At 70.0% G+C, this 56589-nt stretch carries 49 protein-coding genes and 4 pseudogenes (2 of these 53 only partly in view); 33 read left to right on the plus strand and 20 right to left on the minus strand.

Features of this window, described 5'->3' with window-relative positions:
• Positions 1-781 carry the 5' portion of a Rieske 2Fe-2S domain-containing protein gene (locus AB0L56_RS20840; RefSeq protein WP_365425197.1) on the minus strand. 191 nt of this gene lie to the left of the window's left edge, so 781 of the gene's 972 nt are visible here — the first part of the coding sequence; it begins with the start codon at positions 779-781; its stop codon lies off the left edge, out of view.
• 141 nt (positions 782-922) lie between these two features.
• Here AB0L56_RS20840 and AB0L56_RS20845 point away from each other — a divergent pair, with 141 nt between their 5' ends.
• The 8 genes from AB0L56_RS20845 (at position 923) to AB0L56_RS20880 (ending at position 6413) form a co-directional block, all read left to right on the plus strand.
• Positions 923-1366 carry an SPW repeat protein gene (locus AB0L56_RS20845; RefSeq protein ID WP_361032081.1) on the plus strand — a complete coding sequence of 148 codons (444 nt, stop codon included), beginning with the start codon at positions 923-925 and terminating at the stop codon, positions 1364-1366.
• A 228-nt stretch (positions 1367-1594) separates the two neighbouring features.
• Entirely contained in the window at positions 1595-3307 is a 1713-nt protein-coding gene (gene ctaD / locus AB0L56_RS20850; RefSeq protein ID WP_365425199.1) for a cytochrome c oxidase subunit I, read from the plus strand.
• Positions 3304-3681: a hypothetical protein gene (locus tag AB0L56_RS20855; RefSeq protein ID WP_365425201.1), complete on the plus strand. Its 378-nt coding sequence runs from the start codon at positions 3304-3306 to the stop codon at positions 3679-3681. The genes ctaD and AB0L56_RS20855 overlap by 4 nt, the downstream gene beginning before the upstream one ends.
• A gap of 108 nt (positions 3682-3789) precedes the next feature.
• Complete coding sequence (locus AB0L56_RS20860; protein ID WP_365425203.1) at positions 3790-4257, plus strand: DUF2243 domain-containing protein; 468 nt, start codon at positions 3790-3792, stop codon at positions 4255-4257.
• Complete coding sequence (locus tag AB0L56_RS20865; RefSeq protein WP_365425205.1) at positions 4191-5087, plus strand: cytochrome c oxidase assembly protein; 897 nt, start codon at positions 4191-4193, stop codon at positions 5085-5087. Before AB0L56_RS20860 ends, AB0L56_RS20865 begins: the two co-directional genes overlap by 67 nt.
• 287 nt (positions 5088-5374) lie before the next feature.
• Entirely contained in the window at positions 5375-5596 is a 222-nt protein-coding gene (locus AB0L56_RS20870; protein WP_365425207.1) for a SpoIIE family protein phosphatase, read from the plus strand.
• A complete protein-coding gene (locus tag AB0L56_RS20875; RefSeq protein ID WP_361032064.1) occupies positions 5593-6120 on the plus strand; it encodes a DUF488 domain-containing protein in 528 nt (175 codons plus the stop codon). Before AB0L56_RS20870 ends, AB0L56_RS20875 begins: the two co-directional genes overlap by 4 nt.
• Before the next feature lie 8 nt (positions 6121-6128).
• A complete protein-coding gene (locus AB0L56_RS20880; protein ID WP_365425344.1) occupies positions 6129-6413 on the plus strand; it encodes an MGMT family protein in 285 nt (94 codons plus the stop codon).
• A gap of 48 nt (positions 6414-6461) precedes the next feature.
• On the opposite strand, the gene AB0L56_RS20885 is transcribed toward AB0L56_RS20880, so the two are convergent.
• Positions 6462-7328 (minus strand): GNAT family N-acetyltransferase, encoded by an 867-nt coding sequence (locus tag AB0L56_RS20885; protein ID WP_365425209.1) that lies wholly within the window; start codon positions 7326-7328, stop codon positions 6462-6464.
• Positions 7329-7444: 116 nt separating this feature from the next.
• Here AB0L56_RS20885 and AB0L56_RS20890 point away from each other — a divergent pair, with 116 nt between their 5' ends.
• Complete coding sequence (locus tag AB0L56_RS20890) at positions 7445-8155, plus strand: helix-turn-helix domain-containing protein (protein ID WP_365425211.1); 711 nt, start codon at positions 7445-7447, stop codon at positions 8153-8155.
• On the opposite strand, the gene AB0L56_RS20895 is transcribed toward AB0L56_RS20890, so the two are convergent.
• Positions 8137-8715 carry a dihydrofolate reductase family protein gene (locus tag AB0L56_RS20895; RefSeq protein WP_365425213.1) on the minus strand — a complete coding sequence of 193 codons (579 nt, stop codon included), beginning with the start codon at positions 8713-8715 and terminating at the stop codon, positions 8137-8139. The two genes, AB0L56_RS20890 and AB0L56_RS20895, sit on opposite strands and share 19 nt — an antisense overlap.
• A gap of 277 nt (positions 8716-8992) precedes the next feature.
• Between AB0L56_RS20895 and AB0L56_RS20900 the strand changes: the two genes are divergently transcribed.
• The gene (locus AB0L56_RS20900; RefSeq protein WP_365425215.1) at positions 8993-11218 is read left to right on the plus strand and encodes an endonuclease; all 2226 of its coding nucleotides are present in this window, start codon (positions 8993-8995) and stop codon (positions 11216-11218) included.
• A gap of 34 nt (positions 11219-11252) precedes the next feature.
• Here the strand turns inward: AB0L56_RS20900 and AB0L56_RS20905 are convergent, their stop codons facing one another.
• Complete coding sequence (locus AB0L56_RS20905) at positions 11253-12017, minus strand: BTAD domain-containing putative transcriptional regulator (protein ID WP_361032049.1); 765 nt, start codon at positions 12015-12017, stop codon at positions 11253-11255.
• A 211-nt stretch (positions 12018-12228) separates the two neighbouring features.
• Between AB0L56_RS20905 and AB0L56_RS20910 the strand changes: the two genes are divergently transcribed.
• Both AB0L56_RS20910 and AB0L56_RS20915 read left to right on the plus strand, forming a co-directional pair.
• Positions 12229-12921 (plus strand): peptidoglycan DD-metalloendopeptidase family protein, encoded by a 693-nt coding sequence (locus AB0L56_RS20910; RefSeq protein ID WP_361032046.1) that lies wholly within the window; start codon positions 12229-12231, stop codon positions 12919-12921.
• Positions 12922-12940: 19 nt separating this feature from the next.
• The gene (locus AB0L56_RS20915; protein ID WP_361032044.1) at positions 12941-13627 is read left to right on the plus strand and encodes a hypothetical protein; all 687 of its coding nucleotides are present in this window, start codon (positions 12941-12943) and stop codon (positions 13625-13627) included.
• 26 nt (positions 13628-13653) lie between these two features.
• Here AB0L56_RS20915 and AB0L56_RS20920 read toward each other — a convergent pair whose 3' ends face one another.
• The 3 genes from AB0L56_RS20920 to AB0L56_RS20930 are packed head-to-tail and all read right to left on the minus strand — an operon-like array spanning position 13654 to position 21278.
• The gene (locus AB0L56_RS20920) at positions 13654-18096 is read right to left on the minus strand and encodes a hypothetical protein (RefSeq protein ID WP_365425218.1); all 4443 of its coding nucleotides are present in this window, start codon (positions 18094-18096) and stop codon (positions 13654-13656) included.
• A 15-nt stretch (positions 18097-18111) separates the two neighbouring features.
• Positions 18112-20982: a hypothetical protein gene (locus AB0L56_RS20925; RefSeq protein ID WP_365425220.1), complete on the minus strand. Its 2871-nt coding sequence runs from the start codon at positions 20980-20982 to the stop codon at positions 18112-18114.
• Positions 20983-21017: 35 nt separating this feature from the next.
• Positions 21018-21278 (minus strand): hypothetical protein, encoded by a 261-nt coding sequence (locus AB0L56_RS20930; protein ID WP_365425222.1) that lies wholly within the window; start codon positions 21276-21278, stop codon positions 21018-21020.
• 408 nt (positions 21279-21686) lie between these two features.
• Here AB0L56_RS20930 and AB0L56_RS20935 point away from each other — a divergent pair, with 408 nt between their 5' ends.
• Positions 21687-22289, plus strand: a complete 603-nt coding sequence (locus AB0L56_RS20935) for a hypothetical protein (protein WP_365425224.1) — start codon at positions 21687-21689, stop codon at positions 22287-22289.
• A 56-nt stretch (positions 22290-22345) separates the two neighbouring features.
• A complete protein-coding gene (locus AB0L56_RS20940; protein ID WP_361032029.1) occupies positions 22346-23857 on the plus strand; it encodes a hypothetical protein in 1512 nt (503 codons plus the stop codon).
• A gap of 4 nt (positions 23858-23861) precedes the next feature.
• Here AB0L56_RS20940 and AB0L56_RS20945 read toward each other — a convergent pair whose 3' ends face one another.
• Entirely contained in the window at positions 23862-25316 is a 1455-nt protein-coding gene (locus AB0L56_RS20945) for a Yip1 family protein (RefSeq protein ID WP_361032025.1), read from the minus strand.
• Between the two features lie 247 nt (positions 25317-25563).
• Here AB0L56_RS20945 and AB0L56_RS20950 point away from each other — a divergent pair, with 247 nt between their 5' ends.
• On the plus strand, positions 25564-26508 hold the full coding sequence (locus tag AB0L56_RS20950) for an ABC transporter permease (RefSeq protein ID WP_365425227.1): 945 nt from the start codon (positions 25564-25566) through the stop codon (positions 26506-26508).
• Between the two features lie 127 nt (positions 26509-26635).
• Here the strand turns inward: AB0L56_RS20950 and AB0L56_RS20955 are convergent, their stop codons facing one another.
• Entirely contained in the window at positions 26636-27844 is a 1209-nt protein-coding gene (locus tag AB0L56_RS20955) for a PP2C family protein-serine/threonine phosphatase (RefSeq protein WP_365425229.1), read from the minus strand.
• Positions 27845-28089: 245 nt separating this feature from the next.
• Here AB0L56_RS20955 and AB0L56_RS20960 point away from each other — a divergent pair, with 245 nt between their 5' ends.
• The 6 genes and pseudogenes from AB0L56_RS20960 to AB0L56_RS20985 all read left to right on the plus strand — a co-directional run bounded on the left by AB0L56_RS20960 (position 28090) and on the right by AB0L56_RS20985 (position 33176).
• Positions 28090-28704 (plus strand): ATP-binding cassette domain-containing protein, encoded by a 615-nt coding sequence (locus AB0L56_RS20960; protein WP_361032300.1) that lies wholly within the window; start codon positions 28090-28092, stop codon positions 28702-28704.
• A complete protein-coding gene (locus AB0L56_RS20965; protein WP_361032016.1) occupies positions 28701-29471 on the plus strand; it encodes a hypothetical protein in 771 nt (256 codons plus the stop codon). Before AB0L56_RS20960 ends, AB0L56_RS20965 begins: the two co-directional genes overlap by 4 nt.
• Positions 29472-29669: 198 nt before the next feature.
• Positions 29670-30499 (plus strand): annotated as a pseudogene (locus AB0L56_RS20970) (aminoglycoside phosphotransferase family protein).
• Positions 30500-30603: 104 nt separating this feature from the next.
• Positions 30604-30912: pseudogene (locus AB0L56_RS20975) on the plus strand (nuclear transport factor 2 family protein); the annotation flags it as partial.
• Between the two features lie 111 nt (positions 30913-31023).
• Positions 31024-32001 (plus strand): teichoic acid biosynthesis protein C, encoded by a 978-nt coding sequence (locus AB0L56_RS20980; RefSeq protein WP_365425231.1) that lies wholly within the window; start codon positions 31024-31026, stop codon positions 31999-32001.
• Positions 32002-32048: 47 nt separating this feature from the next.
• The gene (locus AB0L56_RS20985) at positions 32049-33176 is read left to right on the plus strand and encodes a MerR family transcriptional regulator (protein WP_365425346.1); all 1128 of its coding nucleotides are present in this window, start codon (positions 32049-32051) and stop codon (positions 33174-33176) included.
• 58 nt (positions 33177-33234) lie between these two features.
• Here the strand turns inward: AB0L56_RS20985 and AB0L56_RS20990 are convergent, their stop codons facing one another.
• The 3 genes from AB0L56_RS20990 to AB0L56_RS21000 all read right to left on the minus strand — a co-directional run bounded on the left by AB0L56_RS20990 (position 33235) and on the right by AB0L56_RS21000 (position 35343).
• Positions 33235-33483, minus strand: a complete 249-nt coding sequence (locus tag AB0L56_RS20990; RefSeq protein ID WP_365425233.1) for a hypothetical protein — start codon at positions 33481-33483, stop codon at positions 33235-33237.
• Positions 33484-33498: 15 nt separating this feature from the next.
• Entirely contained in the window at positions 33499-34683 is a 1185-nt protein-coding gene (locus AB0L56_RS20995) for a hypothetical protein (protein ID WP_365425235.1), read from the minus strand.
• Positions 34684-34812: 129 nt separating this feature from the next.
• Positions 34813-35343 carry a hypothetical protein gene (locus AB0L56_RS21000; RefSeq protein ID WP_361032294.1) on the minus strand — a complete coding sequence of 177 codons (531 nt, stop codon included), beginning with the start codon at positions 35341-35343 and terminating at the stop codon, positions 34813-34815.
• Positions 35344-35606: 263 nt separating this feature from the next.
• Here AB0L56_RS21000 and AB0L56_RS21005 point away from each other — a divergent pair, with 263 nt between their 5' ends.
• The 5 genes from AB0L56_RS21005 to AB0L56_RS21025 all read left to right on the plus strand — a co-directional run bounded on the left by AB0L56_RS21005 (position 35607) and on the right by AB0L56_RS21025 (position 39350).
• Positions 35607-36092, plus strand: coding sequence for a VOC family protein (locus AB0L56_RS21005; protein ID WP_361031998.1), 486 nt, complete (start codon positions 35607-35609; stop codon positions 36090-36092).
• A 256-nt stretch (positions 36093-36348) separates the two neighbouring features.
• Positions 36349-36645: a GlsB/YeaQ/YmgE family stress response membrane protein gene (locus tag AB0L56_RS21010; RefSeq protein ID WP_361031995.1), complete on the plus strand. Its 297-nt coding sequence runs from the start codon at positions 36349-36351 to the stop codon at positions 36643-36645.
• Between the two features lie 208 nt (positions 36646-36853).
• Positions 36854-37345, plus strand: a complete 492-nt coding sequence (locus AB0L56_RS21015; protein ID WP_365425238.1) for a hemerythrin domain-containing protein — start codon at positions 36854-36856, stop codon at positions 37343-37345.
• A gap of 93 nt (positions 37346-37438) precedes the next feature.
• Positions 37439-38974, plus strand: coding sequence for an SDR family oxidoreductase (locus AB0L56_RS21020; protein WP_361031989.1), 1536 nt, complete (start codon positions 37439-37441; stop codon positions 38972-38974).
• 133 nt (positions 38975-39107) lie between these two features.
• The gene (locus AB0L56_RS21025) at positions 39108-39350 is read left to right on the plus strand and encodes a DUF6411 family protein (RefSeq protein ID WP_361031986.1); all 243 of its coding nucleotides are present in this window, start codon (positions 39108-39110) and stop codon (positions 39348-39350) included.
• A gap of 35 nt (positions 39351-39385) precedes the next feature.
• Here the strand turns inward: AB0L56_RS21025 and AB0L56_RS21030 are convergent, their stop codons facing one another.
• Both AB0L56_RS21030 and AB0L56_RS21035 read right to left on the minus strand, forming a co-directional pair.
• Positions 39386-39619 (minus strand): hypothetical protein, encoded by a 234-nt coding sequence (locus AB0L56_RS21030; protein WP_361031983.1) that lies wholly within the window; start codon positions 39617-39619, stop codon positions 39386-39388.
• A 128-nt stretch (positions 39620-39747) separates the two neighbouring features.
• Positions 39748-41406, minus strand: coding sequence for a SpoIIE family protein phosphatase (locus tag AB0L56_RS21035; protein ID WP_361032291.1), 1659 nt, complete (start codon positions 41404-41406; stop codon positions 39748-39750).
• A 644-nt stretch (positions 41407-42050) separates the two neighbouring features.
• On the opposite strand from AB0L56_RS21035, the gene AB0L56_RS21040 reads away from it, so the two are divergent.
• A complete protein-coding gene (locus AB0L56_RS21040; protein WP_361031980.1) occupies positions 42051-42413 on the plus strand; it encodes an STAS domain-containing protein in 363 nt (120 codons plus the stop codon).
• Positions 42414-42424: 11 nt separating this feature from the next.
• Here AB0L56_RS21040 and AB0L56_RS21045 read toward each other — a convergent pair whose 3' ends face one another.
• The 3 genes from AB0L56_RS21045 to AB0L56_RS21055 all read right to left on the minus strand — a co-directional run bounded on the left by AB0L56_RS21045 (position 42425) and on the right by AB0L56_RS21055 (position 46297).
• Positions 42425-42874: an SRPBCC family protein gene (locus AB0L56_RS21045; protein ID WP_361031977.1), complete on the minus strand. Its 450-nt coding sequence runs from the start codon at positions 42872-42874 to the stop codon at positions 42425-42427.
• A gap of 363 nt (positions 42875-43237) precedes the next feature.
• Positions 43238-44242 (minus strand): TerC family protein, encoded by a 1005-nt coding sequence (locus tag AB0L56_RS21050; RefSeq protein ID WP_365425241.1) that lies wholly within the window; start codon positions 44240-44242, stop codon positions 43238-43240.
• A gap of 102 nt (positions 44243-44344) precedes the next feature.
• Positions 44345-46297 (minus strand): cellulase family glycosylhydrolase, encoded by a 1953-nt coding sequence (locus AB0L56_RS21055; protein ID WP_365425243.1) that lies wholly within the window; start codon positions 46295-46297, stop codon positions 44345-44347.
• A 173-nt stretch (positions 46298-46470) separates the two neighbouring features.
• On the opposite strand from AB0L56_RS21055, the gene AB0L56_RS21060 reads away from it, so the two are divergent.
• The 5 genes and pseudogenes from AB0L56_RS21060 to AB0L56_RS21080 all read left to right on the plus strand — a co-directional run bounded on the left by AB0L56_RS21060 (position 46471) and on the right by AB0L56_RS21080 (position 53045).
• A complete protein-coding gene (locus tag AB0L56_RS21060; RefSeq protein ID WP_365425245.1) occupies positions 46471-46941 on the plus strand; it encodes a DoxX family protein in 471 nt (156 codons plus the stop codon).
• Between the two features lie 135 nt (positions 46942-47076).
• A pseudogene (locus tag AB0L56_RS21065) lies at positions 47077-47882 on the plus strand (alpha/beta hydrolase).
• Positions 47883-49033: 1151 nt separating this feature from the next.
• Positions 49034-49234, plus strand: coding sequence for a hypothetical protein (locus AB0L56_RS21070; protein ID WP_365425247.1), 201 nt, complete (start codon positions 49034-49036; stop codon positions 49232-49234).
• 144 nt (positions 49235-49378) lie between these two features.
• Positions 49379-51469, plus strand: a complete 2091-nt coding sequence (locus AB0L56_RS21075) for a DUF4139 domain-containing protein (RefSeq protein WP_365425249.1) — start codon at positions 49379-49381, stop codon at positions 51467-51469.
• A gap of 7 nt (positions 51470-51476) precedes the next feature.
• Positions 51477-53045 (plus strand): mucoidy inhibitor MuiA family protein, encoded by a 1569-nt coding sequence (locus AB0L56_RS21080; RefSeq protein ID WP_365425251.1) that lies wholly within the window; start codon positions 51477-51479, stop codon positions 53043-53045.
• Here the strand turns inward: AB0L56_RS21080 and AB0L56_RS21085 are convergent.
• Both AB0L56_RS21085 and AB0L56_RS21090 read right to left on the minus strand, forming a co-directional pair.
• Positions 53032-53436 (minus strand): annotated as a pseudogene (locus AB0L56_RS21085) (hypothetical protein); the annotation flags it as partial. The gene AB0L56_RS21080 and the pseudogene AB0L56_RS21085 overlap by 14 nt on opposite strands.
• Before the next feature lie 314 nt (positions 53437-53750).
• Positions 53751-54737 (minus strand): peptidase, encoded by a 987-nt coding sequence (locus AB0L56_RS21090; RefSeq protein WP_365425253.1) that lies wholly within the window; start codon positions 54735-54737, stop codon positions 53751-53753.
• Between the two features lie 184 nt (positions 54738-54921).
• Here AB0L56_RS21090 and AB0L56_RS21095 point away from each other — a divergent pair, with 184 nt between their 5' ends.
• A complete protein-coding gene (locus AB0L56_RS21095; RefSeq protein WP_365425255.1) occupies positions 54922-55539 on the plus strand; it encodes a TOPRIM nucleotidyl transferase/hydrolase domain-containing protein in 618 nt (205 codons plus the stop codon).
• A 395-nt stretch (positions 55540-55934) separates the two neighbouring features.
• Here the strand turns inward: AB0L56_RS21095 and AB0L56_RS21100 are convergent, their stop codons facing one another.
• Positions 55935-56589, minus strand: partial view of an MFS transporter gene (locus AB0L56_RS21100; protein ID WP_365425257.1) — the 3' end only. The gene runs 872 nt beyond the window's last position; the window shows 655 of its 1527 coding nt (coding positions 873-1527); the start codon falls outside the window, past its right edge; the stop codon is at positions 55935-55937.

A 56589-nucleotide genomic window follows, 5' to 3' on the forward strand; every position in this document is an offset into this window, starting at 1 on the left:
GGAAGACGCTGCCGTGCCAGGGGCACTGGACACACCCGTCGGCGACCGTGCCCTCGGACAGCGGTCCCGCCAGATGACTGCAACGCTCGGCCAGCGCGTAGAGAGTGTCGCCGGCTTCGCGCACCACCAGGATGGGCACGTCGTCCACGGTGCGCCGCACGGGCTGCCCAACGGGAAACTCGTCCACGGGACCGATCCGGTGCCAGCCCTCCCTTACGACATGCGGGACTTCCTCGGCGTGGTTCGCGCCGGACGCCTGCCGATAGGCCAGGTGGCCGCCCAGCATCCCGCCCACACCGACCGCCGTCAGCCCGAGGAAGCCGTACGCCCGGCCGGCCCGCGTTCGCCCGGTCAGGCGGCACAGGAGGGAGGCGCCGTAGAGGCCCACGGCCGCCGTGTTGGCGAGGGCGTGCACCAGGCCCACCCGCGTCTGCTGACGATGCAACTCGGACCAGTCGACCGCGCCCGCCAAGGCGGCAGGACCGGCCGCCGCCAGCCCGACGCCCACCAGGATTCCGGCATCTCGTGAACGGCCGGGCCACAGGTCGAGTACCGCGGCGGACATCCATGTGCCGATCGGTACCTGGACCATCAGCGGGTGCACCGGATGGCCGAGCCATCTGCCGTGCAGTGCGTCCCGTGCGCGTCCGAGCGGCAGGGCCCGCACCCTTCCGGTCAGCACGTCGATCAACGCGTCCGCTCTGGAATTACGTTCCAAAGCGTCCAGCAGCCACAGCATCCGGTTCTGCCCCGCACGGCGACGACCTGGTTTTTTGCTCATGGGCGCCGAGTCCCCCCAAGCGACGAGGTGCAAACGGCCGTTCGCCCTGAGGACGAGGGGAGTTGCGGGCCATGTGGGTATCGGGCACAGGGGGCCGGGTACCCGGCGCGGGGTTCTCTCTGCCTGTTGGGAGTCGCCGTCATGACAACTCTGTACAAGTCAGATACCGCACCGTCCCGGCACCTGCGTCCCGAGCGGGCACTGATGAGGGCGCAACGGCAGGAGATCATCGGCCTGCTGATGATCTTCAGTTCTCTGCTGCTGTTCATCGCTCCGTGGATCGTGGGATATCCCGACTCGGCCAAGGACGCACATCGGAACGAGCTGGGAATCGGGCTGATCGTGCTGCTGATCGCGATAGCGCGATTCATCTGGTATCCCGGCAAGTGGCCGGATCTGGTGGTTCTGTTGGCGGGCGCGTGGATGATCGCATCCCCCTGGGCGCTCGATCTGCAGGACACCGCGGTGTTCGACGGCGCCGAGGTGATCGATGTGGCCGTAGGAATCATGCTGATGGCCTTGGCCGTTCTTTCCCTGTTGATGCTGTGGCTGACGGAACGACCCGTCACCCGCCGACAGGCATGACGGCCCGGTCCAGGTCGCCGGACGCCCCGCCGAACACCCCGCCACATCACTCGAACGATTGGAGCATGCGGCCACTTGGCCCACAAAAACGCTCGTTGGGTGCGTGGTCGCCCAGGGTGAGGACTACCTTCCACGGAGCCGGATACGCACTGCCCGATGTCAGGTCGGTGCGGCGGGACCACCGCCATCCAACGGCCGTCCCTGTGCTGCTACCGAGTGAGGAAAGTGATGGCGACCCACACCGAACCGGTGGCTCCTGCACCCGTGGCCGAGCGCCGGGGGCGGGGCCAAGTCGTGGTCACCTGGCTGACCACCACCGATCATAAGAAGATCGGCCACCTTTATCTCATCACATCGTTCGCCTTTTTCCTGATCGGTGGCCTGCTCGCCATGGCGGTCCGGGTGGAGCTGGCGCGTCCGGGCCTTCAGGTGCTGTCGAACGAGCAGTACAACCAGTCGTTCACGATGCACGGCACGATCATGCTGCTGTTGTTCGCGACGCCGACGTTCGCCGGGTTCGCCAACGCGATCATGCCCCTTCAGATCGGTGCCCCGGACGTGGCGTTCCCACGGTTGAACATGTTCTCGTACTGGCTGTTCGCCTTTGGCGGTCTGATCGTGCTGGGCAGTTTCCTCACCCCGGACGGCGCCGCCGACTACGGCTGGACCGCCTATACGCCGCTCAGCGACATCGAACGCAGCCCCCAGGTCGGCGGTGACATGTGGATCATGGGGCTGGGGCTGGCCGGATTCGGCACGATCCTCGGAGCGGTCAACTTCATCACCACCATCGTCTGCATGCGCGCCCCCGGTATGACGATGTTCCGGATGCCGATCTTCACCTGGAACACGCTGCTCACCTCGGTTCTCGTACTGCTGGCCTTCCCCCCGCTGGCCGCCGCCCTGTTCGCGCTGGAGGCCGACCGGAAGTTCGGCGCGCACATCTTCGACGCGGCGAACGGCGGGCCGCTCCTGTGGCAGCACCTGTTCTGGTTCTTCGGCCACCCCGAGGTCTACATTCTCGCCCTGCCGTTCTTCGGTGTGGTCACTGAGATCATCCCGGTGTTCTCCCGTAAGCCGATCTTCGGCTACATGGGTCTCGTCGGTGCCACCATCACCATCACCGGTCTGTCCGCCACCGTCTGGGCGCACCACATGTTCGCCACCGGCGCCGTGCTGCTGCCGTTCTTTTCCTTCATGAGCTTCCTCATCGCCGTCCCGACCGGCGTGAAGTTCTTCAATTGGATCGGTACCATGTGGAAGGGTTCCGTGTCCTTCGAACCCCCCATGCTGTGGGCGATGGGATTCCTGGTCACCTTCCTCTTCGGCGGGCTGACCGGCGTGCTGCTCGCCTCACCCCCGTTGGACTTCCACGTCCACGACACCTACTTCGTCGTCGGTCACTTCCACTACGTGCTGTTTGGCACGATCGTGTTCGCGATGTTCGGCGGATTCAGCTTCTGGTGGCCGAAGATGACCGGCACCATGCTCGACCCCCGTCTGGAGTACATTCACTTCTGGACCCTGTTCGTGGGCTTTCACACCACGTTCCTCGTCCAGCACTGGCTCGGAGCCGAGGGCATGCCCCGCCGCTATGCCGACTACCTTCAGGCGGACGGCTTCACCGCCCTCAACACCACCTCCTCCATCGGCGCCTTCCTGCTCGGTCTTTCGACCCTGCCCTTCCTCTACAACGTCTGGAAAACCGCCAAGATCGGAGAGCGCGTCGAGGTCGACGACCCCTGGGGATACGGACGTTCCCTGGAGTGGGCCACCTCCTGCCCTCCGCCCCGGCACAACTTCGTCACCCTGCCCAAGATCCGGTCCGAGTCCCCGGCCTTCGACATGCACCACCCCTGGATCGCCGGCCTGGACCAGGCCGAAAGCACCGGTCGGCGCGACGCGGTGGAGGCCCCCGGTCACAAGGGTGACCGGAGGTGACCAGCGGTCACGCCCGACGTCGTCCGTCTCGCGACATCGCCGCGAGGTTGGGGGCCGAGGCCGAGGGCTTCCTGATGGCACGGTCGCACTGGGCCGAGGCAGCACAGGAGGCGCAGAACCTGTGCGCCTCACTTCCCTGGCTGACCAGCGCTCAGGCGGAAGATCTGACGCGTCACTTCATCACGCACCGCATCGCCCTGTCCCGCCGGATGCTCACCGCGACGGTGCACCGTGCCGAGGAACTGCGCCGTGAGTACGAGGACCGGTACCAGCAGTTGCGGCGCAGCCTGCTCAGGCGCCACGCCGTCTGGGCGTCCGCCACGCTGGTCTGCGCGGTCGGCGTGGGCGGCGTGCTCGGTGCGGTGGCGCGATGACAGTGGGGCGCGCCAGGCCGCCCGAGTTCCGGCCCACGCCGCGCCCGTTCGATTGTCCCGCCGCGGCTCCGGGGCATCCGGACGCGTGTATGTCAGGGAGGCAGGCCCATGAGCGAACAGGCCCATCCGCCGACGGCCCCCGCCGCGCGGCTCGAACCGCGCAGGTCGCTGGTGGTGTGCACAGTGATCGGAATCGCGGTGATGGCCGCGGTGGACGAAATCGTGTTCCATCAGATCCTGAGCTGGCACCACTTCTACGACCACTCCACCCCCGACGTGGCCCTGCTGTCGGACGGGCTGCTGCACACCGGCTCGCTGCTGGCCCTGGTCGCCGGGTTCTTCCTCTTCTCCGATCTGCGGCGCCGTCACACCCTGGCCCCCGGCCACGCCTGGGCCGGGTTCTTCCTGGGTCTGGGGATCTTCCAGCTGTTCGACGGGATCGTGCACCACAAACTGCTGCGCCTGCACCAGATCCGCTACGGCGTGGAGATCGCTCCGTACGACTGGGCATGGAATCTTGGCGCCCTGGTCCTGCTGGTGATCGGCGTGGCACTGGCCCGCCGCGCGGCACTGTGATCCTCGCGCACCTGCACCCCGGGGCGGCAACGGGCCACGGGCCCGCTGAACTGATCACCGCGGCGGCCTCCCTGGGGGCGGCCGTCCTCTACGTCTCGACTGCGGTCCGTCTGCGGCGCCGCGGGGACACCTGGCCTGGGTGGCGCGATGCGTCGTTCGCCGCCGGTAGTGCGGGTCCGACCTGGGCGGCGGTGGGATCACTGCCCGGCGGTCCTTTCACCGCCCACATGGTGCAGCATCTGATCGTCGGCATGACGACCCCGCTGTTGCTCGTCGTCGCCCGGCCTCTGACCCTGCTGTTGCGCGTCCTGGCGCCCGGTGCCGGGCGCCGAGGACTCCTCACCCTGGCCCACTCCCGTGGGGCGGGTTGGCTCCTCTTCCCTCCGTCAGCGGCTCTGCTGGATGTCGGAGGGCTGTGGCTGCTGTACCGCACCGAGTTGTTCGCCACATCGCAGCACGTGCCGTGGCTCAACGCCCTGATCCACACCCATGTCCTGGCCGCCGGGCTGTTGTTCACCTTCGCCGTCTGCCTGCTCGACCCGGTGCGCCGCCGGTACGGCCTCGCGGTGCGCGGCGCGACCCTGCTGGCCGCCGGCGCCGCGCACGGCGTGCTCGCCAAGAGCATGTACGCGGCGGGGCCGCCCGGCACCGACTTCACCACGGCTGATCTGCACACGGGGGCGCAGATCATGTACTACGGCGGCGATCTGGTCGAAGCCGCGCTGGCCGTCGTCCTGGCCGGCTCCTGGTACGCGGCCACCGGCCGTGCCGAACGGCGACGGTGCCGGGCGGCTGACGCGGGCCTGAGCCGCCACGAGGTCCCGCAGTGACGGCACGCTGAGTGCAGGCTTCGGATTTCCCCAATGGGCCAGGGGTCCCCTGCGCCCGAGGCCGGTGATGAGTGGAGCCGTGTCCTGCGGCAGGGCAGGCTGGACGCATGTGCTGGGCACTTCGCTCGCCGCGCAAGGTGCGCCGGATCGCCATGGCGGCACAGGAGGGCGTCCTCCGGCCGGTGCCTGCGCGGCTGGGTCCGGTGGGGCGGCCAGCCTCAGCCTGGCGGCCGGGACGCGGCGCAGAAAGGCGGTGACCTGTACGAGGCGGTGCCGACCCGGTACGGATGCGGGTGGTCGGTGTCGTCCTGGGTACGTGCCGGGAGGCCCGCGACCTCGACGACACATTGTTCGCGCTGGAGCACACCATGGAGCGGATCCGCATCGACACGACACCCCAGGAGTTCCTGGAAGAACTGCACCGGGCGCTGCTGCGTCACACGGGGGGACGCTCGACGGACGATGTGGCCGTGATCCTGGTCGAACGACTGCCGCAGGACCGACGATGAACGAGCGCGTCTTCACGATCGGGCACTCGACACGCAGTTTCGACGAGGTGCTCGGCCTGCTGCGCGCGAACGGGGTCACCTGCCTGGTCGACGTCCGGTCGTTCCCTTCGTCCAGGAAGTACCCGCAGTGGAACCAGTCGGCCATCGTCGAGGCCCTGCCACCCGACATCGGGTACCGCTGGATCCGGGAACTGGGAGGCCGCCGTCATACGCCCGCAGGCGTGCCGAGCGCGAACGGGGCGTGGCGGGTCAAGGCCTTCCGGGACTACGCCGACTACATGAGCACCGACGCGTTCGCGAAGGGGCTCGCCGAGCTGCGGGAACTGGCCCGGCACGAACGGCCCGCGATCATGTGCAGCGAAGCGGTGCCATGGCGCTGCCATCGGCGCTTGATCACGGACGCGTTGATCGTCTCCGGCACGGAGGTCGTCCACATCATGTCGAGCACGTCGGCAAGACCGGCCGTCCTGAGTCCCCACGCGAAGGTCAGCGACGGCTCCCTGACCTATCCCCCGCCCCGCTGATGCCCGGCATGCACCTGGTCGAGGACGTCCGGGACGCGGTCGCCGGCATTCCTCCCGGTTCGGTCGCCTCCTACGGCGACATCGGCGAGAGAATCGGTGCCGGCCCGCGGCAGGTGGGACGCGCCATGAGCCTGCTGGACGAGAACGTGCCCTGGTGGCGTGTGGTGTACGCCGACGGTACTCCGGCCTCCTGTCACGGCGGGCGCGCGCCCAGGCTGCTGCGCGAGGAGGGGGCGCCGATGCGTGGTGAGCGGGTGGACATGGCGCGTGCGCGGCACCGGTGGCCGGTGTGACCGCTGTCGGTGCCGCGCAGGCTCAGGCCCGGCCGCGCCGGAGGGCCACTAGGAGAACCTGTGTCCGGCGAAGTCCGCTATGCGGACGTACCCGAGGCGTTGGTACAGGGCGTTGCTGGTGGGATTGGCCGGGTCGGTGAAGAGGACGACGTCCGTCGCTCCCGAGGCCAGCGCGGCCCTGGTCACCTCGACCGTCACGGCCCCCGCGTAGCCGTGGCCCCGGAGGTGGGCCGGGGTGTAGACGGGGTCCACGCGGACCATGCCGTCGATGTTCGACGTCCTGGCCGCCATGGAGACGGGGGTGCCGTCCGGCGTCTCCCAGAAGGTGAAGTGCCTGTCGCCGAAGCGCGAGTCGTCCCATGAGCCGGCGTCGATCAGGTCGATCGAGCGCTGTTCCTTGACATCGACGCAGAACTCCCGGCACCAGCGTATGACTTGCTCACGGTCCTCTCCGTCGGTGATGCGCCCCCGGCCCTCCGGAAGCGGTTGCGGCGGGGTGAGTGTGCCGAGACGGTAGAGGTGCGTCCGCCAGAACGGTGCAGAGGCCGCGCCCGTGTGCCGCTGCCAGGATGCGGCGAAGGCGCCGGCGGTGTCGTGGTCCGCGATGACGTGGGCGGGAGAGTGCCCGAGTCGCGCCAGGTGGGCCGCGAGGGTGTCGGTCTGCCCGGCGGCGAGGGGCGTGAGGCCCAGACGGCCGCCGGGGGTGAGGTAGAAGATCGCGTGGACCTCGCCGTCCGACTCGAGCCGGCCGAGGACGGCCGCTTCGGGGCCGTGTCGGTGCGCCGTGCGTGTGCGCAGCTTCTCGATGTCCGTCAGAGGCGTGTTGTGCAGGGCGGGGCGCGAGCGCAGGAAGTGGCCGGCTCGGGCCAGGAAGCCGTCGATGTCTTGGGTGAGGTGCCAGTCGTCCGGGAGCATGCCTCATGATCCCTGACGCGGGTTGGTCCGAGGCAAGGGGCCAACGTTGCCGAACAGCAGGATCTACGAGGGCTTCGGTTTCGTCTGACGGTCTTCCCCCGGCGTACCGTGACCCCGTGGGACTGCGGTTCGAGACACGCCGGTCCGACTCCCCGTGGGTCGACACCGTGTGGACATGCACCAGCGCTGAGGTCACGGCGATGACGTCGGTGGCCGGAGTCCGCCTGGGCCTGGTGTTCTGGGAACAGGACGGCCGTGCGTACGCGGGTGTCACCGGTCCGGAGACCCGTACGGGGACCGCGCCGGTGCCCGAGGGAGCGCACTTCATGGGCATCGAGTTCGCCGTGGGCACCTCGCTGCGGACGGTGTCCACGGCCGCGTTGGTCGACGGCGGGGTCGAACTCCCCGACACCACGCGGCGCACGTTCCGGCTGGACGGCGGGCGCTGGGAGACGCCGGGCCCCGACGATGCCGAGGCCCTTGTCGAGCGTCTCGTGCGGGCGGGGGCCGTGGTCCGTGACCCGCTCGTCGCCGAGGTGCTGCGGGGCCGGCCCCCGGCCGTCTCGGGACGCACGGTCGAACGCCGGTTCCGCGCCGCGACCGGGCTGACACGGGGGGCAGTCAGGCAGATCGAGCGGGCCCGCACGGCGGCGGAGCTGCTGGCGGCCGGAGACCGGGCGGCCGATGTCGTCGCCAAACTGGACTACTTCGACGAGCCGCACCTGGCCAGGGCGCTGCGCGCCTACGTCGGACGCACCGCCCGGCAACTGCGCGAGGGCACCGGCGGCGCGATCGCCCTCGATGTGGATCAGCGCCTGACGTCATAGACCAGCTTCAGGATCCCGTTCGAGTAGTTCTCCGACTCCCGCAGCGTCAGCATGTGCTTGTCCCGGTCGGCCCGGCCGAACAGGCTCTTGCCGGCGCCGAGCAGCATGGGGAACACGAGGAGGTGGTACTGGTCGATCAGGCCCTCGTCCGACAGCCGTCGGGCCAGCTCCGCGCTGCCGTGGATGAAGATCGCGCCGCCCTCCCCGTCCTTGAGCGCGGCGACGTCCTCCGTAGAGCGGAGGATCGTCGTCGGCCCCCACCCGTCGACGAGGGCGTCGTCGGGCAGCGTGGTCGACACCACGTACTTGGGCAACTCCTTGTAGGCGGCGTGGTCCTGTGAGCCCGGCCAGACCGGCGCGAACGCCTCGTAACTGCGGCGGCCGAACATCAGCGCCGTCGTGTCGGCGAGCTCCTCGGCCTTCAGCGACCAGGCCTCCTCGACGAAGTCGAGGTCCTTGAACACCCAACCACCGCTGCGGTGCTCCTCCCCCGGTCCACCGCCGGGCGAGTCCACGACGCCGTCGAGCGACATGAAACCGGTGTAGACCAATGTGCGCATGGTGCCGTCTCCTCGGGCTCGGTGGCCGACTGCCGGGTTCACAGTAAATCGCCGACATGGCGGCCGTCTTGGACAGAAACGACAGCGGCCGTTCCTTTGCACATGCACCTTTTGTCTGGAAGCATCGGTAGCAGGAAGCACTGTGCGCGTGTGGCGCCGTACCTCGTACGTGCGCCCCGGCAGAGCCGGCGCATGCAACCGGGCGCCGTCCCGTCTGCCCCCAAGGAACCGTGTCTCCGACACGACCGCCACCATCGAACAGGCCAGGAGGCGGATCATGGCCACGGCCGAACTCGCTTCCGATCGAGAGTCGGACTATCTGTCACAGCTGACAATGGCCGCAGCGCGGTATGCGAACCGCAGCGAACGGCGGGAAAGGAACCAGTCCGTGGTCGCGACGCGCGGCCCCCTCTACGCGGACGAACCCGAGCGAGTCGAGAAACGGCTGGCACGTCTCGGCGCGGACTGGGCCATGGTCCGGGCGATCGAGCAAACGCCGACGGAACCCGCCAGCAGCGCGGGAAGCACTCTTCAGCTTCCCCCGGAGACCTTCACCAGTGAAGTGCTGGGCCTGGAGCGCCTCATCGGCCGCAACAATCTCACCCCCGTCGCGTTTCTGGAGCACGGCGCCCGGGCTGCCCGGTCGGTCGGCCGGATCACCATCAGCGGGCCGGGAGGCGGGCACGGCACCGGATTCATGGTCTCCCCCCGCCTGCTGCTCACCAACAACCATGTGCTGCCCAGCACGGAGGAAGCGAGCCGCAGCAAGGTCGCGTTCGGGTTCCAGGATGGCATCGACGGGAGTCCGGTCGTGCCGGCGGTCTTCGCGCTGGAGCCCCTGCGGTTCTTCGTCACCGACCGGGCGCTGGACTACAGCCTCGTCGCGGTGGCCCCCCAGAGTGTGCAAGGCGAGGACCTCTCGTCGTTCGGCCGGCTGGTGCTCAGCGAGGCCGAGGGCAAGGTCGTCGTCGGAGAGTTCGTCAACATCATCCAGCACCCGCGGGGCGAGCCCAAACAGATCGCACTGCGCGACAACCAGATCGTCGACGTGCTGGAACGGTTCCTGCACTACGAGTCAGACACCCGTGAAGGCTCTTCCGGTTCCGCGGTGTTCAACGATCAGTGGGAGGTCGTCGCGCTCCACCACTCGGCGGTCCCGAAGACCGACGCCGCCGGCCGGCCGCTGAGCGTCGACGGCACCGTGTGGCGGCCGGGCATGGGCGAGCAGCAACTGGCCTGGCGGGCCAACGAGGGAGTACGGATCAGCCGCGTACTGCGGGCCCTGCACGAAGTGCCCCTGACCGGCGAGGCGGCGCGGCTGCGGGACGAGGTGTTCCTGACGGGGCTGACCCCGTCCCCCACGGAGAGCGCCCTTCCGTTGCCCTCCCCCAACGGCGGGCCCACCCGGCCGGGGACCGACGGCTCACCGGCACAGGCGCAGGTACAGGCACAGGCACCGGAGCAGGCACAGGAACGGGCGCACGTGGCCGGGGGCACCATCCACCTCACCGTCCCGCTGCGTATCACTCTCGGCTTCGGCACGGCCCCCTCCCCGCAGGCCGCTCCCTCCGCACAGCCGCCCGCGCGCGCCGCGACGCCGGGTGTCGCACCCCGGCCGCCCGGACGCCCGGACGTCATGACCGCCGTCGAGAAGGACGTCGACGCGGCCCTGACCAGTCACCGGCTCGCGCGGGAACGCCCCTACTACGACCGGACCGCGGACCACGCCGCCCGCGACGCCTACTACGCGCACGTCGGCGGCGGCGGTGATGCGCTGCGTCGCGCGCTGACCACGCTGCTGACGGAGACCCACGAGCCACAGCCGAAGTACAAGCCGATGAGGCTGGTCTACCCCTGGGTCGACCTGCACAAGGACGGCCGGCTGCACAGCATCTACTCGGGCAGGGACTTCTCCGCGGAGGAACTCATACGCTCCGACGCCACCGTGGCGGAGGCCCGCCTGGCCAGGGTGCAGGAACTCCTGTTGCAGGAGAGCACGGCGGGGCCGGCCGAATTCGAGGCGGAGTTCGACGCCCTGGAGTCGTCGCTGCCGTTCAACTGCGAGCATGTGGTGCCGCAGTCGTGGTTCGCGAAGCAGGAGCCGATGCGGGGCGACCTGCATCACCTGTTCGCGTGCGAGGTGGGCTGCAACAGCTTCCGCGGGAACTTCCCCTACGTCGACTTCCCCGACTTCGATGAAGCGGTCCGCGACGCCTGCGGGATGCGGGAGAGCACGGGCTTCGAACCGCAGGACGGCAAGGGCGCGGTCGCCCGCGCCACTCTGTACTTCCTTCTCCGCTACCCGGGGCAGGTCGGCGACGTGGCGCGCGAGTTCCCCGAGGACCGGCTGCCGGTCCTGCTGCGGTGGCACGAGAACGAGCCGGTCTCCGAGTACGAACTGCACCGCAACGCGGCCGTCGCGGAGATCCAGGGCAACCGGAACCCGCTGATAGACCATCCGGAGTGGGCACACGAGATCGACTTCGCCGGCGTATGGCCCTGACACACCAGGGGCTCGGCACCACAGGGCTTGACGCCTATCGGAACCACCCTCGGAGCCCGTCCCGACGGGGCAGGGCTCCGCTGCGGGGTGCTGGCCGCCCGGAGAATCGCTCGGGAAGCATCCGGGCGAACCGGGGGGAGGGGGCAACGCCCAGTTCCTTGCTCAGCAACCGGCGGAACGCGTCGTAGTGGCGCACGGCCTCGCTGACGTTGCCCTCCGCCAGATGCGCCGACACGATGGCCCGGTGTGCGCTCTCCCGAAGGGGTTCCGCACGTACGCCCGCCCAGCCGGCCTCCATCCCCAGAGCCGTTCTGCCCTGGCGAATCAGGGCCTCGGCCAGCATGTCGAGCGCGTTCAGGCGCAGTTGCCGCAGGCGTTCACGTTCCAGCAGTACCCAGTCCTCGTCCCATCCCGGCAGCAGATCCTCACCTGTCAGGAGCTTCAGGGGCGGCTGGCTACGGAAGGGCGGGTTGCAGTCCTCCACCACATCGAGCGCCGTCTGCTGAAGGGCGTGAACGTCGACGTGCAGGGCCGGGGTGACCAGCAGTGAGTCGCCGCAGCACCCGATCAGGGGCGGCTCGCCGTGCGGCAGCTTCCACAAGGTGGTGCGCAGGCTCCCCCGGGCGTGCTCCTCGGTGGCTTCGGGCCACAACGTGCCGGCGAGGACCGTGCGGGAGACCCGCCCTCTCAGGGCCATGAACGCCAGCAGTCGCTGCCCGTTGCGGCACAGTTCCACAGCCCCGGTGGCGAGTTCGAGCCGGAACTGGCCGAGCAACCGCAGCTGGGGAGGGGACACCATCTCATCGCCTCGCTCACAGGGTGCTGCGTGAGCGCGCATCTGAACGCCGTCCCTTACCAGTTTCCGGTGCGGGTCCGCCTCCTGCAACCGATGACGTCAGGATGACGTCGCGTTGACGGTGACTCCGTAGCGTCGGACATGACAGATCCATCGACGACGACTTCCTTCGCGCGCAGTGACGCCCTGAGTGACGAAAGGACGGGAGTTCGCCATGGTCGCTTTGTCCAACGTCCAGTTCGGCAAGAGGAACGAGGATGTGCGCACCGTGCAGAAGGCGCTCATCGCCCGCGGCCGGAAAATACCGGCTGGAGCCACCGGCTTCTTCGGCAAGGAGACCAAATCAGCGTACCGGGCCGAACAACTCGCCCAGGGCCTCAGGGGAGCCGACGCCGACGGTGTCCCCGGCTGCGCGTCGCTGACCGCGCTCGGCCGCCGTGCCGGCTTCGCCGTCGACTGCCGGGGCGCCGCACCCGGCACCGGGCGGATTGGCACCTCCGGCAAAGGTCGTGTGCCGTCGCCCGTCCCCGGCCACAAGGTCACCTTCGGCTTCTTCGCCCGGGGGCCCTACGCCTGGAAGCCCGACGGCGTCGGACGGCACACCGGACAGGACTTCGCCGCCGATTCCGGCGTTCCCGTGGTGGCGGTGCGCAAGGGCACCATCGCCTGGTCGAACAGCAAGGGCGGGGCGTACGGCCAGTGGATCGGGCTGAAGGCCGACAACGGTCACGTCTACACCTACTGCCATCTGTCGCAGCGACAGGTGCGGACGGGGCAGAAGGTATCCGCCGGTCAGCGGCTCGGCGCGGTCGGAAAGACGGGCAACTCCACCGGACCGCACCTCCACTTCGAGATGTCCAAGGGCTCCACCTGGTCGTACGGCAACGTGGCGAAGCCGAGTTGGTAAACGGTCGCGGGAGATTTCCATGCCTCAGCACAATCCCCACCCGATTCCCACGGAACCCGGGGTGTTCATACCCGTCGAGGTCCGGGGCTGGCAGCACGGTTACGACGCGGGCATCAGCTCACCCCCGCACACTCCCCCGACACGCAGCGTCCGCCATCCCGGCTACATGGACGCCTGGGCCGAGGGAGCCGCGGCGGGCAACGCCGACGGAAGGACCGAGGGCTGGCGCTGGGCGTACTTCGACGACCGCCCCCGGCCCGATCCCGGCGGTGCCGGCGGGCCCTACGAGGTCCGGGACAGCGGCGAGGGCGGGCACGCAAACGGCGAGGCCTTCCCGCAGAGCTGGGCCTGCGTGGGGGAACTGCCGCTTGTGGTCGCGCTGGAACAGTTCGCTCCCGGTGTGCGCCATGGGGAGGGGCTCACGGGCAGGCGGCTCGCCGAGGCCTGTGCCGACAAGGGCGTCACGCGGTTGTACCTGCCCGTGAGTGTGCACTCTTCCGGGGCCGCCGAGGAGCCGACCGGCGATCCGCTCACCGACGCGGGCTACTGGCACGGCACGGTGCGTGAATCTCTGGACGAGGCCGCACCGGAGGCGATCAAGCACGTGAGTGTCCGCGTGGTCCGCTTCGCGGCGCTCCTGCGCTACGAACCGGCCGCCGAGCACCACTTCTTCGACCTCCTGCCGGTGAACGGTCAGTTGCCGTAGACACACCTGCGTTCCCGGGGGCCCACTCAGCGGTGGGGGTCGTTGTCGTGGCGGTGACGGTCATGCCTGTGGCCGTCACGGTTGCGGTGGTCGCCGAGGAGGGGGACGGTGTCGCAGTACACCACTGGCCCGGGAGTGGTGGGCGGGGTACCCGCGTCGGGCGGGATGCCGTCGGTCTCCGTGACCAGGAGGCGGAGTCGGTCCCGCGGCACGCCGGACGGCAACGGGACCTGGCCGACGTAGGACGGGGTCCGTGTGGACGCGGCGTCGATCGAGGTCAGCGTCACGGTCGTGTCGGGGAGCGGGACCCAGGCGAGGTCCTCGTCGGGGACGGCGGTGCGGCGTTGCACGGTGGCCGTGATCCGGGGCGGCGGGGAGTCGACGGGATCGTACGACGGGCCCGTGACGCTCACGGTCGGCACGTCGTCCAGCCGCACCCGGAGTTCACGGTCGGGCAGGGTCTGGACCAGATCGGTGACGACGACGGGTGAGATCTCCGCATCCGGGATCGAGTTCGGCTGGTAGCGGACCAGGGCCAGCCGCACGAACGGCAGGTACATGTCCCCCGTGTCGAAATCCAGGTCGCAGAACCAACGGTTCCCCTCGGGGTCGAACTGCGGCGTGAAACCCACCACGGTGACCCTGGTTGACGACTGAGTGGACGGAGCCGGCTTGACGTTCTCGGCGTGCCGCACCGCGTTGGTGAACGTCGATACCGTGGGGGCGACGACGTCAGCGGAGCGGTGGATGGGGTCACGGCCCATCACTGTCACGTCCAGGCCGTCGGTGGCACTGCTGCCGGCTCCGGGTGCCGGCCCGATCACCACGCCGAGGAGTTCGCCATCTCCGGAGGAGAACCAGGGGCGTTTCAGAAATACCCGGATGCCTCGGCCGGTGCGTCGCCGGACGATTGTCCCCGGGCCGCCTTCGACGGTCTCCAGGGACAGCGTGGGCACGCAGTACAGCACTCCGGGTGCGGTGGGTGAGGAGCTGCTGGGGATCGAGTGCGCGACAGCCGTGCCTTGCACAGTGAGCGCGGTCGGGTCGTCCTGGGCGAGCCGGGACGGGAAGTAGTCGCCGAATCTGCTTCCGGCCACCGGGTGGTAGAGCACCCGGCGATGTTTGGTGTCGCCGAACTCCTGCTTCTTCGGTTCCGTCCGTTTCGCGTCCTCCGACTCCTCGGTGATGCGGGTGTTGAAGGTGAGGGCGCCGTCCACAAGCATGGCGGGCACGGTGTTCGTGCCCTGTTCGGAGGGCAGCATTGCGGTGAGGAGATCGAAGACCGGCGTGGTCATCGGGCGTTCGGTACGGCCTTCATCGCCTTCGTCGACCACTTCCGTCCAGTTCGCGACAAGTTCGATCCGATCGGTGCTGCCCTGGTCCAGCCTGATCGTTCCGGCGAGGTGCTCGGCCGTGGCGCCGGCGGGTCGGTGCTCTGTGGCTCGCAGGTCCAGGACGGGTTGCCTCAGTGGCCGCTGCACGGCATGAACGAGGGTGAGTTCCTGCGAGGGCGTGAACATCCAGTGGCGCCCGGCCGCGGCCAGTTCCAATGCCCTGGAAGCCCGCTGCCGCTCCTCGTCCTGGAGTGCCGCATTCTCTCCGTCCACTTCTCCGTCCTGCGGCTCGGATGCCGGTGCCGGCTGTGGACCGGGCTGCTCCCTGCACCAGGCGGCCAGGCCCATCAGGTTCTCGTCGAACCGGATGGCGGAGCACACCCGCACGGTGGCCACCTGCCCCTTGGGGAGCGAGACCGTCAGCACGCGTGACGACTCGTCGAAGTGAGGTGGAGCGTCGCCTTCGGCGAGCCTGAGCCGGAACGACCGGGGCCGGTGCCAGTCGCTTCCTCCCCACGGCACCTCGAACGGCTTGCCGTCCTCCCTGCCCGGCAGGTCCAGCAGCAGAGCCCCGTCGGCCATGGGTTCCCGGAGATAGGGAAGTTCGACCTGTTCACCTGGGTGCCGAGCGGTTGTCACGGGGTGCTCGGGGTCGGCGGCGGGCGAGTCGACCGGCGTCACTTCCACGCCGGGAGCCGCGTCGTTGAGCGAACCGCTCTCGCGGGACGCCAGCGCATAGCCGGCTTCCCTGGCGGCTCGGTCGGGGGAACCGATGGCCCCGTCGAGCAGCCCGTGACGCTCGACACACTGCAGTGAGGCCTTGGGAGCCACCAGGTGCCGTTCGTCGACACCGCTGAAGGGGGTGTGGTCACCTGTCGTGACCAGCGGTGAGCTGTTGAGACCGGCGGCGTACTGTTCGGCGGTCCGGGCCGGTTCCGTGCCCCGGCTGCTTCCGCCCGTCCTTCCGGATTCGCCGGCGGCTGCGTCACAGTCGACGGCGAATCCGCTCTTGCGGCCGAGTTCCGTCAGGGACCGACAGCCGGGGATGCCGTCCGCATCCCGGCCGCGGAAGCCTTGCTCGCGCTGCTCCGCGGCGTAGGCCTCCCCGGTCTGCGGCCCGAAGTGCCCCGTGGCACCGGCGGGAATGGGGTGGTTGCGGGCGATCAGAGCCTGCTGTACGACCCGTATGTCGTCGTTCGTCAGACCGGGCCGCACGTTGGCCAGCACGATGGTCCGTGTGCCGGGGTCGGGGGGCGCGCCGCCGACCGGGCCCGGTTCGCTGCCCGGGGTGCTCCGGATGACCATCCGGACCACCGAGGCACCCTCGTGGAGGTGCAGTCTGGGCACCACGGCAGGGGCCGGCACGGACTCGAACCTGCGGAACATCAGGGGCCCGTCCCCGGGCAGCACCCAGTCGCCGCTGTCCTCCCGGTCCATCAGGGCGTTCGCTTCGCCCAGGGTGAGCCCGTTGCCTGCCAGGTCGACGGTGCGCAGCCGTACCCGGTAGCGATGGCCGAACCTCAGGCGGGGCAGCGAGCCCTTCTGCACGCTGGTGTCGATTTCCAGCGGGAGGTGCGTCTGCGCCTCGTTGGCGGGTTCGACGACCTCGTCGGGCGCTCCGTCCCCGATGCCCAGGACCCGTCCGGGACGGGGAGCCGACAGGGACCAGCCTTCCCAGGTCATGATCCGTTCAGGAATGCGCAGTTCGCCTGTCTCGGCACCTTCCGGCGAGGACACCAGGTTGACCTGGAAGAAGCCCTCGTCGGACACCGTGATGAGCGGTTCGTCCCCACCGGGGGAACGGTATTGGACGGTGCGTGCGTGCAAGGAGTACCAGTGTGCGCGGGAGTCGTCCCAGACGTCCATCCGGTGGCCCCTGACCAGGTCGTCGGCACAGAGGTCGGGCATGGCCGAAGAGTCCGGACGGTTCGTGCCGCCGTCCGCCTCCTGTTGCCGCCCCGCCAGCGCGGCGGCGGCCGCGTCCTGGTGCTGGGCCGCTTTGACGAACTCCTCCATGAGTGCATCTTTGCGGGCGTCCCTGACCAGGGAGATCCCCTGGGTACGGACCGGAGCCAGCCCTTTCTCGGGTGACGGATCGGTCGGATCCGGTACGGCACCACCGGCCTCGGCGCGGTCCCGGGCGAGGTCCGCCAGGTGCAGCGCGGCCGCGTCGATGTCGGCCTGCTCGAGCGAGAAGTCCGCTTCGGGCAGCGCCACGAGTCCGAGCGCTGGAGAGCCCAGCGGGTCGACGTCGGCCTTCCGGGACGCGGCGACGAACAGCTTGCGGTCGGGGAGGAAGACATAGCGGGTGCGCGGGGGCAGGTCCCGGGAAGCCGGTCCGAGTGCGGACTCCCAGTGCGGCACCACACTGATGAAGTGGTCGCCCGGGGAGACGGGTATGCGCTCGACCGGCACAAGGAAGTCCAGGATCAGGCCGAGCCGTCGAAGAAGCGCCGGGTGGTCGCCGAGTGAGGTCAGCATCTGGTGGAAATCCGGGTCGGGCTTCTCCGGTACGGGATCCTGTCGGGCCTCGCCGCTCGCGAGCGTCGGTGCGCTCTGGACCGCAGGGCGGTGGAAGGCCGCCATTTCCCCGAGAGCTTGGCGCATGGCAAAGGCCCGGGAGGCGAGTCCTGGCTTCTCGGTGTTCATCATCCCCTGCATGACAGAGCCCATTTCGGGGGGCTGCTCCGGGGACGTGCTCGCCGCCGCCCGGTACAACGTCCGGGTCGTGCGGGCGGCAGCCTTGGCCGAGTAGGTGCGGGCGCTTTGGGCTCGCGGGGCCATGTTCTCGAAGACGTATGGCTCCAGCGGTATGTCACCATGGAAGAGTTTCGTCCAGAGCGTGTTGTCGGGAGCCGTGCCGGATGGCCGGACGGGACCGCTGAACGAGGGTGAGACGCCGTCACCCGGCCCGAATTCGAAGGTCGCGTCCGTGATCCTTTCGGGCCAGGCGAGGAAGTCGCGGAACGGTCGCAACGTGCCGCGGGGCTGCTGCGGCGGCGACTCGGTCGCCGTTTCCGGATCCGGTACTCCGAGGCGGGGAGCGACGAGGACGGAGATCTTGGCCTGTGTGCCGTCCGCCGACAGGCCCGCCGGGAGCACTGTCCACAACACTCTCTGTTCGAACTTCATCATCACTTCCCGACCGGTCTACGGGTCGCCTTCGAAGGCCAGGCAGTAGTCCTCCCAGTGCGTCTCCTTGTCAAAGCAGTCAACGAACGTGGGATCGCCGGGCGCACCAGGGAAACTCCGCTCGAGGCCGAGGGACACGGACTTGCTGAAGAAGGCGATCTTCACGCTGACGGTGAGGGTTCCTCTTCCCCGGACCACCGATACGTTGCCCTGTTTCTCGTATGTCAGCTCCAGGTAGAACTCGACGGAGACGGTGACGATGCCCAGGACGTTCAGGAAGCCGTTGCATCGCAGATAGCCGCCCACCTTGACGAGGTTGTCCTTGACCTCGAACTGGACACCGGCCATGATCGTCACTCCGCCACTCGCCACGCCCAGGTTCAGTGCCGCGCCCCCACCGAACTGGATGGCGCCCTCCACCTCCCTGATTCCCTTCTCCGCGTCGACGAGCACGGACAAGTGGCCACCCCCGCCGAACAGGGAGACGGTGACGTTGAACGGACGATGCCGCTCGGAGACCGAAAAACGGAAGGCTATGGCCTTGTCGGCGTCGAAGGGGATGGCCAGCTCCGCCTTCAAGGAGACGTTTGTGAGCGAGAAGACGCCGATCCCGATGGCCGGAAGCGCAAGCGCGTAGCCCGTGCGGATGCCGGAGGGCTGGACGTCCACGAACGCACCGGAGCCGAAGGCGTCGGCGGGCAGGGCGCTGCGCAGTGTGTCGACGAATCGGAGGTCCCCCAGGAACTTCATTTCCAGGCCGGACGCCGACACGTCCGGCTTGTTGCCTGGGGCGGCCTTGAAGCGCAGGTCGGCGATCTCGACACGGACGACGTCGGCGATCTCCAGCGCTACGTCGCGCAGTCTGCCCTCGATCGACGTTTTCTGCCCGGCGTCCTTCGATACGACCGTCCGTGCGTCCAGGGTCAGCACCGTGCGGGAGACGTCGAGGGGGAACGGCTGCTCGCCGGGCTTCGGCGCTGCGAGCTTCGTCTTCCACACGTAGCGCAGTTCCCTGCCCGCTCCGTCGGCGAGGTCCCGGACGCGCAGCACGGGGGCGGGGATCGTGCCGGCCGCATCGTCCAGCAGAGCCTGGATCTCCTGGTCCCCCAGTTGCTTCAGGCGGTCCAGCTGCTGCTTCTCGATGGATCCCAACAGGGGCCCCAGGTCGATGAAGCCGAGCAACTTGGCTGCGTCGAGAGCGTTCTTGATCTCCGCGGTGGGGTCGTTCCCGAACACGTCCGGTACGACGCCCGCCTGGCTGGTGATCGTCTTGACGGCGGCGTTGGGCCGGGCGAGCCCACCGACCTTGTCCGCGGCGAACTGGAGACCGACCGTATCGACCAGGTCGAGGTAGGCGCGTGCCGGGTGTGCTGCCATGCCCTGGTCGCGGTACGTGTCGTTGAACTTGACGGGCACGTCTCCCGCCTTGCGCGTGAACGGTTCGAGGGCGGGGACCCGCACGTCGCCGCCGGACACGACGAGTGTGCCGGCCAGCGGATGGTCACCCGTGTCGGTCTTCTGTTCCATCTCGAATTGCAGCTTGCCCACGGCGTGACTGGTGCTGCCGGGAGCGTCGGCCGGGGGCTTTGCCATGGCCATCACCTGGCCGTCCAGGGGCCGCCTGACGCGTTCCCTCACCCCCGTCTCGCTCGCCGAGTAGAGCTCGTGCAACTCCTCCCACTTATCGGCACGTGAGGCGGGCACGAAGACCAGCGGCGTGGTGAAGCTGACTTTGCGGCCCTCGTGATCGGTCGCGACAACGGTGAACCGATGGTCACGTTCGCCGCCTTCGAGCTCGACCCAGAACCCCTTCGGGGCCTCCGGTTGAGCATGGTCACTGTCACCGACGGACCAGTCGCTGTTGTTGAGCAGCGGAGTGACCCGGTCGGTGATGCGCAACGTACTGAAGGGCATCTCGCGTCCCTGATGCGCGAAGCCGGTGTTCTCCCCGTAGCGCACTTCGGGTTCGCGCACGATGATCCGGTCCTCACGCCGCAGGTGGGCCACCACGCCACCGTCCCTGTCAGCGACGAACAGTCGTTTGACCTCGCGCACCAGGAGGGCCGGATGCCCGGTGGAAAGAAAGCCCCGGGTGACGACCCTGACGAACTGGTCACGCCCCAGTCCCGTGATGTGGTCGTATGCCGCCAGGTCCGGCTTGTTCCTGCGGATACTCGTGAGCTGCGTGGCGGCGCCGCCCGAGACCTTCTCCCAGGCGCCGTGCAGGTGGGCGGACGCGCCCATGGGCGTCGCGATGAACTGCTCGGCACGCAGGGGTGCGCTGGGCAGCACGATGGGTGCGCCCGCGGCGTCGATCAGCTCGGTTCGGCTGGTGAGCGTGACCAGGTCCTCCAGGTTCGCCGCAGTCAACGGCACGTCCACGGGAACGGGAGCACGTTCCTCGGCCCGGCGCAGGGCCCGCAACAGTGCGTCGCCACCACGCTCGCTGCTCAGCAGCGCGTGCCACAACCCGGTGCGGCCATCGGCGGTGTGAGGCTCCGGAGGGCACGTCCAGTTGACGGGTTCGTCGTAGGTGAGGAAGAGGCGGGTGGGGAACTCGACGATGCTTCCGGGGAGTCCGGTGTGGCTGGTGCCCGGCTGGACCACCGGCACGGTCATGGGTACCAGCCGTTCCCAGTCGAGCAGGGAGTCCAGGGACAGTTCCAGACTGTCCACTTCGGGCGGCACCGAGAAGACCAGCTGGGAGGCGCCGGAGGTGAAGGCCTTCGTCATTCCGATGGGGGCGGTCGTGCCCTCCGGCTGCTGGGGGATTTCCTCCAGGACGTGTTGCGGTGGCAGTCCGATAAGAAGCAGCGTCGGCGCGGCCGGCTCCCGCCGTACCAGGCGGCGGCCGTCGAACCGGAGGTTGACCAGGTCTATGTCGACCACGAGCATGTCCGTCGGCCGCACCACCCGGAACGGCCCTACCGCCCCTTGGTCGGGGCGGTCCGGACGACGGTCTCCGGGGTGCCCGTCTCCCGGACGCCCGGGGCGACCATCGCCGCCAGGGCGGTGGCGGCCGCCGCCATGGGGACGGTCCGGACGGCCGCCGCCTCCAGGACGTTCGGGACGGCCACCGCCACGGGGACGTTCGGGACGGCCTCCGCTTCCATGGCGGCGTGGACGTCCGCCGGCACCCGAGCCCTCTGGACGGCCACCGCTCTCGGAACCACCGTCCCGATCATGTCGGCGCGCCTCCAGCCGGTCTGACGGTGTGACGGCGGAACTGCTGTGGGAAGCCATGACGGACCCCCCTCGTACGAGGGATGCGAAGACGGACGCCGGTCAGACGCCTTTCGCCTTTCCCTTCCCATGGTGCGCCGTAGTGCGGGACATCACCAGTGAGGCTCCCGGGGGACGTGCGGGGCCCGGCCCTTGCCGCTTGGGAGGAAGCTGTTTCCGCACGTCGCAGCGTTTGCCGCCCCCTTCGGGGAGTCGTAGCGTTGGGTGAAGAGGGCCTGGTGTCTGCTTCTCACCGTTCTTTTTGTTCTTTGCCCCACGTTTGCCCCGCGTTTGCCCACGCGGTTCGCTCGAGCCCGTACTCGGTCGACGAGATGGCGCCGTGCCGCAGGACGGGGGAGGGAGTGAGGACCATGGCCGAACACCGGAAGCGGTCGGAAGCCCTTGCGGTCATGGCGCCGGAACGGGAACACGTGGCACCCCGGCACGCCGTCGCACCGGGGGACGCGGGCGACCACGTCGAGCAGGTGTACCGGTATCTGCAGCGGTTCGGCTCTTTTCCCAACTCCGACCTGGCCGCGCACTATCATGTGTGGAGCGGCTGGGAGTCACTCGGCGGGGGCCTCACCGATCCGGTAGTCGCCTCCAACGCGGACGGCCGGCTGGAAGCCTTCGTACGGGGACTGGACGGCGCGCTCTGGCACATCTGGCAGACGACGCCGAACGGCGGCTGGAGCGGCTGGGCGTCGCTGGGCGGCGGCATCACCGACCCCGTCGTCGGGCACAACGCCGACGGCCGGATGGAAGTCTTCGTACGCGGGCTCGACGGAGCCCTCTGGCACATCTGGCAGACCGCCCCGAGCAGTGGCTGGAGCGGCTGGGAATCCCTCGGCGGCGGCATCACCGACCCCGTCGTCGGGCACAACGCCGACGGCCGGATGGAAGTTTTCGTACGCGGACTGGACGGAGCCCTCTGGCACATCTGGCAAACCGCCCCGAACAACGGCTGGTTCTAGTGACCGGGACGCCCTGACGGGCGGGACGGACGATGCCGAGCATCAAGGGAATCATCATGGCCAAAATCTCCCGGCGACACCTCTTTCGGACGGCCAACGCATCCCTTCTGGCCGCGGCGCTCGCGCTGCCGACCGGTCTCTCGGTCGCCGCGGCGGATTCCCAGAGTCCGAACGCGGGGACTTGGGGAACACCGGCTCAGACCAGCAAGCCTCCGCCGTCTCCTCCTCCCACGCCACCGACCGATCCGACGTCCACGCCGTCGACCGATCCGCCGGAACCGGAAACATCCCCGACGGAGGACTCCGAGCCGCCGCCCGATTCGGACGAGCCGACGGACCGCCCGACTTCACCATCCCAGACGCCGGACGGAACACCTGACACCACCGAGCCGACGGAGCCCGGCACCGAGCCCGACACCCCGGACGACGGAACGGACGACACCACGCAGTCCGAGGAGGAAGCGGTCGAGGAGGCGACGACCACCCTCACCGAGGAGAAGGAACAAGCCCCCGAGGAACTCGTGGGGACCGTGGAAACACTGATCACCGTCGTCGAGGCGGTCGACACTCCGGAGTCATTGTCCCAGGACAAGCAGGGCATCGCCGAAAGCGCGGAGAATCTGTCCGCCGCGCTGGAAGCCATCAACGACCCGAACACCCCTCCCGCGCTGCGCAAGGAGCTGACCGCCGTCGTCGAGCTGGTCACCGCGGCACTCGAAGCGTTCAACAATCCGGAGATACCGCCCGACGAACGGTCCATGCTCATCCTGGTGGTCAAACGGATGACATCCATGATGGACATCATCTGCGATCCCGACACGCCGAAAAAGTTGTGGGATCCCATGGTCGGGATTGTCAAGGATGGAACGTTCACCGCGATGACGAGCAGCGGCCGGGCTCCGGACAGCGCGACGGACGGAGGAGGGGCTCCCCAGCAGGGCTCGGGTTCCCAACAGGCCGCCACGGACACCTTGCTGCCGCTGAGTTCCTCTGCGGACATCATGCAGGACCGCAGGACCCCGCCGAAGGAGCGCGAAGAGCTTGTCAAGATCACACAGGAGGTCAGCGCGCTGCAGAAGAAGGCCAGCGATCCGAAGACCTCACAGGAGGAGCGGTCCGCAGCTGAGAAGGAGCTGGGTGAGAAGACCTCGCGCATGAAGGACGAGGAGGAGGACTCCGCCTCCGCGCAGAAGCGCCCGAAGGAGTCACTCGGCGAGGCCGCCGCACTCTGCACCAGCGCCATCTTCGAGACCGCCCGCGAGTCCGACATCATGGCGGGACTCGAGAAGCTGGTTCCCGCACAGTGGGAGGACCAAGGCGTCAAGGACTTCTGGAAGGCCAAGGAGAAGAGCGACGAGATGCTCGACGTCCTCGCCCAACTGCGGAACAACGAGCACGCGCACGGCCCGTTCGAAGTCCCACCACTGATCACGGCACTCGCCGAACTCGTACCGCGTGACGAGCTCTTCGGAACCCTGGGAGGGTCGGGCCTGTCCTGCCGGCAGACGGCCAAGTACCTCAGCGAGGACGGGACCACCGTCGGTAACTGGCTCGGAAGAAGCCGGTGACCGGTCAGAGACCGGCAGACTTCAACAGTTCGGCCACGGCGACTTCCGAATCGGCCTTGGCCTTCGCAGCTCCGTATCTTTCCATCTCTCTCCTTTCTTCCCAGTAGTCACCCAGCGCGTAGTAATTGTAGGGGACGGACGAGATCGAGGATATGAACTCCTCTCCCGGGGACCAGACAGCCGTCACATAGCGTGGTCTGCGCGTTATGTTGATGAGATTGTTGTTGTGCCGCACTCTCCCTCGGTATATGAGCTGTCCCCCGCAGAGCTCCGGCTTGCAGTAGTACGGCCCGGCATGCTCGTTCCACGAACGATGAGCGGATCTGAATTCCGCCACGTCGATCTTCCCTCGGTCCTTCCTCATGTACGCGATTTGCAGCTCGACCCGCACGGTGTCGTACCCGACGTTTTTGGGGAGCTGAATCACACGCTGCGAAGCGTACTCCTGCCCCACGTCGAGCGAGCTGCCGAGGTCGTAGAATCTTCCGCTGCTTATCGTGGTGTACTGAAGATCGTCGACGTAGCGCTCAGCCTCCCCCTCGCCCACACCTTGCTGTTCCACGCTCTCCTGCCACTCCGTCACCGGGTCGTCTCTGCCCTTGGAATACAGGGCGATCCTGCCGCGTACCGTGTAGGTGTCGTTGATGATGTACACCGGGATTCCGCCGGTATTCTTCATGTACAGCGTCAGCGGGACGTGCACAAAGGCAAGATGGTTGTCTTGCCATGCCTTACCGAACTCCGCTTTCAACGTGAAATGCATCGGAGCGGCCGCCGGCTGATACATGGTGGAATAGGCGAGGCTGACTGCCGTCAGGAGTGTGGTGGCGACAACTCCGGCAGCGAACTTCTTGGGATGCGGCATCCCCTTCCACGGCTTTCGGCGCACCAGAAGGAACAGCGCCCATAGGGACCAGAACAGAGCGGGCAGGTAGACAAGCAGGTGGCGTGTGTACTCCCTCTCCTCGAACCAGAGAGAAAGAAGGAGGCCGTCGGTGGCGAGCACAATGAAGACGCCGAGCAGGGTGACCGCTCCGGAGGCCCTGAACTGTCGCCTCCCCCAGTAGTCGAACGCGGCGATCGCCGCACCTCCCAGCACCACTCCCGACAGGACGAACATCACGCCCGTGATGCGTTGCGCGAAGGTCAGCGCCCCCGAGGCGTCCGGCCATCCGATGAGTACGTTGAAAACCATGGACACGAGCAGCCCGGCGGTCATGAGGACCATGACCGAGCGCCTTCTCCAGGGACGGTCGGGCCAGGTACGGCTGTCGCCCCCGCGCCACGATATGGACGCCGGATCATCCAGATCCATGTCCTCCGGGTAGCCGAGGCGGCGAAGCATTCTGCGCAGCTCGCCCAGTGACCAGGCGCTGCCGACCGTCTCACCACCGACAGTGACGCGGCGAAGGCCACGGCTGTCCGGCGGCTCGACGACGACCCATGGACGGAGGCTCATGACCACAGACTCGAACCGGGGCCGTCAGGGTGCACCCGGAGCTGACCCGTTCGGCCCCCGGCCGGGCGGGGACAGCGCGTCCGGGAAGCCTCGATGCGCAGGCCGCCTTGCGGGCCCGGCACCGCGGTCAGCGCCGCGCCGTGGGCGTCGGCAACGGCCTCAGGACCGGTGACAAGCTGGAACTCGGCCGGATCGAGGCGGATGAGTCCACCGGCCAGGAAAAGGTGTCCCGTACACGGAGTTCACCGTGGCCGGCATCTACCGTGACTCCGCCGACCAGGATCCGGAGTACCTCACCCCCGCCGGGAACGGCGTCATTGCCCCGATCGGGGCCGCGGCCACGTACCTGGACGGCGCGCACAACAAGTCGGCGACGGTCAGTCATGCCACCTTCACCCTCCACGATCCCGACGAGCTCGAGGCGTTCGAGAAGCAGGCGGAGGACAAGGCGGGCGCCGAACTCGACGGTTTCGTCTTCCGGATCAACGACAAGGCCGTGCGGCAGATGACCGGTCCGCTGACGGCCGTCGCCTCCTCCGCCACCGCCGCCATGTGGCTGACCGGCGTCGCGGGCGCCGGGGTGTCGGCCCTGCTGACCACCCTGGCGGTCAAGCAGCGCCGCAGGGAGTTCGGTGTGCTCCTGTCGATGGGCGAGCGGCGGTGGAAGCTCGTCGCCCAGCAGGTCACCGAAATCATGGTGGTCGCCGCACTGGCCGTCGGGCTCAGTTCGCTGTTCGCCGAACAGCTCACGCAGAAGGCCGCGGGTTCCATGGTGAGCAGTGAGGCGGACACCGCGCGGAAGCAACTCGACGCCTGGGAGCCGCCGCCGCCCGGCTCCACCGGCCTCAACGAGGGCATCGAGAGGGACGACCGGCCGGTGGAAGGCGCCGACCCCATCGACGAGATCACCGTCCGGCTCGGCGACGCCGCGCCGGCCGGCGTGGCCGGCGTGGGCCTGGGCATCGGACTGCCGGCCACCGCTCTCCCCCGCCGCGTCCGTCCTGCGGCTGACCCCGCGCACCATCCTCTCGAAGGGCAAATGACCATGACCAGTACCATGCCGACCGCCCCGCCGGTCCTGCAGATGACCGGGCTCAGCCACAGCTATGCCGGGCAGGCGCGCAGGACGACCGTGCTGAGGCAACCTTCTCCAGCAGTTCCAGGGCACGGGACTTCTTGTTGCGGACCTTGACGCCGGTGATCTCCATGGCGGTGCTGACGTTCTGCGCCGCGGTCCGACAACGAGTGGGGCTTCTCGAACCGTGTGATCGACACGCTTGAGCTCCTGGCCGCCGGCTGACCGGGCGCCCGCGCTTGTCTCACCGAGGCCGTCCCGTGCCGTGCGGGTCCGGGGCGGACTCGGCCGGTCTGCGGCGGTTGCCGTGCCAGTCCAGTATCAGGACCGTGGCGTCGTCCTTGAGGTTGCCATGGCAGGCGTCGAGCACGGCGCCGGTGAGGCTTCGAACGGCTTCTCTCGGATGCAGGGGGCGGGTGTCCAGGGCGAGCGCGGCCAGGTCGACGGCTGCGGCACCGCGCTCCTGCATGCCGTCGGTGAGCAGGATCAGGCGGTCTCCGGGCAGCAGTTGCAGTTCCTGAAGGCGGTACGGCATCGGGGCAGCGACACCGAACGGCAGGTTGACGGCGAGTGCCAGTTCTTCGACCCCGCCGCCGCGCAGCCGTATGGGCCGGGGATGACCGGCGTTGACCAGTTCGCAGCGGCCCGTGTCGAGATCGACGCACAGCAGCTGCCCGGTGGCCAGGCCGCGGCTGTGACGCAACAGGGCCTGGTGGGCGTGGTCCGCCTGCTTGAGAGCGTCGCAGCCGCTGCGGCGCGCTCGCCGCAGTGCCCCGACCAGCAGGGTGGCCAGCAGGGCCGAGTTGGTGTCGTGCCCCATGGCGTCGGTGACGGACAGGTGCAGGGTGTCGCGGTCGAGGGTGTAGTCGTAGGTGTCGCCGCCGATGTCGTCGGCGGGGACCAGCCCGGCCGCAAGGGTGAACTGGGCCGCCTCGCAGCAGGGGGCCGAGGGAAGCAGCTGGTGCTGGATTTCCGCGGCCAGGCTGGTCTCGGTGGTGCGCCCGCCCAGGTGGTAGAGGTCGGTGAAGCGGCGGTCCGTGACGATGATGTAGGCCAGCGCGTGGGCCGCGTCGCGGACCTGCCGGAGCACGGTGTCGTCGGCGTACTGCAGGGTCACTTCCAGCACGCCGATGCGGTCGCCCCGGTTGGTGACCGGTGTGATGACGCGCCGTCCACCCTGGCGGTCCGGTTCCACGTGCTGGCGCTGCGCCCGCAGTACGCGGTCGTAGACGCTGCCCTTCAGGTCGATCGGGTCGTCGGGGTCGCCCGTGTCACGGCCGGCCGCGGTGAGCCGTACCAGCCGCTGACCGACGAGGTCGACGAACAGGAACGACACATGCTCCGCACCGAACCGCTTCTGCAGATCATCTGCCACCACGTCAACGGACTCACCGGGCGGGGCCGCCTCCGCGGCGGCCAGCAACTCGCCCAGTTCCACGTCTCCACCCGTCACAACAACCTCCCGTCGGCTGCCGCATCGTTTTCCCCGAGTTCCGGCGGTCTCACCCGAAGCGCCCGTCGTGGCTGGTCAGGGCGGCTTACCCGGACCGGTGCGAGCGGGCGCCCTCCCTCGGCGGCGTACATGACGTGTCCCGACAGGCGCGTGCGTCGTTGGCTGGGCGGAACCTGCGTACTCCGCCGCTCTTGAGGAGCCTCGTGGTCAGTTCACACCCGCCGTCCGTCGGCCAGCAGCCGGCGGTGGTGCTGCGCGTCCTGGCCGTCCGCAAGGGGTTCGGCTCCCGGCAGGTCCTGCGCGGGGTCAGCTTCGAGGCGCGGGCGGGACAACTGCTGGGCATCGTCGGGGAAAACGGCGCCGGCAAGACGACCCTGCTGCGCATCCTCAGTGGCGACCTGCGTCCGGACGGTGGACACGTCGCCCTGGTGGGCACACGGGGCTACTGCCCACAGCACCCCGTCCTCGACGAGGAACTGACGATGCGCCAGCACCTGCGTCTGTTCCAGGTTGCCTACCGTCTCCCGAGCCCGAACAGCGCGCTCCGGCTGATCGACAGGCTCTCCGCGGCCGACTATCTGGACGCGCAGGTGAAGATCCTCAGCGGGGGCACACTGCAGAAGCTGAACCTGGTCCTGGCCTTGATGCACGACCCGGACGTCGTGCTGCTCGACGAGCCGTACCAAGGCTTCGACTGGGACACCTACCTACGGTTCTGGGACCTCGCCGAAGAGCTGAAGAACCGCGGACGCACCGTGATCATCATTTCCCACCTCGCCCACGACACCGAACGCCTCGACGTCCTGCACCATCTGCACGACGGTCTCCTCGACCCCTCTCCCACGACGGACACCACATGAGCGCCTACCTGGTCGCCAGCCGTTACGCCCTGCTGGCCATGGCGAAGAACCGGCTGGCCGCTGTGCTGCTGATCGTCTTCATCCCGCTGTGGATCACCGTGGCCAAGACCCTGACCACGCCGAAGACCTTTCCCTTCCGATTGCGCGCCACCGGAACCTGGCTGCGCGCGGGCGGTGACGAGATCACGATGATCAGCGGCTCCCTGAACGCCGTGTCCCTCCTCGTGGGATTCCTGATGTTCAGCGCCGCGCGCCGCACCAGGGCCTTCGACCGTCGCCTCACCGCGGCCGGCTATCCCGCAACGGCCCTCATGGGCGCCAAGCTCACCACGCTGGTGGTCGCATCCGTGCTGGTCAGCGCCTACGCCACCGCCTGGATGCTGCTGTTCTGGACACCCCTGCAACCCGCCCTCCTCGGCGTCGCGGTCCTGGCGGTCTGCCTGGTCTACGGGGCCATGGGCATGTGTCTGGCGCTCTTCCTGCGCGGCGAGGTGGAGGGGCTGGTCACGATCATCATGACCAGCATCATCGATCTCGCGCCGCAGAGTCCCGTCGCCAGCACCACCGCCAACAAGCCCTTGGTGGAGTTCCTGCCGAGCTACGGCTCCCTCCAGACCAGCCTTGCCGCGGGCTTCACCCGGGACGTCATCTTGAGCCCTCTGCTGCATAGCGCGGCCTGGCTGAGCGTCATGATCACCACGGCGCTCGTCGCCTTCGCCATCCACACCCGCGTCTATCAGCCGCCGCCACTCCGGGACGACGGGTAGGGACTCCGTCCGGGTGCCGCCCTTCCACCCGGCCGGCGTGCGGGCACCCCGGCACCCCACACCCGCCGAGGCTGCCGGCTGCCTCCTTCGGCCCGGACCTGGTGTGTGAGACCTTCTTGCAGGGCAATCCTGCGGGCACGCCCCGCGCCGGAACGCCCCACCTGCCCGCCTCAAGACGGAGACAAGAGGGAGAACCGCATGGAGCCCACGGAACTTCGCCGGGCAGTCGAGGCAGGACGGGCGACCGCTTCAGAGCTGGGGCTCCAGGTCGACGACGTGGTCGTGGTGCACAACTCCGACCGCGTCGCGCTGCGTCTGAACCCCTGCGGCGTGCTGGCCCGGTCGCGCCTTTGGGGCAGCTTCCCGATGCCGAGTTCGAGGTGGAGGTGGCTCACCGCCTCGCCGACGTCGACGCTCCGGTGGCCGAGCTCGATCCTCGAGTCGAGGGCCGAGTCCATCTGTGTGACGCCTTCGCCGTCTCCCTGTGGACCTACTACGACTCCGAGGGGCCGAAGATCGCGCCGGCCGACTACGCGGACGTACTCCTGCGCCACCACGCCGCGCTGCGCCGGGTCGACTTGGAGGCGCCGCACTTCATCGATCGAGTCGCCGTGGCACTCGGAGAGGTGCGGATCAGGGAGCGCAGCCCCGAACTACCCGATCCCGACCGGGAATTGCTCACGGGCACGCTCAAGGGGCTGAGCGCCGAGATCGGCAGCGCCGCAGCCGGCGAACAGTTGCTGCACGGCGAGCCGCATCCCGGCAACCTTCTGAACACCGCGAGAGGGCCCCTTTTCGTGGACCTCGCCACGTGCTGCCGTGGGCCGGTCGAGTTCGACCTCGCCCATGCGCCCGAGGAAGTGGGACGGCACTACGCGGGCGCCGACCGGGACCTGCTCCACCGCTGCCGCGCCCTGAACTGGGCGTTGTTCTGCGCCTGGCGCTGGCGCGGCAACGACCAGATGCCTGACGGGGATCACTGGAGAGCCGAAGGGCTCGACAGGCTTCGTGCCGCACTCCCACACTGAGGGGCGCGATCCCGGTTCGCCGGTCCCGCGCACGGCAAAAGCGCCTGTCAGTGCGGGGCATGAAGCTGACGCCTCTCCTCGAGGACGTCGATGGTGCGCATGCACTGGGGCCCTTCGGAGTCCTGCTGCGGACGTTCGAGGACTTCCGCTACATCGGTGACCACACCGGCACCGCCCGCACCAGCACCGACGACACCGCCGCACCCTCCGCGGTGCTCCTCTTCCGCGCGAGGGCGGGCGGGAAGGAGATCCACGGTGTCGACCTGCTGCACTTCGACGAGGACCGGCCGGATCAAGGAGTTCACCGTCATGGTCCGGCCCCGGTCCACCGTGCACGCCTCGGCGACGCCGTACTCGCCGGCCTCGTCGAGGAGGGCCTGGCCCCTGCCCCCGCCCGCCGACAAGTGTATTGACCCGCAGGGTTGTTCACATGGCATGACCGTCCGGGGCCGCCGCGACCACGCCCCTTCGACGTGTAAGATCACGTGTTCCTGATTGCCCCCACCCACCTCAGGAGGCCCCCCATGCACGGCAGTTCGGGCTTCACCTTCTCCCGCCGGGCCCTCATACGCACCGGCGCCGGCGCCTCGCTGGCGGCACTCGGACTGGGGGTCGGCGCCCAGTCCGCTTCCGCCGCGGTGGGCGCCACCAAGCGGTTCGATCTCACGCAGCCGTCGTACGACCTGTTCCGGTCCAAGAACACGCACGGTCCCCGGGTCCAGCAGAGCTTCGCCTTCGACTGGGTGAACAAGTTCCTGTTCGTGGCCACCAAGCGCAGTGGCAGCGCCGAGTCCGCCGGTGACCTGTGCATCAACAAGATGGACTTCGACGGCAATTACCTGTCGTACATGCACCTCAACGGCTTCGGGCACGGCGTGGCCTTCGCCGCGCTGCCCAGCGGTTCCGGCACCGAGCTGTGGATCGAGTGTGCCGCGAACGGCAACGGGTACGGCACGGCCCTCGCCCCCATCCGTTACGCCGCCAACAGCACCCTGGGCTCACCGGCGGCCTCGGCCGCGTACCGGCCGATCTCCGGGGCCACCGAGTACACGTGTTCCGTCGACCCGGTGCACGAGCGCATGATCGTCCGCTACCACACCAGCGCCGGCAAGCGCGTCGCCGTGTACCCCCTCTCCGCCTTCCGGACGCGTAACTTCGGTTCGCCGCTGGTCGACTTCAAGCAGCCGGCCATTCCCGGGACTCCGCAGGGGTACACCCTCTACGGCTCGTACATGTACTTCCTGACGGGTGACGCGTACCCCGGCGACGGCAGCCCCTCCGGCGACGGCAACTCCTACGTCACCAGCATCGACGTCAACACCGGCACCGTGAAGCAGGGCCCCGTGCTCACCAAGGCGGGCTCCACGCTCCACCACCGCGAGCCCGAGGGCCTGGCGATCTACCGCACCGACGCCGGCGAGGCACGCCTCTTCATCGGCTTCGCCACCGGCGTGGAAGGCGACCGGCGCTCCAGCATCTTCTACAAGAACGCCCTGGTCTGAGCCAGGCCCGCCCCGCGGCGCTTGACCCTCACGTGACGTCAGAGCGCATGGTCGGTGGTGTGGAGGAGCAGCTGACCGTGGGACGCGTGGCCGAGTTGGCCGGTGTGACCGTCCGGACCTTGCATCACTACGACCAGATCGGACTCGTGCGGCCGTCCGCGCGGACGGCCGCCGGGTACCGGGCCTACTCGGCCGGTGACGTGGAGCGGTTGCGGGAGGTGCTCGCGTACCGGCGGCTCGGCCTCGGGTTGCGTGAGATCGCGGACCTGGTGGACGACCCGGCCGCCGACGCCGTCGCGCGCCTGCGCCGGCTGCGCGGCCTGCTGGTGGAACAACGCGACCGTGCTGCCGCCACGGTGACGGCCATCGACAGGGAACTGAAGGCACGGGCCATGGGGATCAGGACGACGCCGGAGGACCAACTCAGGGTGTTCGGCACGCAGTTGTACGACACCATCGGTTCCGCCTACCCGGCGACGCGGCGCACCGAGCCGAGGATCGCGGCGAGGGTCTGGGACGCGCTCGGGGACGCGCGTACGGTGCTGAACGTCGGCGCGGGCACCGGCTCCTATGAGCCGCCCGACCGGGACGTCACGGCGGTGGAGCCGTCGGCTGTCATGCGGGCGCAGCGTCCGGCCGGCGCGGCGCCGTGCGTGGCCGCCGCCGCGGAGAAGCTCCCGTTCGGGGACCAGTCCTTCGATGCCGCGATGGCGTTCAGCACGGTGCACCACTGGCAGGACCCGATCGCCGGCCTGCGCGAAATGCGGCGCGTGGCCCGCCGTGTGGTCGTGTTCACGCACGATGACAGTGACGCCGGATGGCGTCACCGCTTCTGGCTCACCCGCGACTACCTGCCCGAGGCCGCCCGTCTGGTCGCCGGGCGGCCCCCGGTGAACGAGCTGGCCCGTGCGATCGGTGCGCGCATGGATCCCGTGCTCATTCCGTGGGACTGCGCCGACGGCTTCTTCGAAGCCTATTGGCGCCGGCCCGAGGCATACCTGGAGGAACGGGTACGCCGGGCGATATCGGTCTGGACCCGGGTCGGGCCGGAGGCCGAGCGGCGGGCCGTGAACGCACTCCGTGAGGACCTGGACTCCGGTCGGTGGGCCGAACGCAACCGTGATCTGGTGGCTCTCGACGCGGCCGAGCTCGGCCTCCGACTGCTTGTTGCCTGACCCGTCATGCAGGAAAACCCGGCCGCGTGGGGTTGCCGTGCGCGTGAGGCCTGCCGCGTCACTCGTTCTCGTCGTCGCTGCGGGCGCGGCCCGGTTCCTCGAGAAGTCGGGTCTCCAGGCGGTAGTCAACGGTGACGTCGTGGTAGTCCTCGCCGGGGACGACCTTCTCGGGCAGGTTGTCACGGTCGCTGCGGCTGAGCGACGCCCGCTCGCCGGTGCCGGTGAAGCGCACGGCCGTACGGGGCTCGTCGGTGAAACGCAGGCGCTCGGCGCGGACCGTCGATCGGAACGAGATGTCGGGCGGCACGGGGCCGCCGGCCGTTCAGGGCGGTTCCTGCCCCTCTTCTTCGTCGGCACGGCGGCGATGGGGCCGTGGGGCCGGTTTCCCGCCCTCCGTGCGGCTCCGGCGCCTCCCGGCGGGGGTTCGCGTGGGGGCGTTCTCGTCCCTGCGGCGGCGCTCCGCACTTCGCTTGGCCGCACTCCGTTTGGCCGCGCCGGCCCGGCGTGCGGTCTCCTCCGTCGCGGCCTCGTCGTCCGCGGCGGCGCGGTCGCCCCCCGGGGGCTCGTCCCCCTGCGCTTCCGTCGCGCGTCCGGTTGTGTCCGCCGCGCTCTCCGTGGCGTCACCCGCCGCACGGCCGGTCTCCTCGACGGCTGCGGGGCCCGCCTCGCCGCCGACGTCCTCCACTGCTCGTCGGGTGCCGCCGCCGACGTCCTCCACCGCCCGTCCGGTGCCGCCGCCGACGTCCTCCACTGCCCGTCCGGCGCCCCCGCCCACTTCCTGCACCGCCCGTCCGGCGCCGCCACCGACGTCCTCGACCGCCCGTCCGGCGCCCCCGCCCACTTCCTGCACCGCCCGTCCGGCGCCCCCGCCCACGTCCTCAACGGCTCGGCCGGCTCCCCGGCCGACATCCGAGACCGCGGACTTGGCACCCTGGCCGACGTCCTCGACCGCCCGGCCGGCACCCCGGCCGACATCCGAGACCGCGGACTTGGCACCGTGGCCGACCTCCTCCACAGCGCGGCCCGCACCAGTACCCAGCTCGCCCACCGCCTGGCGAGCCCCACCGCCGATGTCCCGCACGGCGGAACCCAGGCCCCGTGCCAGTTCGATCAGGATCTCCGGATTGCGGTCGATCGTGGTGAGCACGCGGTCGATGATCGCGGCGACATTGTCGAGACGCACGTCGAGCAGGGCCTTTGCCTCCACTCCGTGAATGCCCAGGTGGACCCGGCCGAGGCCGACGTCGGCGCCCACATTGAGCTTCAGCAGATCCAGCACTTCGGCCTGCAGCGAGACATGCGCCCGAAGATCCTCGACGTCCAGGGTGATCTCGTCGACCTTCACGAGGGGTACATCGAGATGGACGTCCGGATACATGTCGGAGGCGGCGGCCTCGTCGTACGGCCGAGGCTCGGCGTACGCCTCGACGTCGTCGGCTCCGCGCTCGTCGTCGTACGGCTCACTCGCTTCGACGGCAGCCTCGTCGTTCTCGGTGTCGTCATGCATGACCGCACCTCCCGGTTCACCGGCCCGCACTTTCCATCTTGCGGGATGACGGGGTTCAGCGCGCGGTCGGGGGCCGGCGGTGAGGCGTAGGGCCGACGTCAGCGGTGCGTCAATGGCTGCCGGCTGCCGCTACTTGATCAGGGCATTGGCCCCGATGATCACCAGCCCGATGAACATGTCGCCGGTTGCCGCCCGGAGCGACGCCGGCCATCCGCGGCCCGCGCGACGCGCCGTCCAGGCCCCGCCGACGGCGAGGAGCAGGGTGTTGACCAGCAGCGCCGTACTCACCGCCGTGCCCTCGGTCCACCAGGAAGGCACGGCGAACAGCAGGAGCACGAAGGTGGGGACGGCCGCGGCGACGACCGGCCACTCGGCGAGCATGGCGCGCAGGCCGACCCTGATGCCGCTGCCCTCCGCCGACATCCGGTGCGCGAGAACGTGGGCATAGCCGTGGGCCGCCGCGGCCGCCACGGCGGTGAACAGGACCCAGACCGCGTCCGATCCGGGGTCGGTCTGCTCGTCCGGCGAGTCGAGGGCCGCTGCCAGCGCGCTGGCGAGGACGAGTCCGTAGACACCGCTGATCACTCCTTGTTCCGGCGAGGGCCGGCCCGCTGCCTGCGCGCCGGCCGGACGGGGAGAACGGTGGGCGGGGTGGTGCATCGTTACGGCCTTCGGTGGGAGGAGCTGGAACAGGGCGGGACGGCTGCGCATGCGGCCGGCCGGAACCTGGCCGCACGCGTGCGCCGTGCTTCTGGATCAACTTCAGTGACGCGCGGAAGCAACGCCCGGTCCCGGAGCCTGCTCCATTTGCCCGACGTGCGGGAAGCGGGGCCGGCCGGCGATTGACCTCAAGCGGACTTGAGCTTCTAGGTTCGTTCCACAGCCGCCGGAACGACCGGCGGTCCCTTCCGAGGAGGTTCGCCGTGGCCGAGCGCCCTGCCGGCATCGAGGTCCCCGACCGCTACCACTTCGCCGTGATCCCGCACATCATGGTCGACGACGCCCGTTCGGCGATCGACTTCTACCAGCGGGCGTTCGGTGCCCGTGAGGACTTCCGCCTCGATTCCCCGGGCGGCGGGGTTCTGCACGCCGAGATCACCATCGGGTCATCGGTGCTGATGCTCGGGGACGCGAGTACGGACGAGGCGGAGACCGGCTCCTTCGCCTCGCCGGCCTCCCTCGGTGGAGGCACCTCCGTCACACTGCATGTCTTCGTGCCGGACGTCGACAGCCTGGCGGAGCGCGCGGAGGCCGCCGGTGCCGAGATCCTCCAGCCGCCGACGGACATGTTCCACGGTGACCGGACCGTCATCCTCAAGGATCCCTCGGGTCACATGTGGGTCTTCCTGACCCACCTGGAAGACGTCTCCGAGGCGGAGCTCCGGCGACGCCTGGCCACCGTCGAGTGACCGGCGGAACGTACCGGCCCGGTCGGATCGGGTGACTTCGCAGAACTGCGCGATGCGTGAGCGCACTTGGCGCATCAGACAGCTGTCCTCGATGCGGTGGAGGGGGGTGAGGCCCCCGCGCCGGTCAGGGACCCATGCGCGTTGATTACCCGTCAGTTCTGTACGGCGCCCGCTGTTTCCTGCCACCCGATCCTGTTATGAGTTGCGATCCCGGGAAACACGGATGTCGTACCGACAGCAACAGGGAGGCTCTGAGATGGGCATCATCGCGTGGATATTCATCGGCCTGCTCGCCGGGGCCATTGCCAAGGCGCTCATGCCGGGCAAGGACCCGGGCGGAATCATCATCACCATGCTCATCGGCATCGCCGGAGGACTCCTCGGGGGATTCCTCGGCAAGGTGATCTTCGGGGTCGACTCCATTGACGGATTCTTCGACCTCTCCACCTGGATCGCGGCCATCGTCGGATCGGTCCTTCTCCTGGCGCTGTACCGCGTGTTCACCGGCCGCGGGCACGGGCGCGGACATCGCCGCGGCCACGTCCACGCCTGACGGAACCACGGTCGGCACAGTCCGGCACAGCTAGTCCGACCTGCCGTTTTCCGAGCGCCCTCGTCCTGGGACGAGGGCGCTCACGTCCGTGTGCCCGGCCCTGGGAGAGCCCGCCGAAACGAACCGGCGTACACGGGTGCGAAGAGGAAAGGACGGGGCATGCGGCAGGTGCAGAGATTCTTTTCCTACCCCAAGGGAGCACGGTTTCATGGCCGAAACTTCGGACGTCGTCGAACTCATCCTCCAGGACCACCGGCGAATGGAGGACCTCTTCCGTCGGATGCGAAGTGTCGAAGCCGATCGGGCCGCCGCTTTGCACGAGTTCGCACACCTGCTGATCGCCCACGCACTGGCAGAGGAGAGCAAGGTGTATCCCGCTCTCAAGCGGTACAAGAACATCGACGACGAAGAGGTGGAGCACGGGGAGCACGAGCACGACGAAGGGAACAAGGCACTGCTGGGCTTGCTCGAAGTGCGGGACGTCGGCAGCGAGGAGTGGGACGCGAAACTCGAGGAACTCGTCGAGGCCGTGACCCATCACGCCGACGAGGAAGAGCGCACCATTCTCAACGGCGCCCGGGAGAACGTGGCGATGGAGCGGCGCGAGGAGCTGGGCGCGGCCTTCCTGGAGGAGCGTGAGCGCCGGCTGAAGGACGACTGCGGCTCCGTGGAGAACGTGCGCCGGCTCGTCGGTGACTGAGCGCACCCCTCTCACCTCCTCCAGGATGGACCGAGGACGCCTGCGGACGACGGGTCGGCAGTGCGGCTTCGCGTCGGACCGCCGGGAGGCACCGTGGACGGGCAGGGGCAACAGGGCACCGCAAGGCTGCGCTGCCTGGTCACCGGTGCGTCGGGGTACATCGGAGGGCGGCTGGTGCCGGACCTCCTCGAGGCCGGCCACCGGGTTCGGTGCCTGGCCCGCTCCCCCGGCAAACTCCGCGACCACCCGTGGGCCCCGCATGTGGAGACCGTACGCGGCGACGTCACGGACGCCGCTTCCGTCGCCGAGGCGATGGACGGCATCGACGTCGCCTACTACCTCGTGCACGCCCTCGGCACCGGCGCGCACTTCGAGGACACCGACCGCCGCGCCGCCGAGGTGTTCGCCGCGCAGGCGCACGCCGCCGGTGTGGGCCGAATCGTCTACCTCGGCGGGCTGACACCGCGTGGCGTGCCCGAGCGGTCCCTGTCGCCGCACCTGCGCTCCAGGGCCGAGGTCGGGCGCATCTTCCTCGAGGCGCCGGTGCCCGCCACCGTGTTGCGCGCGGCGGTCGTCATCGGGTCGGGGTCGGCGTCGTTCGAGATGCTGCGCTATCTGACCGAGCGGCTGCCGGTGATGGTGACACCCAGTTGGGTGCACACCCGCACGCAACCCATCGCCGTCCGCGATGTGTTGCGCTACCTCGTCGGGTCTGCCACCATGCCCGCCGACGTCGACCGCGCCTTCGACATCGGCGGGCCGGACGTCCTGACCTACCGGGACATGATGCGCCGCTATGCCGAGGTTGCCGGCCTGCGGCAGCGGATGATCATTCCGGTCCCGGTACTCACCCCGGGTCTGTCCAGTCACTGGGTCGGTCTTGTGACCCCGGTGCCGGCTTCCATCGCCCGCCCGCTGACGGAGTCGTTGCGTCATGAAGTCGTGTGCCACGAGCACGATATCGCCCGGTACGTGCCCGACTCCCCCGGTCGGCCCCTCCCGTTCGACACGGCTCTGGCACTGGCCCTGCGGCGTGTCCGGGAGGCGCAGGTGGCCACCCGCTGGTCCTCCGCGTCCGTGCCCGGGGCGCCCAGCGATCCCCTGCCCACCGACCCCGACTGGGCCGGCGGCAGTCTCTACCGGGACGAACGGCAGCGACCGGTCGCCGCGTCGCAGCAGGCGCTGTGGAAGGTGATCGAGAGCATCGGCGGCGACACCGGCTGGTACTCGTTCCCACTCGCCTGGGCGGTACGGGGCCGGCTGGACCGGATCGTCGGCGGCGTCGGACTGCGCCGCGGACGGCGCGACGCCGAACATCTGCGGGTCGGGGACTCGCTGGACTTCTGGCGTGTCGAGGAGATCGAGCACGGACGGCTGCTGCGGCTGCGGGCGGAGATGCGCCTGCCCGGCCTGGCGTGGCTGGAAATGCGCGCCGAGACGGACGCCGAGGGCCGCACACGCTACCGGCAACGCGCCCTCTTCCACCCACGGGGCCTCCTGGGTCACGCCTACTGGTGGGCCGTCTCCCCCTTTCACGCCCTCGTCTTCGGCGGCATGGCCCGCAACATCGTCCGGGCAGCGGCGAAGGGTGCGAGCACACCCGGCCGCGTGCCCGAGGTAACGCCGTGACCGTCACGATCGCTGCCGATGACGGACCGGCGACGCTCGCCGTGTCCGGGCGCGTGTTCACGCGGGATCGGGGCAAACGGTCACCCACGGACCGGCCGGACCGGCGTCCCCATCCTTGATTCTGGAGGCCTTCATGATGGTCATCGGCATCGTTGTCGTCTGCGTCGTCATCGCTGTGCTCGCGTTCTTCGTCCCGCGTCTCTCCCGGCACCCGCAGAACGGAACGCAACGGGTGCTCGGCGTGGGTTCCCGCGCCGGGTCCAGGGCTCCGGGGCCGCTGGGTCGTCTCTTCAGCAAGCCGTTCCGCTCGAGCTCCCGCGCCGTCGGCCGCAGTGGCTCCGCGGGCCGGCGTGCGCGCGGGCGGCTGCCGTTCTGACCTCCGGACGCCGCGCCGCGCGCGGTACGGGTCGGTCAGGGCTTGTCGGCCTGTGCGTTCGCCGCTTCGCCGGCCCGTGTTCCGGGGATGCGGGTGCCGGTTTCCCACAGGCACCAAGTCGACCACAGCAGGGCGACGAGGAAGGCCGCCAGCAGCCCCAGCAGCACCACCGTCTGCCGTGCCGAACCGCCTCCCTGCAGCGCGGTCAGCAGCAGACAGGAGGTCCAGGCGACGACACCTCCCCCGTAGAGCGCTCGCAGCTGTCGCAACTGACTCGTCCTGTCCAACGTCACCCTCCCGGCCGTGCCTGTCACGTTGCCCTGCCGGTACCCCCGTCTCGCCGCTTCACCGCTCGCAACCGCAGCGGGTCTTGCAGCCGGGTGGCGCCCGCAGTGCATCAGCGGGGCGCGGGGCGGGTGCCGACGCGCAGGGCCAGGAGGGCGACGTCGTCGTCGTTGTCGGCCGGCCGCGCGCGGCTGAGCAGTTCGTCGGTGAACATCTCCACCGGCCTGTGGGCCAGGGACGCGGCATTGCGCCGCAGCCGTTCCAGGCCGTCGTCGATGGAGTGACTCGGTGATTCGACGAGTCCGTCCGTGTACAGCACAAGCGTGGAGCCCAGCGGCAGTATCTCCGCGGCGTCCGTACGCGGCCGGTCCGTGCCGGTGCCCAGGAGCATGCCGCTGCCCTCCGTGAGGTACCGGGCAACGCCCTCGTGAGTGACCAGCAGCGGTGGCGGATGGCCCCCGTTGGTCCACTGCAGCTCCCACTGCCCATTCTCACCCGCTGTCAGGGTGGCGAACACGAGCGTGGCCATGGAGACGTCCGTGATGCGGAGTACCGCCCGGTCCACTCGTTCCACGACGCGGCTGGGCGGCTCCTTCTGGGCCCAGGCGTAGGAGCGGAGCACGTTGCGCAGCTGGGACATGCCCGCTGCCGCGTCGAGATCGTGTCCGGAGACGTCGCCGATGACCAAGGCGGTGGCGTTGTCCGCCAGGGCGAAGGCGTCGTACCAGTCACCGCCCACGTGAGAGGCGTCCGGCGCGGGCAGATAGCGGGACGTCATCTCCAGCCCGGCCACGCGCGGAAGCTGCGGCAGCAGGTACCGCTGCATGGTCTCGGCGACCTTGCGCTGCCGCTGGTAGAGGCGGGCGTTGTCCAGGGCCAGGCCGGCACGCCGGGTGATGTCCTCCAGCAGGGCCAGATCGGCGGGAGCGAACTTCTCGGGGCGCTCGGACCGGCCCAGGGTCAGGGCCCCGAGAACCTCGCGGAGGCCCCGGATCGGTGCGATGGCCGCCGAGTGCATGCCCGTGGCCTCGAACAGACGGCGCTGCTCGACGGCGATGCCCGTGTCGGGGGAACGGTCGTAGGTCTGCGGTTCGGCGATGGTCGAGGCCACGCCCCGCAGGGCCCGGGACAACGGCATCACGGACTCGGTGGGCACGGGTGCCATCGGCCCCTCGAGGTCCCGGCGGGACACCGGAATGCCGTTCTCCATGCGGACCACTTTGCTGCGCCACACCTCGTCGCGTTCGCTGATCAGGTCGATCACCGCCCAGTCCGCGAGGCGGGGAAGGACAAGGGAGACGAGGCGTCGCAGCGCCTCGTCGACGGAGAGGGTGGAGGTCAGCTGCGTGGTCATCTCCGCCAGCAGCGCGAGCTTGTCGAGCTCGGTCAGCGCTCCGCCACTGTGGTCGGGCCCCACCGCGGGCTCGACGTGGTCCTCCCGGGGCTGGAACAGCAGGAGCGTGGCCATGTCGTCGCTGCCCATGTCGACGGGAGCCAGCGTCCATGACACGGGCAGCAGTGATCCGTCTCCGCGCTCGAACCACTCCAGCTCGGCCTGGGCGGGACGGCCCGCCATGAAGGCCGGGCGCATGCGGCACTGTGCCCTCGGAATCGGTCCCCCGCGGGCGTTCCGGTGCAGCAGATCGTGTGCGTCGACTGCGAGGAGTTCCCCGGCGGACCGCTTCAGCAGCCGCTCGGCCAGGGCGTTGACGGCCACGATGCAGCCCTGGGCGTCCACGACGTAGGCTCCCGTGCCGAGCATCTCGAGCATCTCGCCGACCGCCTTGCCGGGGGTTGAGCCGGCCTGCTCGTCGCCGGAGGCGCGCTCATTGTTGGAAGCCGCCATTTCCCCTCCTCGCCGGCCGGTCGATCCCCAGATTTTCCTTGGATGTCCACGACCCGGGGTTCTCCTGGGCCAGGGCTACCTGAAGGCGGGACGTTCCCTTCAGCATCACACGTTCGGGGCGGTGCGGGTCACGGCCGCACTGCAGGGGCGCCCTCACGGTACCCCGCCCGCCCCGCGGGACGCGTCGGCGTGGGCCTCGGCACGGAGCCGGACCGGGCCTTGGCGCAGGCTTCCGCCGGGGCCGGCAGGACGTCCCCCTCCAGGTGCGGCGGCAGATCGCAGGGGGCGAGCCGGTCGCGAGGGGCGTTGCGGGAAGACCACGTCGAGTGGTGCGGGGTGCCGGTGGAGCAGCAGCGTGCCGTGGTGCATCTCACCCGCCGACCGGCTCGCTTTACGTCACGCACGAGGCCGCGCCGACCACGATCGCGGCGGGTTCGTAGGATGAGCCAGCGGGTCGCCAGGCACGGACGGCGGTCCACGGATCCGGGAACGGGACCGGTGCCGCGCACCGGACGCCCTCGCCCGCCTCCCTCGCCCGCAGCCGTCGAGAACCGCACCAAGGAGATCCCGTGACCGAATCGGATCAGATCTGCTCCGTCACGCCCCACCGGATTCCGTCGGGCCCCCATGTCGTCGAGGTAGTGGGAGAGCTCGACCACCAGACCGCCCGCTTCCTGTCCGAAGCGGTCAACGACGCACCGTTCGACGATCACGGGGTGGTGCTCGACCTGTCCGGACTGACCTACTGCGACTCCACGGGCATCACGGCCCTCATCACCGCCTACCAGAGGGCACAGGCCACCGGCTCACCCCTGTGTCTTGCCGGTGTCCGTCCGGACCAAATGCGTGTGCTGAGGATGGTCGGCCTCGATGAGGTGTTCACGTTCCACCCCAGCATCGACGCAGCCGTCTCCGCGTTCCGGCGGGGATGAGACCGTCGGCCTCAGACCGACGCTTCGACGGCGTCCTTGATGCGCCGGCCGAACGCTGGAGCGTCCTTGCGGGCCGCGCTGCCCGCCAGCGGCAGCAGCGCCTTGCCCAGGCCGTGGCCTTCCAGAACGTTGAAGAGACGTACTCGGGTGCCGCCGTCGGCGGTGGGCTCGAGGTCGTAGCCACCTTCGTCGGCGGTGATGGAGTTGTGCGACGTTTCGTGCCAGCGCATGCGGGTGGGCGGGAACAGTTCGCTGATCTCGAAGTCCCGCCGCGACCGCATGCCGGCGTCCTTGACCGTGCTGTGGAAGACCGTGCCCACTACGGTGTCGCCGTCGGGGCTCTTCTCGATGTCCAGCACGCGAGGGCTGAACTCCGGGTCGTGGCGGCCGTCGGCGAGGTAGGCGAAGACGTTCTCGATGGGGCGGTCGATCTCGACGACGACCTCGAACTGCGTGCTCATGGTCTCTCCCTGTGAAGACGTGCCCCGGGCCGGGCCGCGGCGCCGACAGGGTGACGACGAGGGGTGGGGAGGGGTGAGGGGAACCGGGCGGGAGGGCGTCGGCCCGAGGTGACTCATCAACCGTAACCGGGCGGCTGCCCATGCGCAGTGCGCCGGTCCGTCGTGCGTGGTCCGGCGGGCACCGGCGATCCGACGCCCGCCGGACCTGTTCAAACGTCGAACCGCTCCCCGGTGACGCGGATCTCGTACGTGTTCCACTCCCCCGGCGCGTTCAGCGCGGCGTCGCGTCGTCGAGCTCTGGTCGTCACGGTGACCACGGAGCGCGTCAGGGTGCGGAGTCAGCAGTCGGCGGCCGGTCGGGGCTCAGTCGTCGCCGGGGCGGTCGCCGGGCGGGTCCGGCCCGGCGTCCGCACCGGCCGCGGATTCCGCCCGGGGAGGGACGGGCCGCCGCAGGCTGAAGATCACCGACGTCGCCAGGATGACGACGATGACCGCGAGACTGACCGGTGAGGGAATCTCCGGGACGGTGGGGCTGACCGTCTTGTGGAGGGCCTGGAGGGTCAGCTTGACGCCGATGAAACTCAGGATGATCGCGAGGCCCACGTTCAGATAGTGGAAGCGGTCCAGCAGTCCCGCCAGCAGGAAGTACAGGGCGCGCAGCCCCAGGATGGCGAACGCGTTGCTGGTGTAGACGACGAAGAGATCGTCACTGACGGCGAGGACCGCCGGGACACTGTCGACGGCGAAGACCAGATCGGCCGCCTCGATCGCGGCGACCACCGCGAGCAGCGGAGTGGCCACGCGCTTTCCGGCCTCCTTGACGAAGAAGTGCGTGCCCGCGTACTCGTCCCGCACCGGAACGACCTTCCGGAGCAGCCGCAGGGCGACGCTCCTGCCGGGATCGAAGCCCTCCTCCTCACCCTTGAGCAGCTTGTAGGTGCTGTAGAAGAGCACTGCCGCGAAGACGAACAGCACCGCCGTGAAGCGGCTGACCACGGCGACACCGAGAGTCAGGAAGACGCCCCGGAACACGAGTGCGCCCATCACCCCGAAGAACAGCACCCGGTGCTGATAGGCACGCGGCACTCTGAAGTACGCGAAGATCACGGCGAAGACGAAGAGGTTGTCGACGGACAGGCTCTTCTCCAACAGCCACGCGGTGATGTACTCCGTGCCGGCCGTGGCGCCGAGGACGACGAAGACCACCGCGCCGAAGACCAGGGCCAGCCCCATCCACAGGGCGCTCCAGCCGGCAGCCTCCTTGAATCCGATGACGTGTGCGGTGCGATGGGCGAGCAGGTCCACCGTCAACGACACCACCACCGTCACGGCAAACACCACCCACAGCCAGGGCGGGACCTCCAGCACGCCGCTCACCCTCTCCGCGGCCCGCACCGACGCGGACCCTCACTGAGAAGTCTCGGGTATGCGATCGCACCGAGCGACTCCAGAGGACACACCGGCCGCCTGTCAGGGCGCGTCGACGGTGAGCGTGCGGCAGTACAGGGCGTCCGGGGTGCGGGAGGAGAGGAAGCGGCTGGTGTAGGCGATGCCGGCGGCGTACTCGTCGTCCGCGCACTGGCCCTTGTAGCGGCCGTGCGCGAAGTCGCCGCCCTTGGGTTGGGTGCCCCGGTTGTCGCTCCGGTCGAACCAGACCGTGCGGCCGCTCGTACCGCTGATCGCGCCGTCCGGGGCCTTCGCGCACAGGGCGGCCGAGACGGCGGCGCCGCGGACGCTGTACCCGGTGAGGAAATGGCCCGCGGGGCACTGGAGTTTGGTGTAGCCGGAGGCCCAGTCGCCGCCGGGCGTGACATACCGCTCGTCCCTGACAACCTGGTGGCCGCCGGCCGGGTTCTTCAGGGGTCCGGCGGTCACGTCGGAGCACAGGCCCCGGTTGCCCGTATGGCTGAGGCCGAGCAGGCGCTGCCCGTCGGGGCATACGGCCTTGCGGGCACCGGAGTCCCAGTCGGGCAGCGCCCGCATACGGCGTGAGGCGACGAAGTCGGCGTGGTCGGGGCTGAGCATCGACCAGTGGGCCACCGGGGCGACCGGACCGGAGCGGCCGGTGGCCTCGACGAGCCGGGTCCACGCCCCGGACCGCCAGTCGTCGCCGTCGTGGATGCCCATGCGGTGGCCTTCGGCGTCCCAGTGCAGCAGCGCCCAGCCGTTGCCCCGACGGTTCTCGTGCCAGCCGACGAGCGGCCAGTACGCGAAGTCGGCGTCGGTGCGGATCAGATGGTCGACGAAGTTCTCGAACCAGGCCCGCTGGGCGACGCCGGTCTCCTCGCGGCCGCCGACGCCGAACTCGCTGATCCAGACGGGAGCGGTGAAGTGCCGGTCCTGTTCCGCGGTGACGAAGAAGGCCTGGCGGTTCAGCACCGTGATCAGTTCGCCGGGTGAGAGGTCCTGGTAGCGGGGGTCGGTGGTCTCGCCCATTCCGGTGGCTCCGCTGTGGTTCGGTCCGGTGTAGCCGTAGAAGTGGGCGGAGTACACGAGCTTGCCGGAGTCGACAAGGGTGTGGGAGAGATGACGTGCGGGCTCGAGGGTGGGGCGCCCGTGCGCGAACCCGTCGACGGGGATGCCGGTCCAGTTGATGCCCTCGACCACGATGAGGAGGTCGGGGTTGGCCTCCGTCAGGATGCGGTCGCCGACGCGCTGCGAGGCGGTGAACCAGTCATGGTCGTCACCGAGACCCCAGTTGGGGTCGTCCCACACGGAGCGACGGACCTCGTTGTACAGGTCGGCGCCCACGACACGGTCGTTGTCCCGGTAGCGGCGGGCCATGAAGAGCCAGTCGTTCTCCCACTGCTGGGTGGACCGGCTCGCGTTCCAGCGTTCGTTGCCGTCGACGCCGCAACACCAACGGGTGGTGTTGGTGTGGTTGTTGAGGATGACCGCGAGGCCGGCGTCGGTGAGTGCGCGTATCACGGCGTCGTAGACCTGGAGCGGATTCCTTCCCCTGAGGGTGGGGTTGGCCGCCACGGCGTCGTCCGTGACGGGGCGGGTGTCGTGGATCATCTCGTTGGAGAAGGGCAGCCGGATGCTGTTGATCCCGATCTCCTGGAAGCCCGTGATGATCTCCGCCATGGGGGCGCGGTCGAGGCCGAGGGGTATCCGGTGGGAGTTCTCGCCGGCGTGGTGGTTGCCGTCCTCCTCCGCGCTGCCGCTTCCGTTCCAGGTGCCGCTGGCGCCATGCCAGTTGCCGGACCGGAGTTTGAACCGGTCACCGTCCGCGTCCACGATCCAGCGGCCTCGCGTACTGAGCGGTGCCGTCCAGGTGTCCGCGGAGGCGACCTCCGTGCGGGCCGGGGATGCCTGTGGGGCCGCCGTCGCGGAACCGGGCGTCGAGGGCGCCACGAGAAGGAGGGCGCCGAGAACCGTCCTGACCAAGGAGCCGCGCACGGTCACCTTCCCAGTCGTCATCGCACGGGATGTCATGACAGCGTCATCATGCGGCATGGGCGGTACGTGGTCCAGGCAATCCGCGCAGCCGATGGCTGAACCCTCGGCGCACCGCGCACGTAAGAGTAGAGCGGGCGGTTCCTCGCCCCCGTCGCCGAACACGTCGCACCCACCCATGCAAGGAGTACGCAGCGATGAGCACCGCACGGCTGAGCGATCGCCTCGCCGGCCACCAGCCTCTCGTTCTGGGCCTGTTCCGGATCGTCCTCGGCGTGCTGTTCACCAGCGAGGGCGCCGCCACGCTCTTCGGTGTGCTCGACCGGAAGGCCACCCCCACCGGGGACTGGCCCTTCTGGTACGCGGGGGTGATCGAGCTCGCCTGCGGTGCCCTCATCCTCCTCGGTGTCGCCACCCGCAGTGCGGCGTTCCTCAGCTCGGGCGCCATGGCCTTCGCCTACTTCACCGAACACCAGAAGGACGGCCTCTTCCCCCTGCAGAACGGCGGCCTGTCCCCGGCACTGTTCTGCTGGGGTTTCCTCCTCCTGGTGTTCTTCGGCCCGGGCGCCCTGTCCCTGCCGGGCCTGCTGCGGCGCGGTGCCACGAGTCCCGCCCGGTCCGGCCCGCATGCCGCCGCGCGGCCCACCTCCTCCGGAGAGGCCGGCTGACCTCGGCACGGGCGGGGCCGGGCGACGGCCGATGCGCCCAGTAGGGCGCGGGCCCGTCGCCCACCCCGCATTGCGGCCCTTCGGGGCGTGCCGGAGACTGCCGGGAAGGGCAGCAGTCCGGAGAGGGCCTGGACGATGGGCGAGTACGCGGACCTCCCTGGCGTCAGGACGTGGTACGAGACCGAAGGGAGCGGTGATCCGCTCGTCCTGCTCCACGGCGGTTTCTGCACCAACGACACCTGGGGCGCGCAGCGCGCCGACCTCGCCGCGGCCCACCACCTCTTCCTGCCCGAGCGACGCGCACACGGACACACCCCGGACGTCGCAGGACCGCTCTCCTACCAGGACATGGCCGACGACACGGTCGCCTTCGTGGAGACCGTCGTCGGCCGGCCGGCGCATCTGCTCGGCTGGAGCGACGGCGGCATCGTCGCGCTGCTCGTCGCCCTCGCCCGGCCGGACCTGGTCCGCAAGGTCGTGGTGATGGGGGCCAACTTCCGCCCCTCACCGGAGTGCTTCGCCGAACCGGCGATGCTCGACGCGATGACACCGGAGAGCGCGGAACTCGCGTTCTTCCGCGAGCTGTACGAGGCCGTCACTCCTGACGGAGCTGGCCACTGGCCGTCGTGGCGGCGAAGATGGCCGACCTGTGGCGCACCCAGCCGAACCTCACCACCGAGGATCTGGCCCGAGTCCAGGCACCCACCCTCGTCCTGGTCGGCGACGACGACCTGATCGCGCTCGAGCATACGGTCGCCCTCTACCGCGCGCTTCCGGACGGCCGGCTGGCCGTCGTCCCCGGAGCGTCCCACCTGGCACCCCTGGAGAAGCCGGCCCCGGTCAACGGGTTGATCCTGGATCACCTGGAGCAGGACGCCGTACAGACCATGATGCCCGTCCGACGGGCTTCGTCGGCGGGGGCCGGCGGCGCCGCTGCCTGACCGGCAAGGGAACGGGTGCGTCACCCGGATGGGCGGTACGTCCGGGCGGAAAGCACAGCGTCCAGCCGGTGCGGCAGGCGCCTCGCCGGGTCGCATAGGACAGTAAGACCATGAACCGTCACCGACGCCCGCCCCGACGTGCCCCGTGGATCGCAGGCGGCGCCGCCCTGCTCCTCCTCGGGGGCATCGGCGTGTGGGTGTTGGTCGCGCAGGACGGCGGCGATCCCACCCCCACGCCCACGGCCTCGGCCGATCTGTCCCTCCCCACCTTGAACCCGCTGCCGTCCTGGACGTTCGAGACGGAGCCGTCCGGCACCGCCCGCGGAACGCCCACGGGCACACGGTCACCGGTGGGGACAGCCCGCCCCCGTCGGTCGGCCCCGCCGATCGGGGAACCGACGACCGGACCCGCACCGCGGAGCCCGCGCCCCATCACCGAGCCGACGGCCCTGGGCCGCAGGACGCCCACCGAGCCTGTGGCCCCCGGTGAGATACCGGCCAGCCAGCCGGTGGTTCCGGGCGAGAGGCCGGCCCGCGAGCCAACCGCCCCGGGACGCAGGACGACCACCAAGCCTGCGGCTCCCGCTGAGATACCGCCCACCGAACCGGTGGTTCCGGGCGAGAGGCCGGCCCGCGAGCCAACCGCCCCGGGACGCAGGACGACCACCAAGCCTGCGGCTCCCGGTGAGAGACCGGCCACCGAGGCTGCGGCCCCGGGCGAGAGGCCGGCCCCCGGCTCCGCACCACCCGGCCGGGAGCCGGTAACCCGCGCACCCGCGACGGACGGCTCGGCGGTGCACACTCCCCGAAAGCGACCGGCATCGACACCCGCGCCGGTCCGGCCCCCGAAGCCCAAGCCCTCGGCACGCTCCACAGCGCCCAGGCCCTCCGTGTCACCCGCGCGTCCCACCAAGCCGACGCGGACGCCGACGACGCGTCCGGGGCCCTCGACGCCCGTACCGCGGGCATCCGCTCTCACCCCCGCGCCGACATCGGCCAAGCCCAGTACGACGCCCGCCCCGCCCTCCACGCCCACAGCGGCACTCACTCCGGCCTCCCCGGCGCCGAAACCGCCGGCCGGCACTTCCGTACCGGCGTCCCCGCACCGGAAACACCCGACGCACACACCGACGACCGGCTCGGACAAAACGGTGACCACCACCTGGTACACCTCACCGGCAGCGGTGGCCGCGGCCCAGCGGATGGCCATGGCCGGGAAAGTCGGCGACCCCGCCTGCTCCATGGCGGCCGTCGGCCGCCCGGACCCCGCGCTGGTGCCGCAGGACAACCGCATCGGCATCGGGCGTCACGGTGCCTACTGGTGCCTGATACGGGGGGACGGCGGGCGCTGAGCCGTCGCACCGCCGCGTCACTCGCCTGACGGACCCCACCGGCTTCGACAACCGCTGTACGGAGAGGCTCCTACGACGCCTGAGGCGGCACCGCACGGCGTAGGCTGCCCTCGGCACGGGCACGGCGGGACTGGGGGGGGGCACATGACGGCTGGGGCGGCTCCGAGGTGGGCGTCGGTTCTCGATTCGGTGGTGGTGTACGCGCAAGGCGCACTCTGCCGCCGCCTGGCCCGGGGCACCGTGCCGGCGGGTGGACAGGTGCGGGTGACGGGACTGCCCCGCTCGCTGGACCCTGACTCGCTGCGGGCCCGCGTCGTCGACGCCTCGGGGACCCGTGTCACCGAGGCGCGGCTGGAGGTCGAGGCCGAACCCCGTGACGCGGACCTGGCGGGCGAGTTGCTGCGCGAAGTGGAGCGCCTGCGTGACGCGTGCGCGGCGGCGCAGGGCCGCCGGGACCGGCAGCTCACCCTGATCGAGGAGGTCGGCGCGCTGCGTCCGGTGCCGCCCGCCCGCAGGAAGGACGACCCGCATCGCCGTACACCGGCCGACGCATGGCTGAACCTCTCCGCCTTCGTCGACGAACGCCTGACCGGTCTGCACGGCAGGCTCCGCGAACTGGAGGAGGAGCTCCGCCGGGCCGAGCACGATCTCTCCGTCGCGGTGGACAAGCTCTCCCGTGCCTCCACCGACGCACCGTCGGCGCACGTGGCCGCCTCGTTCTGCGCGGTCCTGACGCTCGATGGTGCGGGCGAGGCTGAGACCGAGGTGGAGGTGGAGTACGGGGTGCCCGGCGCCGTGTGGGTGCCCACCTACCGCCTCACTTACCGTCAGGGCGAGGAGAACGGGCGCCTGTTGCTCCGGGCCTCGGTCGCCCAGCGCACGGGCGAGGACTGGACCGGGGTGCGTATCGCCCTGGCCACCGCCGACCTGCGCCGTCGCACCGATCTGCCCCGGCTCCGCTCCATCCGGATCGGACGCAGCCAGCCGGCGCCCGCTTCCCCGGGCTGGCGGGAGCCCCCGGCGGGTTTGACCGGTCTCTTCGCCGGATACGACGCCGCGGCCCCGCGGCCCGTCCCGAACGCCCCGGCCGGGATGGTCCAGGCCGTTCCCGTCGCGCCGCCGCCGCCCGCACCGGGGGGCTACGGCGGGCCGCCGTTCCCCGGTGACGCGGAGGGTCACCTCTCTCAGGCGTTCGGCAGCGGTCCCGGGGACACCGTGGCACGGTCCCGGCCCCGATCCCGGCCCGCCGGCTTGCCGCGCACCAGTGCCAGGCCCGCCATGGCTCCCGCAGCCCCCGGGGCGGCCCCGCCGCCGCCCGCGATGTCCGCGGCTCCGCCCGCGGCCGCACCACCGGCCCCCGTGGCGGGTCCGCCACCACCGGCTCCCGTCGCGGGGCCGCCGCAGCCGAACGTCACGGAGCTCGACTACAGCGCGCTCGTCCTGTCCGGCCCGGACGCCCCGGAGGACCGCAGGGGGCGGCTGTTCCCCGGCGCGGGGCTCGACCCGGTGACCGCCGAGTACCGGCGGCGCGCCGAGACGGTGGCCGCGCTGCCGCTTCCCGGGCACACCGTGCGCCCGCGCGAGTCCGCCGGGTCCTTCGACCACCGCTTCGATGCCGCCGCGCCCGCCGACATCCCATCGGACGGTACCTGGCACAGCGTCACCGTCGGCGAGGTGCCGGTCGGTCTGCGCACCGCTTACATCTGCGTGCCGTCCGTGGAACAGACCGTCTACACGACCCTGGTGCTGTCCAACGCGACCGGCCAGGCCATGCTGGCCGGTCCGGTTGAGGTCACCGTGGACGGGGAGTTCCTGCTGACCGCCTCCCTGCCGACACTCGCCCCGGGCGGTGTGTGCCGGGTGGGACTCGGGCCGGCCGAGGCAATCGGGGTCACCCGCCGTACGAACCTGCACGAGTCGACCGCCGGTCTGCGCAACAACGTCACCGTGCTCGACCACCGTGTGCACGTGGAACTGGCCAACCGGCTCGCCGTGCCGGTCTCCGTCGAGGTGCGCGAACGCGTGCCCGTCACCTCCGAGGCGGACGTCCGCATCGAGGAACGGGCCGACTGGGTGGCGCCCGAGGACCACGACGAGGGTCCGGAGCGCCATGCGCCGGGCACGCGTCTGTGGCGGGTCGAACTGCCCGCGGGTGCCACCGTCGCCCTGGACGGCGGCTACGAGATCCGCATACCCGCCGGCAAGGCCCTCACGGGCGGCAACCGCAGGAGCTGACACAGCCATGTCTACGTCATCGAAGCGGATCCCCCTGATTCCGCTGCCCGTCACCGCCGTCACCTGCACGGAGGACCGCGCTCACATCGAGCGGACCGCCGTGCTCGAGCTGGCGGCCGGTACCCAGCGGCTGCGCCTGGGACCGGTCACCGCCCTGGCCGTCGACCGTACCCTGCACGCCGAACTGGCCGGCGACCGTCCGGCGGCCGTCCTGGACGTACGGATCGTGCGCGCCTGGACGCCCCGCCCGCCGGGTTCGAGCGACGACGACTCCGCGCTGCGCCGCCGGGTGACGGCCCTCGACGAGGAGCGGTCGGCGCTGGAGCAGCAGCGCGACAGGCTGGGTGTCCGTCTCGATCTGCTCGCCCGGCTGGCCGCCGATCTGCTGCGGGAGATCTCCGAGGGGGCCGGCCACGGCGAATCGGAGAGCGACCGCTGGACGCGGGAGCTGGACCGGGTGGACGGCGAACGCGACGCGTACGGGGAGCGACTGCGCACCGTGGAGGCGAGGCTGGCCGGCATCGCCGTCGAACTCTCCGAAACCCGGCAGGCCCTGGACGCCTCCGAGAGGGAGCCGGCGGAGCTGACCGGCCACATCGAGCTGACCGTCCACGCCGAGGCCGCCGGGCAGGCCGAATTGCGCCTGAGCCACCTCACCCCGTGCGCGCTGTGGCGGCCCGCCTACCGGGCCGTGCTCGACGGGCCGGAACTCACCCTGGACACGGACGCCATCGTCTGGCAGCTCACCGGCGAGGACTGGTCGGACGTACGGCTGACCTTGTCGACCGCCCGATCCGCCGCGGCCACGGAGCCGCCCCGGCTGGTCGAGGACCGGCTGACGCTGACCGACCGCTCCCCCGCGGAACGCCGTACCGTGCACGTCGACCTGCGCGAGGAGGAGGTCGCGGACCTCGGCCCCGCCCCCGTGCTCGGGCTGCCGGGAGTGGACGACGGCGGCGAGGTACGGGTACTGCACTCCCCCGCGCCGGTGTCCGTGCCGGCCGACGGCCGCGCCCACCGTGTGCCGTTGTCCTCGTTCACCTCGTCCGCACGGAGCGAGTACGCCTGCTCGCCCGAGCTGTCGCCGCTGGTCAACCAGGTGGTGCGGTTCGACAACAAGTCGGGCCACGCGCTGCTGGCCGGACCCGTCGACCTCATCGGCGGCAGCGGGTTCGTCGGACGCGGCACCCTGGACTTCACCGCCCCGGGCGCACCGGTCGACCTCGCCTTCGGCAGCCGGGACGACCACCGGGTGCTGCGGCACACCGAGGAGACCCGGGAGACCGCCGGGATCACCCAGCGGACCGTTGTCACCCGTACCGTGCGGCTGAACGTCTCCCGCTTCTCGGCCCCCGGAGAGGACGACGACCGGGTGATCGTCCTCCGGGAGCGCATTCCGGTCTCCGAGGTGTCGGCGGTGGAGGTCCGCCTGCGCCGGGAGGCGTGTTCGCCAGTGCCCGACTCGGTCGACGCCGACGGCATCGTCCGCTGGGACGTCCCGCTGGCCCCCGGCGGCCGGCGGACGGTCACCCTCGTCTACGACGTCTCGGCGAGCAGCAAGGTCAGCGGCCTCTGAGCCCGTCGGGGGGCGGAGTCGCCGGGGCGCTGTGACGTCCCCGGCCCGCCGCCCGGTAGGGGCGGAAGAACTCCCGCAGTTCCTCCGCGTAGGACTCGGGCTCTTCGAAGGGGGCGAAGTGTCCGCCGCGCGCGGGTTCGGTCAGGCGGACGAGGTTGGCCGTGCGTTGGAGCCATGCCCGCGGCGGCCGGACGACGTCACCGCGGAACAGTGAGAAGCCGGACGGGACCTCGACCCGGCGGGTGAGCTGCTCGGGCGGGACGGCGGCGTTCGCGTGGTACATGCGCATCGACGAGGTGATGGTGCCGGTGAGCCAGTAGAGCGTGACGTTCGTAAGGATCTCGTCCCTGGTGAAGCTCCGTTCGATGTCTCCGCCGCAGTCGCTCCAGGCCGGGTCGTGCCGCGCTCGGTCGTGGCCCGAATCCGTCTGCCGCCGAGGGGCGGGAAGCGATCGCCGCTTGCTATACAGTTCGTCAGCAAGCGGCGGCCATTACCCTCGTCGAGCGGTATCGGCGCCCACCGCGCCTGCGCGGCCGAGACGGTGGGTTCCCTGCTGGCCGACGCGGTGGATGGCACGCTGCCCCCGGGCGGCCGGCGGGCCGAGGGCGTTCCGCCGCCTGGCCCGCCGCAGGCGCCGTTGAGCTGCGGATGGCGCAAGACGGTGCGCACGGTGACCGGTGTGCGAGGTGGGTCGGCCGTTCCGGACTAGGAGGTCTGGGCCTTGTCGTACAGGGCTTTCGCCTCGTCGCCGAAGTAGGGGCCGAACATCCTGTTCGGCAGGAACGTGTAGCCGAAGCTGTTCACCGAGACCTGGAGGCCCGTGCCGGTCGTCTCGTCGAAGCCGGTGAACCAGGGGCCGCCGCTGGAGCCTCCCGTCATATCGCAGCCGAGGCTGTGGTCCTGCGAGAAGAGGAAGTCCTTCGAGCTGTTGCCGCTGCAGTGGATGAGCTTCGTGCCGTCGTACGGGGCTGCGGCGGGGAAGCCGAAGGCGTACATCGGCTTGTTGTAGCCGCCGTTGAACTGCAGGCCCTGCGCGCCGACGACCGACGTCAGCCGCTGCCCGTTCAGGGGTGCCACGACGGCTGCTCCCACGTCGTAGTTGATGTCCTCGCTCGCCTCCCACTGTGGGGTGGTCAATGTGCTGGTGGCGGTCCACTGGCCGTACGGGGCCGTGCCGTTGTGGTACGCGGGCACGAAGACCCAGTTGGTGTGCCGGCTTCCCTGGTACTTCACGCAGTGCCCGGCCGTGATGACGGTGCTGGCGTTCTGGCTGGTGACGGCGTTGCCGGAGCAGGAGGCCGTGCGTCCCTGGAAGGTGAAGAACACCCGGCCCGAGGTGGACACCACCGCTCCGCCGCCGGTCCACGGCCCGCCGGGCTGCGGGAAGGCGGCGGGGGCGGAGCCCGGTACGACCGTCGCCTCGCCCGCGTCGGACCGCGCGGGTGCCTTAGCGGTGGCGGCGGCAGCGGGGCCCAGTTCAGGATCGAGCGGTGTGGCACCGCGCATCCGGTCGGCGGTCCAGAACGTGCGGGCGGTCTGCCGTTCGGCGGGCGGGACGGTGCGGGTCGCAGCCGATGCTCCGTCAGTCGTCGCGGAGGGTACGGCGTTGGCGGCGCCGGGGGCGACAAGGCCGCCGGTGAACAGGGCTCCGAGGGCCAGCAGGGTGACCGCGGCGGTGCGGTGGCGTCTCACGCATGCCTCCTTCTGCCGTGCCGGGACCGGTCGGGTCCGGGCAGGGTGCGGGGAACGAAGAGCTGTGCGGACAGACGTGCGTCACGCAGAGTGCCACGGAAATGTCGTCTTGTCAGGAGCGCGACAACGGCGGGGAAGGGAAATTCGCTACCTCGGTGGCCGGAAGGTACGCAAGAGTTGCCGTATGGCGGACATGAGAGCGTTCCGGGCAGCGGTGACCGCCTGGGCGGCCGGCGCCCCGGGGGACGAGGCCCGCGAACTGGCCGGGCGACTGGACGTCCGGACGGCCGTCCTGCTCGAAGGTCTGAGCGACGCCGCGGCGGTCGACGCACTCGCCGCGAGCCGCGGCCGGGACCTGCCGGCCGAAGGGGTCTGCGTGCTCCCCATGGGCGGTGCGATGAGCGTCGGGCGCTTCGCCGGCCTCCTCGGGCCGTCCGGCCTGGACCTGCGCCTCACGGGGCTGTGCGACGAGGCGGAGTTCGGCTTCTACTCCCGCGGCCTGGAGCGGGCCGGTGCGCAAGGGCAGCGGTTCCATGTCTGCGCAGCGGATCTGGAGGACGAGCTCATCCGGGCCCTGGGCGTGGACCGGGTGAAGGAGATCATCCTGGCGGAGGGCGACGACCGCCCGCTGCGGACGTTCCTGCGCCAGCCCGCACAGCAGGGCCGCGCCCCGGACCAGCAGCTCCGGCGCTTCCTCGGCACGAAGAAGGGACGCAAGATCCACTACGGCCGGGTACTCGTCGAGGCCCTGGGCCCCGACCGCGTACCCGCCCCGCTCGACGCGCTGTTCGCCGGCCTCTGACGGGCCGCGCCGACCTTGGCTGCCGGCCCCGTTGTCCGCGTCCGGCTGGACGGCGTGCCGGGGGTGACACTCGCGGCGACGGCGTGCACGGCGGGGCGGGCGGCCCGGGTGCGGTGCCGTACGACATCGTCCTGCTGGACCTGGTGCTTCGCGACGGGTCGGAGCCGCCGGACGACATCCGGCGGCTGGGCGCCACGGGCGCACGCGTGCTCGTCATCAGCACGGTGGCCGACCGGCGCAGGACCGTCGCGGCGGTCGCCGCCGGCGCGGCCGGCTGTCTGACCAGGGACCACGACCTTCCGACGCCGGTAAGAGCCGTCGGTCCGACCTACACGAAGATCGACCTGGCGGCCCGTGTCCGCGAGGACGGCTGGCCGGAGTACCTACGACGGTGGTCAGAACTTCGGTGTCGGCGTCTGTGCCTGGACCAGTTCCGCCGCCTCCTCCTCGCTCTGCACCGACGGGGGCGACCCCTCGAGCGGCTGCTGCGCCGTCTCCTTCATGAAGGCCACCGCGATGACGCCCACCAGAGCCGCGGCCATCGAGTAGTACGCCGGCATCATGTCCGAGCCGGTCGCACTGATCAGGGCGGTGATGACCAGAGGTGTGGTGCCGCCGAACAGCGATGCCGAGAGGTTGTAGCCGACCGACAGGGCGCCGTAGCGCATCGAGGTCGGGAACATGGCCGGCAGCGCCGCCGACATGGTACCGAGCAGACAGACCAGGGACAGGCCGAGCATCAGCATGCCGGCCGAGATGGTCAGAAGACTCCCCTGCTGCACGAGGACGAAGGCTGGGGCGGACAGGACGAAGAAGCCCAGCATGCCGGCCAGGAGCAGCGGCTTGCGGCCGTAGCGGTCGCTCAGCCGGCCCACCTGGTTGATGATCGACATCAGCACCACCATGGTGGCCACCAGGATCAGCAGCCCGTGACTCTCGCTGTAGTCGAGCTCGTCGGACAGGTAGGTCGGCATGTACGACAGCAGCATGTAGTCGGTGATGTTGTACGCGCCGACCAGCGCGATGCACAGCACCAGCTGGCGCCACTGC

Origin of the sequence: Streptomyces sp. NPDC052079 (assembly GCF_040680275.1) — a bacterium.
Classification (GTDB): Bacteria; Actinomycetota; Actinomycetes; order Streptomycetales; family Streptomycetaceae; genus Streptomyces.

What these genes read in the sequence shown, in the direction of transcription:
- AB0L56_RS21045 (WP_361031977.1), bottom strand. Translation starts at nt 42,874, where the DNA reads ATGAGCACGCAGTTCGAGGTCGTCGTCGAGATCGACCGCCCCATCGAG.
- AB0L56_RS20980 (WP_365425231.1), top strand. Translation starts at nt 31,024, where the DNA reads ATGCACGGCAGTTCGGGCTTCACCTTCTCCCGCCGGGCCCTCATACGC.
- AB0L56_RS20875 (WP_361032064.1), top strand. Translation starts at nt 5,593, where the DNA reads ATGAACGAGCGCGTCTTCACGATCGGGCACTCGACACGCAGTTTCGAC.
- AB0L56_RS21000 (WP_361032294.1), bottom strand. Translation starts at nt 35,343, where the DNA reads ATGCACCACCCCGCCCACCGTTCTCCCCGTCCGGCCGGCGCGCAGGCA.
- AB0L56_RS20885 (WP_365425209.1), bottom strand. Translation starts at nt 7,328, where the DNA reads ATGCTCCCGGACGACTGGCACCTCACCCAAGACATCGACGGCTTCCTG.
- AB0L56_RS21035 (WP_361032291.1), bottom strand. Translation starts at nt 41,406, where the DNA reads ATGCTCGAGATGCTCGGCACGGGAGCCTACGTCGTGGACGCCCAGGGC.
- AB0L56_RS21095 (WP_365425255.1), top strand. Translation starts at nt 54,922, where the DNA reads ATGGCGGACATGAGAGCGTTCCGGGCAGCGGTGACCGCCTGGGCGGCC.
- AB0L56_RS20895 (WP_365425213.1), bottom strand. Translation starts at nt 8,715, where the DNA reads ATGCGCACATTGGTCTACACCGGTTTCATGTCGCTCGACGGCGTCGTG.
- AB0L56_RS20995 (WP_365425235.1), bottom strand. Translation starts at nt 34,683, where the DNA reads ATGCATGACGACACCGAGAACGACGAGGCTGCCGTCGAAGCGAGTGAG.
- AB0L56_RS20935 (WP_365425224.1), top strand. Translation starts at nt 21,687, where the DNA reads ATGGCCGAACACCGGAAGCGGTCGGAAGCCCTTGCGGTCATGGCGCCG.
- AB0L56_RS20860 (WP_365425203.1), top strand. Translation starts at nt 3,790, where the DNA reads ATGAGCGAACAGGCCCATCCGCCGACGGCCCCCGCCGCGCGGCTCGAA.
- ctaD (WP_365425199.1), top strand. Translation starts at nt 1,595, where the DNA reads ATGGCGACCCACACCGAACCGGTGGCTCCTGCACCCGTGGCCGAGCGC.
- AB0L56_RS20845 (WP_361032081.1), top strand. Translation starts at nt 923, where the DNA reads ATGACAACTCTGTACAAGTCAGATACCGCACCGTCCCGGCACCTGCGT.
- AB0L56_RS21060 (WP_365425245.1), top strand. Translation starts at nt 46,471, where the DNA reads ATGAGCACCGCACGGCTGAGCGATCGCCTCGCCGGCCACCAGCCTCTC.
- AB0L56_RS20910 (WP_361032046.1), top strand. Translation starts at nt 12,229, where the DNA reads ATGGTCGCTTTGTCCAACGTCCAGTTCGGCAAGAGGAACGAGGATGTG.
- AB0L56_RS20880 (WP_365425344.1), top strand. Translation starts at nt 6,129, where the DNA reads ATGCACCTGGTCGAGGACGTCCGGGACGCGGTCGCCGGCATTCCTCCC.
- AB0L56_RS20940 (WP_361032029.1), top strand. Translation starts at nt 22,346, where the DNA reads ATGGCCAAAATCTCCCGGCGACACCTCTTTCGGACGGCCAACGCATCC.
- AB0L56_RS21015 (WP_365425238.1), top strand. Translation starts at nt 36,854, where the DNA reads ATGGCCGAAACTTCGGACGTCGTCGAACTCATCCTCCAGGACCACCGG.
- AB0L56_RS20900 (WP_365425215.1), top strand. Translation starts at nt 8,993, where the DNA reads ATGGCCACGGCCGAACTCGCTTCCGATCGAGAGTCGGACTATCTGTCA.
- AB0L56_RS20965 (WP_361032016.1), top strand. Translation starts at nt 28,701, where the DNA reads ATGAGCGCCTACCTGGTCGCCAGCCGTTACGCCCTGCTGGCCATGGCG.
- AB0L56_RS20945 (WP_361032025.1), bottom strand. Translation starts at nt 25,316, where the DNA reads ATGAGCCTCCGTCCATGGGTCGTCGTCGAGCCGCCGGACAGCCGTGGC.
- AB0L56_RS20930 (WP_365425222.1), bottom strand. Translation starts at nt 21,278, where the DNA reads ATGATCGGGACGGTGGTTCCGAGAGCGGTGGCCGTCCAGAGGGCTCGG.
- AB0L56_RS21055 (WP_365425243.1), bottom strand. Translation starts at nt 46,297, where the DNA reads ATGACGACTGGGAAGGTGACCGTGCGCGGCTCCTTGGTCAGGACGGTT.
- AB0L56_RS20905 (WP_361032049.1), bottom strand. Translation starts at nt 12,017, where the DNA reads ATGGTGTCCCCTCCCCAGCTGCGGTTGCTCGGCCAGTTCCGGCTCGAA.
- AB0L56_RS20865 (WP_365425205.1), top strand. Translation starts at nt 4,191, where the DNA reads ATGGAATCTTGGCGCCCTGGTCCTGCTGGTGATCGGCGTGGCACTGGC.
- AB0L56_RS21075 (WP_365425249.1), top strand. Translation starts at nt 49,379, where the DNA reads ATGACGGCTGGGGCGGCTCCGAGGTGGGCGTCGGTTCTCGATTCGGTG.
- AB0L56_RS21010 (WP_361031995.1), top strand. Translation starts at nt 36,349, where the DNA reads ATGGGCATCATCGCGTGGATATTCATCGGCCTGCTCGCCGGGGCCATT.
- AB0L56_RS20985 (WP_365425346.1), top strand. Translation starts at nt 32,049, where the DNA reads ATGGTCGGTGGTGTGGAGGAGCAGCTGACCGTGGGACGCGTGGCCGAG.
- AB0L56_RS21080 (WP_365425251.1), top strand. Translation starts at nt 51,477, where the DNA reads ATGTCTACGTCATCGAAGCGGATCCCCCTGATTCCGCTGCCCGTCACC.
- AB0L56_RS20915 (WP_361032044.1), top strand. Translation starts at nt 12,941, where the DNA reads ATGCCTCAGCACAATCCCCACCCGATTCCCACGGAACCCGGGGTGTTC.
- AB0L56_RS21025 (WP_361031986.1), top strand. Translation starts at nt 39,108, where the DNA reads ATGATGGTCATCGGCATCGTTGTCGTCTGCGTCGTCATCGCTGTGCTC.
- AB0L56_RS20870 (WP_365425207.1), top strand. Translation starts at nt 5,375, where the DNA reads ATGCGGGTGGTCGGTGTCGTCCTGGGTACGTGCCGGGAGGCCCGCGAC.
- AB0L56_RS20920 (WP_365425218.1), bottom strand. Translation starts at nt 18,096, where the DNA reads ATGATGAAGTTCGAACAGAGAGTGTTGTGGACAGTGCTCCCGGCGGGC.